This is a genomic window from Acidovorax sp. 56 (assembly GCF_002749705.1).
Lineage (GTDB): Bacteria > Pseudomonadota > Gammaproteobacteria > Burkholderiales > Burkholderiaceae_C > Acidovorax.
This window is the reverse complement of sequence record NZ_PEEV01000001.1, coordinates 2,137,951-2,194,612: the sequence shown is the minus strand read 5'-3', so window position 1 is coordinate 2,194,612 and position 56,662 is coordinate 2,137,951. Positions and strand designations below refer to the sequence as shown.

General features: G+C 60.3%; 53 protein-coding genes and 1 tRNA gene (2 of these 54 running past the window's edge). 33 read left to right on the top strand and 21 right to left on the bottom strand.

Features of this window, described 5'->3' with window-relative positions; translation table 11 throughout:
- Positions 1-691 carry the end of a signal recognition particle protein gene (gene ffh / locus CLU88_RS09685; RefSeq protein ID WP_099656409.1) on the top strand. Its footprint begins 692 nt before the window's first position, so only the last 691 of its 1,383 coding nucleotides appear in the window; its start codon lies off the left edge, out of view; it ends in the stop codon at positions 689-691.
- 124 nt (positions 692-815) lie between these two features.
- Here ffh and CLU88_RS09680 read toward each other — a convergent pair whose 3' ends face one another.
- The 3 genes from CLU88_RS09680 to CLU88_RS09670 all read right to left on the bottom strand — a co-directional run bounded on the left by CLU88_RS09680 (position 816) and on the right by CLU88_RS09670 (position 2,052).
- Complete coding sequence (locus tag CLU88_RS09680; protein ID WP_099658766.1) at positions 816-1,163, bottom strand: hypothetical protein; 348 nt, start codon at positions 1,161-1,163, stop codon at positions 816-818.
- Positions 1,164-1,181: 18 nt separating this feature from the next.
- Positions 1,182-1,631 (bottom strand): hypothetical protein, encoded by a 450-nt coding sequence (locus CLU88_RS09675; RefSeq protein WP_099656408.1) that lies wholly within the window; start codon positions 1,629-1,631, stop codon positions 1,182-1,184.
- Between the two features lie 166 nt (positions 1,632-1,797).
- A complete protein-coding gene (locus CLU88_RS09670) occupies positions 1,798-2,052 on the bottom strand; it encodes a hypothetical protein (protein WP_099656407.1) in 255 nt (84 codons plus the stop codon).
- Between the two features lie 203 nt (positions 2,053-2,255).
- Between CLU88_RS09670 and CLU88_RS09665 the strand changes: the two genes are divergently transcribed.
- The 5 genes from CLU88_RS09665 (at position 2,256) to CLU88_RS09645 (ending at position 7,925) form a co-directional block, all read left to right on the top strand.
- Positions 2,256-2,486 carry a hypothetical protein gene (locus CLU88_RS09665; protein ID WP_099656406.1) on the top strand — a complete coding sequence of 77 codons (231 nt, stop codon included), beginning with the start codon at positions 2,256-2,258 and terminating at the stop codon, positions 2,484-2,486.
- A 10-nt stretch (positions 2,487-2,496) separates the two neighbouring features.
- Entirely contained in the window at positions 2,497-2,973 is a 477-nt protein-coding gene (locus CLU88_RS09660) for a molybdenum cofactor biosynthesis protein MoaE (protein WP_099656405.1), read from the top strand.
- Between the two features lie 202 nt (positions 2,974-3,175).
- Positions 3,176-5,782 (top strand): ATP-dependent chaperone ClpB, encoded by a 2,607-nt coding sequence (gene clpB, locus CLU88_RS09655; RefSeq protein WP_099656404.1) that lies wholly within the window; start codon positions 3,176-3,178, stop codon positions 5,780-5,782.
- 83 nt (positions 5,783-5,865) lie between these two features.
- Complete coding sequence (locus tag CLU88_RS09650; protein WP_099656403.1) at positions 5,866-6,234, top strand: hypothetical protein; 369 nt, start codon at positions 5,866-5,868, stop codon at positions 6,232-6,234.
- Between the two features lie 236 nt (positions 6,235-6,470).
- Positions 6,471-7,925, top strand: coding sequence for a coniferyl aldehyde dehydrogenase (locus tag CLU88_RS09645; protein ID WP_099656402.1), 1,455 nt, complete (start codon positions 6,471-6,473; stop codon positions 7,923-7,925).
- Positions 7,926-7,954: 29 nt separating this feature from the next.
- On the opposite strand, the gene CLU88_RS09640 is transcribed toward CLU88_RS09645, so the two are convergent.
- The gene (locus tag CLU88_RS09640; protein WP_233205423.1) at positions 7,955-9,850 is read right to left on the bottom strand and encodes a hybrid sensor histidine kinase/response regulator; all 1,896 of its coding nucleotides are present in this window, start codon (positions 9,848-9,850) and stop codon (positions 7,955-7,957) included.
- Positions 9,837-10,475 carry a response regulator transcription factor gene (locus CLU88_RS09635; RefSeq protein WP_099656400.1) on the bottom strand — a complete coding sequence of 213 codons (639 nt, stop codon included), beginning with the start codon at positions 10,473-10,475 and terminating at the stop codon, positions 9,837-9,839. The genes CLU88_RS09640 and CLU88_RS09635 overlap by 14 nt, the downstream gene beginning before the upstream one ends.
- 200 nt (positions 10,476-10,675) lie before the next feature.
- Between CLU88_RS09635 and CLU88_RS09630 the strand changes: the two genes are divergently transcribed.
- The 3 genes from CLU88_RS09630 (at position 10,676) to CLU88_RS09620 (ending at position 13,108) form a co-directional block, all read left to right on the top strand.
- Positions 10,676-11,266: a hypothetical protein gene (locus tag CLU88_RS09630; protein ID WP_099656399.1), complete on the top strand. Its 591-nt coding sequence runs from the start codon at positions 10,676-10,678 to the stop codon at positions 11,264-11,266.
- Between the two features lie 164 nt (positions 11,267-11,430).
- A complete protein-coding gene (locus CLU88_RS09625; protein ID WP_099658765.1) occupies positions 11,431-11,952 on the top strand; it encodes a GNAT family N-acetyltransferase in 522 nt (173 codons plus the stop codon).
- A gap of 7 nt (positions 11,953-11,959) precedes the next feature.
- The gene (locus tag CLU88_RS09620; protein ID WP_099656398.1) at positions 11,960-13,108 is read left to right on the top strand and encodes a class I SAM-dependent methyltransferase; all 1,149 of its coding nucleotides are present in this window, start codon (positions 11,960-11,962) and stop codon (positions 13,106-13,108) included.
- A 56-nt stretch (positions 13,109-13,164) separates the two neighbouring features.
- On the opposite strand, the gene CLU88_RS09615 is transcribed toward CLU88_RS09620, so the two are convergent.
- Entirely contained in the window at positions 13,165-13,719 is a 555-nt protein-coding gene (locus tag CLU88_RS09615) for a hypothetical protein (protein WP_099656397.1), read from the bottom strand.
- 320 nt (positions 13,720-14,039) lie between these two features.
- Between CLU88_RS09615 and CLU88_RS09610 the strand changes: the two genes are divergently transcribed.
- On the top strand, positions 14,040-15,008 hold the full coding sequence (locus tag CLU88_RS09610) for a tRNA-dihydrouridine synthase (RefSeq protein ID WP_099656396.1): 969 nt from the start codon (positions 14,040-14,042) through the stop codon (positions 15,006-15,008).
- Positions 15,009-15,026: 18 nt separating this feature from the next.
- Here CLU88_RS09610 and CLU88_RS09605 read toward each other — a convergent pair whose 3' ends face one another.
- The 11 genes from CLU88_RS09605 to CLU88_RS09555 form a co-directional block, all read right to left on the bottom strand.
- A complete protein-coding gene (locus CLU88_RS09605) occupies positions 15,027-16,856 on the bottom strand; it encodes a phospholipase D family protein (RefSeq protein ID WP_099656395.1) in 1,830 nt (609 codons plus the stop codon).
- Positions 16,857-16,984: 128 nt separating this feature from the next.
- Positions 16,985-18,187 carry an ammonium transporter gene (locus CLU88_RS09600; RefSeq protein ID WP_099656394.1) on the bottom strand — a complete coding sequence of 401 codons (1,203 nt, stop codon included), beginning with the start codon at positions 18,185-18,187 and terminating at the stop codon, positions 16,985-16,987.
- Positions 18,188-18,660: 473 nt separating this feature from the next.
- Entirely contained in the window at positions 18,661-19,290 is a 630-nt protein-coding gene (locus tag CLU88_RS09595) for a riboflavin synthase (protein ID WP_099656393.1), read from the bottom strand.
- Positions 19,291-19,629: 339 nt separating this feature from the next.
- Entirely contained in the window at positions 19,630-20,787 is a 1,158-nt protein-coding gene (ribD, locus tag CLU88_RS09590; protein ID WP_099656392.1) for a bifunctional diaminohydroxyphosphoribosylaminopyrimidine deaminase/5-amino-6-(5-phosphoribosylamino)uracil reductase RibD, read from the bottom strand.
- 25 nt (positions 20,788-20,812) lie between these two features.
- Positions 20,813-21,259: a type IV pilin protein gene (locus CLU88_RS09585; protein ID WP_099656391.1), complete on the bottom strand. Its 447-nt coding sequence runs from the start codon at positions 21,257-21,259 to the stop codon at positions 20,813-20,815.
- Positions 21,260-21,269: 10 nt separating this feature from the next.
- Positions 21,270-25,028, bottom strand: a complete 3,759-nt coding sequence (locus CLU88_RS09580) for a pilus assembly protein (protein ID WP_099658764.1) — start codon at positions 25,026-25,028, stop codon at positions 21,270-21,272.
- A gap of 93 nt (positions 25,029-25,121) precedes the next feature.
- On the bottom strand, positions 25,122-25,883 hold the full coding sequence (locus CLU88_RS09575) for a PilX N-terminal domain-containing pilus assembly protein (RefSeq protein ID WP_099656390.1): 762 nt from the start codon (positions 25,881-25,883) through the stop codon (positions 25,122-25,124).
- Between the two features lie 19 nt (positions 25,884-25,902).
- Positions 25,903-26,805, bottom strand: coding sequence for a PilW family protein (locus CLU88_RS09570; RefSeq protein ID WP_099656389.1), 903 nt, complete (start codon positions 26,803-26,805; stop codon positions 25,903-25,905).
- A 2-nt stretch (positions 26,806-26,807) separates the two neighbouring features.
- The gene (pilV, locus tag CLU88_RS09565) at positions 26,808-27,500 is read right to left on the bottom strand and encodes a type IV pilus modification protein PilV (RefSeq protein WP_099658763.1); all 693 of its coding nucleotides are present in this window, start codon (positions 27,498-27,500) and stop codon (positions 26,808-26,810) included.
- Positions 27,501-27,505: 5 nt separating this feature from the next.
- Positions 27,506-28,081 (bottom strand): GspH/FimT family pseudopilin, encoded by a 576-nt coding sequence (locus CLU88_RS09560; RefSeq protein WP_099656388.1) that lies wholly within the window; start codon positions 28,079-28,081, stop codon positions 27,506-27,508.
- Positions 28,082-28,102: 21 nt separating this feature from the next.
- On the bottom strand, positions 28,103-28,633 hold the full coding sequence (locus tag CLU88_RS09555; RefSeq protein WP_099656387.1) for a GspH/FimT family pseudopilin: 531 nt from the start codon (positions 28,631-28,633) through the stop codon (positions 28,103-28,105).
- A gap of 597 nt (positions 28,634-29,230) precedes the next feature.
- On the opposite strand from CLU88_RS09555, the gene rpsO reads away from it, so the two are divergent.
- The 23 genes from rpsO to CLU88_RS09435 all read left to right on the top strand — a co-directional run bounded on the left by rpsO (position 29,231) and on the right by CLU88_RS09435 (position 52,018).
- Positions 29,231-29,497 carry a 30S ribosomal protein S15 gene (gene rpsO, locus CLU88_RS09545; protein ID WP_005793232.1) on the top strand — a complete coding sequence of 89 codons (267 nt, stop codon included), beginning with the start codon at positions 29,231-29,233 and terminating at the stop codon, positions 29,495-29,497.
- A gap of 207 nt (positions 29,498-29,704) precedes the next feature.
- Positions 29,705-31,924, top strand: a complete 2,220-nt coding sequence (pnp, locus tag CLU88_RS09540) for a polyribonucleotide nucleotidyltransferase (protein WP_099656385.1) — start codon at positions 29,705-29,707, stop codon at positions 31,922-31,924.
- A gap of 125 nt (positions 31,925-32,049) precedes the next feature.
- Complete coding sequence (locus CLU88_RS09535) at positions 32,050-33,036, top strand: NAD(P)H-quinone oxidoreductase (protein ID WP_099658762.1); 987 nt, start codon at positions 32,050-32,052, stop codon at positions 33,034-33,036.
- A 2-nt stretch (positions 33,037-33,038) separates the two neighbouring features.
- Positions 33,039-33,785: a triose-phosphate isomerase gene (tpiA, locus tag CLU88_RS09530; protein ID WP_099656384.1), complete on the top strand. Its 747-nt coding sequence runs from the start codon at positions 33,039-33,041 to the stop codon at positions 33,783-33,785.
- Positions 33,786-33,820: 35 nt separating this feature from the next.
- Positions 33,821-34,198 carry a preprotein translocase subunit SecG gene (gene secG, locus CLU88_RS09525; protein WP_099656383.1) on the top strand — a complete coding sequence of 126 codons (378 nt, stop codon included), beginning with the start codon at positions 33,821-33,823 and terminating at the stop codon, positions 34,196-34,198.
- Between the two features lie 116 nt (positions 34,199-34,314).
- Positions 34,315-34,399, top strand: a tRNA-Leu gene (locus tag CLU88_RS09520).
- Positions 34,400-34,468: 69 nt separating this feature from the next.
- Complete coding sequence (locus CLU88_RS09515; RefSeq protein ID WP_099656382.1) at positions 34,469-34,828, top strand: NADH-quinone oxidoreductase subunit A; 360 nt, start codon at positions 34,469-34,471, stop codon at positions 34,826-34,828.
- Between the two features lie 27 nt (positions 34,829-34,855).
- On the top strand, positions 34,856-35,335 hold the full coding sequence (locus tag CLU88_RS09510; protein WP_007849129.1) for an NADH-quinone oxidoreductase subunit B family protein: 480 nt from the start codon (positions 34,856-34,858) through the stop codon (positions 35,333-35,335).
- Positions 35,336-35,345: 10 nt separating this feature from the next.
- A complete protein-coding gene (locus tag CLU88_RS09505) occupies positions 35,346-35,954 on the top strand; it encodes an NADH-quinone oxidoreductase subunit C (RefSeq protein WP_099658761.1) in 609 nt (202 codons plus the stop codon).
- Between the two features lie 26 nt (positions 35,955-35,980).
- Positions 35,981-37,234: an NADH-quinone oxidoreductase subunit D gene (locus tag CLU88_RS09500; RefSeq protein ID WP_099656381.1), complete on the top strand. Its 1,254-nt coding sequence runs from the start codon at positions 35,981-35,983 to the stop codon at positions 37,232-37,234.
- Entirely contained in the window at positions 37,231-37,719 is a 489-nt protein-coding gene (gene nuoE, locus CLU88_RS09495) for an NADH-quinone oxidoreductase subunit NuoE (RefSeq protein WP_099656380.1), read from the top strand. Before CLU88_RS09500 ends, nuoE begins: the two co-directional genes overlap by 4 nt.
- Entirely contained in the window at positions 37,719-39,074 is a 1,356-nt protein-coding gene (nuoF, locus tag CLU88_RS09490) for an NADH-quinone oxidoreductase subunit NuoF (protein WP_099656379.1), read from the top strand. The genes nuoE and nuoF overlap by 1 nt, the downstream gene beginning before the upstream one ends.
- A 14-nt stretch (positions 39,075-39,088) precedes the next feature.
- Positions 39,089-41,221, top strand: coding sequence for an NADH-quinone oxidoreductase subunit NuoG (nuoG, locus tag CLU88_RS09485; RefSeq protein ID WP_099656378.1), 2,133 nt, complete (start codon positions 39,089-39,091; stop codon positions 41,219-41,221).
- The gene (gene nuoH / locus CLU88_RS09480) at positions 41,218-42,294 is read left to right on the top strand and encodes an NADH-quinone oxidoreductase subunit NuoH (protein WP_099656377.1); all 1,077 of its coding nucleotides are present in this window, start codon (positions 41,218-41,220) and stop codon (positions 42,292-42,294) included. The genes nuoG and nuoH overlap by 4 nt, the downstream gene beginning before the upstream one ends.
- 12 nt (positions 42,295-42,306) lie before the next feature.
- A complete protein-coding gene (nuoI, locus tag CLU88_RS09475) occupies positions 42,307-42,819 on the top strand; it encodes an NADH-quinone oxidoreductase subunit NuoI (RefSeq protein WP_099656376.1) in 513 nt (170 codons plus the stop codon).
- 50 nt (positions 42,820-42,869) lie between these two features.
- Complete coding sequence (locus CLU88_RS09470; RefSeq protein ID WP_099656375.1) at positions 42,870-43,538, top strand: NADH-quinone oxidoreductase subunit J; 669 nt, start codon at positions 42,870-42,872, stop codon at positions 43,536-43,538.
- Entirely contained in the window at positions 43,535-43,843 is a 309-nt protein-coding gene (gene nuoK / locus CLU88_RS09465; protein WP_099656374.1) for an NADH-quinone oxidoreductase subunit NuoK, read from the top strand. Before CLU88_RS09470 ends, nuoK begins: the two co-directional genes overlap by 4 nt.
- Before the next feature lie 31 nt (positions 43,844-43,874).
- The gene (gene nuoL, locus CLU88_RS09460) at positions 43,875-45,914 is read left to right on the top strand and encodes an NADH-quinone oxidoreductase subunit L (protein WP_099656373.1); all 2,040 of its coding nucleotides are present in this window, start codon (positions 43,875-43,877) and stop codon (positions 45,912-45,914) included.
- 13 nt (positions 45,915-45,927) lie between these two features.
- Positions 45,928-47,406 (top strand): NADH-quinone oxidoreductase subunit M, encoded by a 1,479-nt coding sequence (locus CLU88_RS09455; RefSeq protein WP_099656372.1) that lies wholly within the window; start codon positions 45,928-45,930, stop codon positions 47,404-47,406.
- A 23-nt stretch (positions 47,407-47,429) separates the two neighbouring features.
- A complete protein-coding gene (gene nuoN / locus CLU88_RS09450; protein WP_099656371.1) occupies positions 47,430-48,923 on the top strand; it encodes an NADH-quinone oxidoreductase subunit NuoN in 1,494 nt (497 codons plus the stop codon).
- Positions 48,924-48,940: 17 nt separating this feature from the next.
- Positions 48,941-49,246: a DUF2818 family protein gene (locus CLU88_RS09445; RefSeq protein ID WP_099656370.1), complete on the top strand. Its 306-nt coding sequence runs from the start codon at positions 48,941-48,943 to the stop codon at positions 49,244-49,246.
- A 29-nt stretch (positions 49,247-49,275) separates the two neighbouring features.
- Complete coding sequence (locus tag CLU88_RS09440; RefSeq protein WP_099656369.1) at positions 49,276-49,728, top strand: DUF1178 family protein; 453 nt, start codon at positions 49,276-49,278, stop codon at positions 49,726-49,728.
- Between the two features lie 424 nt (positions 49,729-50,152).
- A complete protein-coding gene (locus tag CLU88_RS09435; protein WP_099656368.1) occupies positions 50,153-52,018 on the top strand; it encodes a methyl-accepting chemotaxis protein in 1,866 nt (621 codons plus the stop codon).
- Between the two features lie 138 nt (positions 52,019-52,156).
- Here CLU88_RS09435 and CLU88_RS09430 read toward each other — a convergent pair whose 3' ends face one another.
- From CLU88_RS09430 to CLU88_RS09415, 4 genes are all read right to left on the bottom strand, one after another.
- Positions 52,157-53,284, bottom strand: coding sequence for a lipocalin-like domain-containing protein (locus CLU88_RS09430; RefSeq protein WP_369827621.1), 1,128 nt, complete (start codon positions 53,282-53,284; stop codon positions 52,157-52,159).
- Between the two features lie 48 nt (positions 53,285-53,332).
- Positions 53,333-54,388, bottom strand: a complete 1,056-nt coding sequence (locus tag CLU88_RS09425; RefSeq protein ID WP_099658760.1) for a PLP-dependent cysteine synthase family protein — start codon at positions 54,386-54,388, stop codon at positions 53,333-53,335.
- An 87-nt stretch (positions 54,389-54,475) separates the two neighbouring features.
- Positions 54,476-55,504: a hypothetical protein gene (locus tag CLU88_RS09420; RefSeq protein ID WP_099656366.1), complete on the bottom strand. Its 1,029-nt coding sequence runs from the start codon at positions 55,502-55,504 to the stop codon at positions 54,476-54,478.
- Positions 55,505-55,811: 307 nt separating this feature from the next.
- On the bottom strand, positions 55,812-56,662 hold the 3' portion of the coding sequence (locus CLU88_RS09415; RefSeq protein WP_099656365.1) for an FtsX-like permease family protein. It continues 1,864 nt past the right edge of the window; the window shows 851 of its 2,715 coding nt (coding positions 1,865-2,715); its start codon lies off the right edge, out of view — the gene reads right to left on this strand; it ends in the stop codon at positions 55,812-55,814.

Here is a 56,662-nt window from a genome sequence, read left to right as displayed (position 1 = left end):
CACCGCCAAGGCCTTCAAGGAAGCCCTGCCGCTCACCGGCATTGTGCTGACCAAGCTTGATGGCGACTCGCGCGGTGGTGCCGCGCTGTCGGTGCGCCAGATCACGGGGGCACCTATCAAGTTTGCGGGTGTCTCCGAAAAGATCGACGGCCTGGAGGTGTTTGACGCCGAGCGCCATGCGGGCCGCATCCTGGGCATGGGCGACATCGTGGCGCTGGTGGAGCAGGTCACGGCCGGGGTGGACATCGAGGCCGCCCAAAAGCTGGCCGCCAAGGTCAAGAGCGGTGACGGCTTTGACCTCAACGACTTCCTCTCGCAAATCCAGCAGATGAAGCAGATGGGCGGGCTCTCCAGCCTGATGGACAAGCTGCCGTCTCAGCTCACCGCCAAGGCCGGCTCCATCGATATGGACAAAGCCGAGAAAGACATCAAGCGCAAGGAAGGCATCATCCAGAGCATGACCCCGCTGGAGCGCCGCAAGCCCGATCTCATCAAGGCCACCCGCAAAAAGCGCATTGCCAACGGCGCCGGTGTGCATGTGCAAGAGGTCAACCGCCTGCTCAAGGAGTTTGAGCAGATGCAGGACATGATGAAGAAGATGAAAGGCGGCGGCCTGATGAAGATGATGAAGCGCATGGGCGGCATGAAAGGCCTGGGCGGCATGCCCAAGATGCCGTTTGGTGGCTCCTGAGGTGTTGGGTGCTATTTAATTGATAGCTGCTGACGCTTATGCATAAAGCGTTAGGCGCCAAAAGGAACGCGACTCTTGCAAAAGGGCCGCGTTTTTTTTTGGGCAAGGCCCTTTGACGCGGTTGTCAGTGGGATGAGGGATTGGTATCGCCGCTGCTGGGCAATGGCAGTTCGGGGCAGGGCCAGTTCAGCAGTTCTGCCAGGCGGGTCGTGATCCAGGTGGCCTCGGCCACCGACACGCCCGACTCGGCCGTGCACAGCCCCGCATGGATGCGCAGCAGGATCTCTGTTTCGGACGGGGCCTGCACGTGGTACAGCGTTTGCGCGTGCTCCACCAGATGCCCCGACAGGTCTTCACACAGCTCGTAGCGGGCGCGAACGATGGAAACGGGTTCGCGCAGGCGCTGGCGGTGGTCGGCGTACACCGCCATGAACGAGGGCGGAACGTGGATCTGGTTGTCGTCTTCGAGCATGGCCAGATTGTGGCCCACTCACTGCACGCGGTTGAACACCAGCTTCTTCTGGGTTTCCGGGTCAAAGAAGTCAAAGCTCGAATCGCTCAGCGAGAGGATCTTTTGCTCCATCCGCACCTGTCGGTTGGGCTTGAGCTTTTGGTTGTTGATGTGGGTGAAGACCCGCTTGAAGTGGGTGCCGTCAAAAGACCAGTCGCCGCTGGAGGTGTTGTCTGCCAGCACGGCCCCGTCCGGGCCCTTGTACACCGCGTGCTGCGTGAACTTGCGGTTGTCCTTGAGTTCCGTGGTTTGCTGCAGCAGCCATTCGGACGTTTGCAGGGTGTGCTTCCATTTGCCCACCAGGCGGGCCTGGGGGATGGCTGCAGCGCTGGTTTTTGCGGCCGTTGCAGCTGGGGTGGTCGGGGTGTTTTGGGCCCACACAGCGGTGCTGGCGGCCAGGCACAAGGCCAGAAACAGGTGCTTTTTCACAGGGCTCTCCCAAAAAGCGCGAAGTGTCCCAGAGACCGGGCCCGCAAACTGCCCGCCGCGCGCCGTTGGGCGAAATGACCGGTGGCTCCTGTGTATTTGTTCGCGATTCTTCGGGTGTTTTTGGGGGCGGGCACCCCATAGCGGGCTGGTGGGACCGCGTGGTGGGTCAGTCGGGAGTGAACAGGCGCTCGAACTTGGCTTGGTCTGCCGCCAGCTCAAAGGTCACCACCTGGCCCATCTTCATGTCCGACAGGCGGCAGGCGGCATACAGCGTGGTTTTGCCGGCCAGCTCCATGGCATCCAGGTCAATGATGGCGTAGGGGTGGGGCACAAAGACCTGGTGCTCAAAAATCTCGCGGTATTGGTTGCGGGGCGAAGGGTAGAGCTTGTACTGGTCGGTGGTGATGGTTTGTGTGGCCATGGGCTCAAAAAAGTAAGGGCAGGGCGCGTGGCGGGCCAGCGTGGTGGGGGTACAGTGCGGGCGAATGCTACAGACATTCCTGTAGGGCTTATGCAAAGCGGGATGCAACCACCGCCTTGGCTTTCGGGCATGCCGCTTGGCTGACCCCTGTTTGCGTAAGCCATGTCCTGTAGAAACCCTGTTGAACTACCGAAAACATCCCCATGGCACGATCCAAAAGTGAATGGCCGAACAAGGTGCTGGCCTTGATCCAGTCCGGCAACCACGCCGCCGCAGTGGCGCAAATCAAGGTGGCCCCCACGGTGGGCGACATCACGCGGCTGCAAACCCAGCTGGCCAAACTGCCGCCATCGCCCGCGCTGCAGCAGCTGCAGAACTTTGTGGAAGAGGAGCGGGCCTTGCTGGCCGCGCCCCGCCTGCACCGTGCGCCATGAGCTACGGCCTATGACCTGCGCACAAGTTTCCATCCAGACCGCAGACTTTGACCTGTCTGCCGAAATTGCCGCGCTGCGCCGTGAAGACAAGGGCGTGGGGGCGGTGTGCAGCTTTGTGGGCACGGTGCGTGACCGCAATGAGGGCGACACGGTCGCCTCGATGGAGCTGGAGCACTACCCCGGCATGACCGAAAAGTCCATCGAGGCCATGGTGCAAGAGGCTTTCCGGCGCTTCGACATTTTGGGTGCCCGGGTGATCCACCGCGTGGGGCTGCTGCAGCCGCTCGACCAGATCGTGCTGGTGGCGGTGACCAGTGCACACCGGGGCCAGAGCTTTCAGGCCTGCGAATTTTTGATGGACTACCTCAAGACCCAGGCGCCGTTCTGGAAGAAGGAAGAAACCGCCCAAGGCGCCCGCTGGGTGGATGCCAGGGTGAGCGACGACGCCGCGCTGGCGCGCTGGGGCATCACGGCACGCAACGCCTGAGCCCAGGTTGGGGGCTGTTCTTTTCAATAAAAATAGCTGCCAGCGCTCATTAAATAAGCGCTAGCAGCTATTGATTTGATAGTAAATGCGTGCTCCGTCGCCGCGGCACCCCACTGATCCAGGTCAATCTCTTCCTGTGCCCGCTGCCTTGAAATGAGGCAGTGCCCACCCCAACTGCAGGGCAATTCGGAGGATATAGACCATGCGTCTCGACAAATTCACCACCAAGTTCCAAGAGGCCCTGGGCGATGCACAGAGCATTGCGCTGGGCAACGACCACGCCTACATCGAGCCCGTGCACATGCTCGTGGCCATGCTCAAGCAAGACGACGGCCCCAAGGCGCTGCTGCAGCGTGCGGGCGCCAATGTGCCCGGCCTGCTGGCGGCGGCCGAAGCTGCCGTCAAGCGCCTGCCCCAGGTGCAAGGCAACGACCAGGTGCAGGGCGGCCCCGAGCTGGGCCGCGTGCTGCAGGCCACTGAGAAAGAAGCCATCAAGCGCGGCGACCAGTTCATTGCCAGCGAGCTGTTCTTGCTGGCTGTGATCGACAGCAAGGGCGAGGCCGCAAAAATAGCCAGGGACAACGGCCTCACCCGCAAGAGCCTGGAGGCTGCGATCGAAGCCGTGCGCGGCGGCCAGAAGATGGACAGCGCCGAGGCCGAGGGCCAGCGCGGCGCGCTGCAAAAGTACTGCCTGGACCTGACCGAGCGCGCCCGCGCAGGCAAGCTCGATCCGGTGATTGGCCGCGACGACGAGATCCGCCGCGCCATCCAGGTGCTGCAGCGGCGCAGCAAGAACAACCCCGTGCTCATTGGTGAGCCCGGCGTGGGCAAGACCGCGATTGTCGAAGGCCTGGCCCAACGCATCGTGGCGGGCGAGGTGCCTGAAAGCCTCAAAGGCAAGCGAGTCCTCTCACTGGACATGGCCGCCCTGCTGGCCGGTGCCAAGTACCGGGGCGAGTTTGAAGAGCGCCTGAAGACTGTGCTGAGCGAGCTGGCCAAGGATGAAGGCCAGACCATCGTCTTCATCGACGAGTTGCACACCATGGTGGGCGCGGGCAAGGGCGAAGGCGCGATGGACGCGGGCAACATGCTCAAGCCGGCTCTCGCACGCGGCGAGCTGCACTGCGTGGGCGCCACTACGCTCGACGAATACCGCAAGTACATCGAAAAGGACGCTGCGCTGGAGCGCCGCTTCCAGAAAATTCTGGTGGGCGAGCCCACGGTGGAGGCCACTATCGCCATCCTGCGCGGCCTGCAGGAAAAGTACGAGGCGCACCACGGCGTGGAGATCACCGACCCCGCCATTGTTGCGGCGGCCGAGCTGTCCCACCGCTACATCACCGACCGCTTTTTGCCCGACAAGGCGATTGACCTGATCGACGAGGCGGCGGCCAAGATCAAGATCGAAATCGACTCCAAGCCCGAAGCCATCGACAAGCTCGACCGCCGCCTGATCCAGTTGCAGATCGAGCGCGAAGCCGTGCGCCGCGAAAAGGACGAGGCCTCGCAAAAGCGCTTTGGCTTGATCGAGGAGGAGATCGAGCGCCTGCAAAAAGAAATTGCCGATCTGGAAGAGATCTGGACCAGCGAAAAAGCGCAGGCCCAGGGCTCGGCCCAGGTGCGCGAAGAGATCGAGCGCATCAAGCTGCAGATTGTGGAATTCACCCGCAAGGGCGACCTGACCAAGGTGTCTGAGCTGCAATACGGCCGCCTGCCCGATCTGGAACGCAAGCTCAAGGAAGCCCAGGCCAAGGAAGAAGGCAAGGACGGCGCCTCCACGCCCAACCGCTTGCTGCGCACCCAGGTGGGCGCGGAAGAAATTGCCGAGGTGGTGAGCCGCGCCACGGGCATCCCGGTGTCCAAGATGATGCAGGGTGAGAAAGACAAGCTGCTGCAGATGGAGACCAAGCTGCACGAGCGTGTGGTGGGCCAGCAAGAGGCGATTGCTGCAGTGGCTAATGCCATCCGCCGCTCGCGCTCGGGCCTGAGCGACCCCAATCGGCCCACGGGCTCGTTCCTGTTCCTTGGCCCCACGGGCGTGGGCAAGACCGAGCTGTGCAAGGCGCTGGCGGGCTTCTTGTTCGACAGCGAAGACCACCTGGTGCGCATCGACATGAGCGAGTTCATGGAGAAGCACTCGGTGGCCCGCCTGATCGGCGCGCCCCCCGGCTACGTGGGCTATGAAGAGGGCGGCTACCTGACCGAGGCTGTGCGCCGCAAGCCCTACAGCGTGCTGCTGCTCGACGAGGTGGAAAAGGCCCACCCCGACGTGTTCAACGTGCTGCTGCAAGTGCTGGACGATGGCCGCCTGACGGACGGCCAGGGCCGCACCGTGGACTTCAAGAACACGGTGATCGTGATGACGAGCAACATCGGCTCGCACCTGATCCAGGCCATGGTGGGGCAGGATTCGCAGGACATCAAGGACGCCGTGTGGGGCGAGCTGAAGAACCACTTCCGCCCTGAGTTCCTGAACCGCATCGACGAGACCGTGGTGTTCCACGCGCTCGACGCGCAGCACATCGCCTCGATCGCCAAGATCCAGCTGCAGCTGCTGCAATCCCGCCTGGCCAAGATGGATTTGGAGCTGCAGGTGTCGGATGCCGCCTTGGCAGAATTGGCCAAGGTGGGGTTCGACCCGGTGTTCGGTGCGCGGCCGCTCAAGCGGGCGATCCAGCAGCGGATTGAGAACCCGCTGTCCAAGCTCTTGCTGGAGGGGCAGTTCCCTCCCAAGAGCGTCATTGCTGTGAACGTGAACCCGGTGCTGGAGCCGGGGGTGTTCCAGTTCAGCGCCGCGCCGCAGGGTTGACCTGCCAAGCGGCGGTGGCGGGCGCGCAGGCTGGTGGACACACCGGTGCTGCCCCCGCCCATGTTGTGAATGAGAGGTGTGAGTTGAACGAAATTGTTGCGGGCCTGTTGCGCCTGGTGCTGCGTGTGGTGGTGTTGGCCATGGGCGTGGTGCTTTTCTTGAGCCTGCTGGCCGCCGTGCTGGTGCTGGCCCTGGTGTGGGCCTTGCGCGCCGCCTGGGCGCGGCTGACGGGCAAGCCCGTGACGCCTTGGGTCATGCGCATGGACCCTCGCACGGGCTTCAGCACCGCCTTTCGTTCTACGCAGCGTTGGTCTGCGGGTGGCCACCGTGGTGCGCCTGGGGCACCCGCATCGGGTGATGGCGTGGTGGATGAGCCCGCCGCACAGCACCGTGGCGGCATCTTGCCTGGGGCAGCCCAGGTGACGGACGTGGAAGCGCGCGACGTCCGTTGAAGGTTTGGGTCCCTCTGCACGAATTACCGCGCCGTGTGCCTCTGCGGTCTCGGGCGTTCTGCGCGCACACTTCTCGCTCGATTGGTAGGAAGCCTCTGGAGCTTGCCGGGTTGCGCTGATGGCATTGCATTCCCTGTGTCGGGTGCCTGACGCAGGGGCGCCAGGGGCGCGGTGCCCAGGCGCCGCATGTGCCCTTTCGTGACGCACCCGCTGGCAGGGTCTCCTATGATCTTTGCATGACCCCTGCCGAAATACACGCCCAGTTCCAACTCCAGCACCAGGCCAGCCGCGCGCAAGTGGAGGTGCCCCTGCTGGTGCGCCGCGAGCGTTTGCTGCGCTTGCAAAAAATGCTGGACGAGCACGCCCCCGTGCTGGCCGCCGCCGTGCAGGCCGATTTCGGCATGCGCTCGCCGCGCCTGACGGAGGTGGCAGACCTGTTTGTGCTGCGCAGTTTGCTGTCGCACACCCTGCGCCACCTGGGCCGCTGGATGGAGCCCCAGCGGGTGTTCACCCCCCTGTTTTTGCAGCCTGCCAGTGCCTGGATTGCCCGCCAGCCGCTGGGGGTGGTAGGGGTGATTGCGCCGTGGAATTACCCCATCCAACTGGCGCTGGCCCCCGCTATTACCGCACTGGCGGCGGGCAACCGCGTGATGCTCAAGCCCAGCGAGCTCACGCCGCACACCTCGGCGCAGCTGGCGGCGTTGGTGGCGCAGTTCTTCTCCGCCGACGAGTTTTGTGTGGTGCAGGGCGATGCCAATTTGTCGGCCTTGTTTGCCTCGCTGCCGTTCGATCACCTGGTGTTCACTGGCTCTACCGCCGTGGGGCGCAAGGTGGCGCAGGCGGCGGCGCACAACCTCACCCCCACCACGCTGGAGCTGGGGGGCAAATCGCCTTGCATCATTGACGGCCACTGCGACCTGCAGGAGGCTGCCCTGAAGATCGCCCACGGCAAGCTGTTCAATGCCGGGCAAACCTGCGTGGCGCCCGACTACGTGCTGCTGCCCCGGGGGCGCGAGGCCGAGTTTGCCCAGGCCTACGGCGCGGCCGTGCTGCGCCTGTTCCCGAGCATTGAGGGCAATGGCGACTACGCCTCCATCATCACTGCGCGCCACTACGCACGGCTGCGCACCATGCTGCAGCAGGCGCAAACCCTGGGCGCAGAAGTGCAGACCATTGACCCGTCTGTGGGCAAGCCCGCTTCAGGCAAACCCGCAGCGCCCACCGTGGGCACGCTGGGCGATGGCGCCAGCCGCCAGATGCTGCCCACGCTGGTGTTTGGCGCTACGTCGGCCATGCAGCTCATGCAGGAAGAAATTTTTGGCCCCATCCTGCCCATCATTTCCTACGAGCGCCTGGACGATGCCATTGCGCACATCAACGCCGGGCCGCGCCCGCTGGCGCTGTACTGGTTTGGGCAAAGCGAGGCGGTGCGCGACGATGTGCTGGCCCGCACGGTCAGCGGGGGCGTGACGGTGAACGACACGCTGATGCATGTGGCCCACGACAACCTGCCGTTTGGCGGCGTGGGCGACAGTGGCTGGGGGGCCTACCATGGCGAGCAGGGCTTTCTGCGGTTTTGCCACCAGAAGTCGGTGCTGGTGCAGTCGCGCTGGTCCTTGGGCGCGTTGCTTTACCCACCGTATGGCGCCCGGTTTCAGCGTTTGATGGATTTGATGCGCCGCTGGTTTTGAGTTGGCGCGGGCGCCGAGCCTGCGCAGGCTCAGGTCGGGTCCGCAGTCGTTTCTTCGGCCTGCCAGGCAGCAGGCTGGGGTTGCTGCAGCAGCAGCGAAATCGCGTCGCGCAGCTGGCCGGTGGACACGGGCTTGTGCAGCAGCAGGGCCGAGGTGGACTGCGCATCGCGCAGGCGCTGGGGCGAGGTGTCGCCCGTCATGATGATGGCCGGCACCATGGCGCCGAGCTGGGAGCGCAGCGCTTGCAGCACCTGCTTGCCCGTTTCCTCATGCCGCAGGCGGAAGTCGGTGATGATCAACTCGGGGGTCATGCGCTCCAGGCTTTGCATGGCGTCGGCGCCGGATTCGGCCGTCAGGCATTCGCACCCCCAGCTTTGCAGCAGCGATTGCATGCCCATGCGCACGGCCTCGTCGTCGTCGATGGCCAGCACCCTCAGGCCTGCCAGGCTTTGCGGGTCCAGCACGGGCTGGGCTTCGTCTTCCAGGGCGCCTTGCCAGTTGTCCAGCCAGAGCCTGAAGACCGAGCCCTTGCCCAGGCGCGAGCGCACTTGGACGGTGGTGCGCATCTCGCACGCCAGCCGCTGCACGATGGCCAGGCCCAGGCCCAGGCCCTTGCGTCGGTCGCGTTCAGGGTTGCCCAGTTGGTGGAACTCTTTGAAGATGTCCTCCCACTGGTGCTCGGGAATGCCGTGGCCCGTGTCCCACACCTCCAGCGCCAGCCGGGCGCCGCGCTGGCGGCAGGCAATCAGCACACCGCCCCGGCTGGTGTAGCGCAGGGCGTTGGAGATGAAGTTGTGCATGACCAGATCGACCAGCGAGCGGTCGGCAAAGGCCGCTGCAGAGGTCTCGCGCGTGCGGTAAATGAGGCCCGCAGCATCGGCTTGCACACCGAACTCTTGCTCCAGCGAAGTGAGCAGCGATTGCACTGAGAAAGCCGCAGGGCGCACCTTGACGACCCCGGCCTCCAGGCGCGAATAGTCGAGCAAGGTGGTGAGCATCTCGGCCGCAGCGCCAGAGGCCGCGTGTGCGTGCCCCAGCACGGTGTGCTGGTGGGCGTTGAGCGGGCTGCGCTGCAGGGTTTCCAGAAACAGGCCCATGGCGTGCAGGGGCTGGCGCAGGTCGTGGCTGGCCGCGGCCAAAAAGCGGGACTTGTCGCGGTCGGCCTGCTCTGCGGCTTCTTGCGCGGCCAGGGCGCGGCGTGACTCGGCACGCAGCTCGGTCACCAGCCGCTCGTTTTCCAGCTTGAGGACGATCGAGCGCAGCGTGGCCTGCTCACCGGTGCGTGCATGCATGGAGGTCAGAGCGTAGTACACACACACCATCAGCAGGGCGGGCCACATCACCACGCCGCCCGCCATGGCCAGTGCCAGCAGCACCCCGCCAATGGCAAACGTGAGGTAGATGATGTAGCCCCACAGCAGCGGTGCCCCCAGCCCCAGTGCACCCGATGACACGGTGCTGATGATGCCGATGGCGTAGATCACGCTCTCGCCACTGCCCCAGTACAGCACCACGTGGGCCAGGCTGCCCCAGCTGATGCCCATGGCGCTCATGCACACCATCAGCCGCCACACGGCGCGCCTGGGGTGGTGTGCGGTGCCTTGGCGGTCAATGCCCAGCAGCACGGCGTACACACAGCTCACCACCAGGATGTGTGAGATCAGCCAGGCCAGCATGGCCTGCGGGTCGGCCACCGGGCGCATCACCCACAGCGTGCCAAAGGCCGTGGCCAGCGAGGCCAGCAAAGTCATCGGGAAGTTGTGGCGCAGCAGCGAGACCTGCTCACGAAGGATTTCCTCGCGCTCCCACCGTGGCCAGGCCCAGCCCAGGCATCCCATCAGGGACGGGGTGGACGTGTGCAATGGCGACGGTACCGCTGGTGGCGCAGCGGCAGGTTCTGGGTGGGTGGGCTCAGAGGGTGTCATGGCTGGGGGGGGCGACCAGGCCCATGCGCTGCGCTGTGAGCAGCGCCGCACTGCGGCTGTTGACCCCCAGTTGCCCAAAGATGGCGGCCACATGCACCCTCACGGTGTTCTCGCTCAGCCCCAGGTCGCGCGCAATCACCTTGTTGGGCTTGCCAGCGCACAACAGCGCCAGCACATCCAGCTGCCGCGCCGTGAGGGCCGACGCACCGGCCCCGCGCGCAGCGGGTGGGGCCTGGCCGCTGCCTGCCGGAAAGCAGGGCAGCCCTGCCAATGCGCAGGTGATGGCGTCCAGGATGTCTTCACCGCTGGCCGATTTGGGTAGAAAACCGTCGGCTCCGCGCACCCGGGCCTCGTTCACCGCATCTGGTGCCACGCTGGCAGACACCAGCACGATGCGCGCCTTGGGACAAGCCTGGCGGATGAGGCGCAGGCCGTCCAGGCCACTCATGCCGGGCAGCTGGATGTCCAGCAGCACCAGGTCTGTATCGGCCAGCTGCAGTGCGCAGGCTTCAGCCACAGAGCCCGCTTCTGCGATGGAGCCTACCGATGGGTGGTCCTGAACGATCAGGCGCAAGCCTGTGCGAAACAGGGTGTGGTCATCAACAAGCAGTAGGCGGGCAGACATCCACCAAGTATTGCCCACAAACCACCCGTTTGGACTAGTCCATTTTTGTTAGTCCATTTGTGCGATGGACGCGCTGCAGTCCGTTTTCTAGACTTTCTCCCATGCATTGAACGGTGCCTTGGAGTGCAAATGTCAATGCGTACCGACTTTGCTCAGAACCATCGCATCCATTGCATTCAACATCCACAGAGGGGCCCAAAATGACCGCATTTGCCAACCGTTCTTCCGCCGCGTCTTCCACTGCACAGCGCGCCGCTGCAGAGCGCCGCTCAGGTGCCGCCGCCTCGCCTGCGGCAGGCGGGGTGGGGGGGAACAGCGTGATCCAGCTCCTGCAGGACAACTGCCCTGAGCTGGCGCTGCACGCGGGCATGGTGATCGAGCAGTTGGATGCCCAGGTGGGCACCTGGCAGTTCTCTACCGATGCCGGGCAAACCTGGCGCACGGTGCGCACCGATTTGATCAACCGCGCCGGAAGCCTGGGCCTGGCCCTGGACCGCGACGCCCGCGTGCGGGTACTGCCTTTTGGGGGTAACCGGGTGGCGAGCGCACGGGTGGTTTTTCACGCAGTGCGCCGCAGCCATGGGCAGGGCAATGGCAGCTACCGCGCCTATGCCATTGATGACCGTGAGGACGACTCGCGCACCGTGACGCTGGTGCTGAGCCTGGGGGCCATCAATGGCCAGCCGCCCGCCGTGCACGCGCCCCGCCCGCGCAACAAGCGTGCCCTGGTGCAGCGTGCGGCGCAGGCCATGGCCGCGGGCGCCATGGGCAATGCCATGGCCATTGCCTGAGCGGCTTTGCGCGGCGTTTTCGTGGTCTTTGAAGGAAGCAAAAAGCGCCTTAAAACGGCGCTTTGAACCCGCGCTGTAACCGAGCGCAAAGGGGTGGAAAACCGTTTGCGGCGACAATGCCGGTCCTTTCGTTTTTTTACACCCTGTTTTCGTTCGGTTTTTCCATGTCCAGTATCCAGGTTCGTCCCGCCACGCTTCGCGATGCAAAAGCCATTGCCCAGATCCACACTGTCTCTGCTCAAGAGGCCTACAAAGGACTGGTGCCAGACGAGCAATTGAAATCCATGTCGGTCGAAAAGCGCCAGGCCTACTGGCGCGAGGCCATTGAATATTGCGAGCCACAAGTGCAAGTGGCCGTGGACGGCGAGAAGATCGTCGGCTTCGTCGGTTACGACCGCTCGCGCGATGAAAAATCCCGCCCCACCACCGGTGAAATCTGGGCCATCTACGCCGCCCCCACGCATTGGAACCAAGGCGTGGGCCTGGCCCTGTGGGATGCCGCCCGTGATGGCCTGCAAGAAGAGGGCTGCACCAATGTCACCGCCTGGGTGCCGCTGCGCAATGAGCGCGCGCTGCGCTTTCACGAGATGGCAGGTTTCAAGCGCGAGCTGTCCACGGCCAAAACGGCGGTGATCGGCGGCGTGAAGATCGAAGAAGTGCGCCTGAAGCGCCCTATCAACGGCTGATCCTCCCATGATCGAATGGAGCAGCCAGGGCCAAGCCCACACCGCCCACTGGCGCTCTGAGAGCGGCGCCCCGGCCCCTCGCCGGGTAGTGGCCGCAGACGACACCCTGCCCGCAGACACTGCATACCGCCTCGCCTGCGAAGGCACGGGCCTGCTGTGGACGGGCGACTTTCAAAACGCGCGCATGCTGCTGCAGGCGCTGATGCGCCGCACCGACCGCAAGCCCGCCAAGGCTGCAGCCAAAGCCGCCAAAAAAGCGGCCGATGCCACACCGGCCCAGGCGTTTCACCTGCACCGGCAGGCCCAGGCGCAGCGGGCGCGGGTGCTGTCGTCGGTGTTGATCGTGCTCGAAGGCGATTACGCCATTGGGCTGCGCCGCGCGCCCGATTTGCGCCAGGCATGCTCCGAGGCCTGGGGCCCTGCCAGCGGCCAGCGCGTGGTGGCATCGCTGCGCGAACTGCTGGGCCTGGTGGGCGCGCACGAGTGGCGCAAAAAGGGCGTGGAAGTGCCCGCCTTGGGCGCCGCGCCAGGCAATCGCATTCACCCGCACTACGGCGTGTTCTCGCCCGTGCGGGGCGAGTATGTGGATTTGGTAGCGCAAACGCCGCTGCCGTCCAAGGCGCTGGCCTTTGATGTGGGGGTGGGCTCTGGCGTGTTGTCCGCCGTGCTGGCACGCCGAGGTGTGCAGCGCGTGGTGGCCACCGACCAGGACCCGCGCGCCATCGCCTGTGCCCGCGAGAACCTGCAACGCCTGGGCGTGGCAGGCCGCGTGGAATTGCTGCAGACCGACCTGTTCCCCGAAGGGCGTGCGCCCTTGGTGGTGTGCAACCCGCCCTGGTTGCCAGCGCGTGCCAGCTCGCCCATCGAGCGTGCGGTGTACGACGAGGGCAGTGGCATGCTGCGCGGGTTTTTGGCAGGCCTGGCTGCGCACCTGGAGCCTGGGGGTGAGGGCTGGCTGATTTTGTCGGACCTGGCCGAGCACCTGGAGCTGCGCCCCCGTGCCCAGCTGCTGGAGTGGATCGCGCAGGCCGGGCTGCAGGTGCTGGGCCGCCATGACGTGAAGCCGCACCACGCCAAGGCCACGGACGCCACCGATGCCCTGCACGCTGCGCGGGCGGCCGAGGTGACCTCGTTGTGGCGCTTGGGCGTGGCCTGAGACACGCCAGGTTGCCGCCTGGCGGCTCTGCTGGGCCTGGTGTTGAGGCTGCGTTTTCAGGCGGGTGCTGCACTGGCTTCGCGCGGCAGCAGTTGGGCCATGCGCTCGCGAATGGTCTGGGCGCGCTCGGTGCCCGCGAGTTGGGCCACTTCTTCCAGCAGGGCCTCGCCCACGTCCAGCATGCTGTCGCGGTCGCGCGCTGAGCGCAGGGCGCTGTGAAAATGCTGGGCCATGGCCGGGTCGCGCCGGGCAAACAGCCGCTCGCAAATGTCGAACAGGTACATCCGGGCACCGGCCAGTGAGCGCAGGGCGTCACTGGGCTCGGTGGGTTTGTCGGTGGGTTGGCTTGCCGTTGCGGCCGCCGGTGTCGCCTTGGGGGCGCTGGCAGGGCTTGTGGAGGTTGCTGCGGGCGCGGTGGGCGCCATTGGCGCCAGGTAGCCCTGGTTCAACAGGTGCTCCACGATCTGGGCGCCGCCGCCGTTGTACATGGCTTGTAGCTCGGCCTGGGGCTTGCCTTCTGCCAACAGCAGCAGCGAGCGCTCGCGCAGGCTCAGGGTGCGCATGCCGGGTGCCAGTTCTTGTCGGGCTTTGTCGGTTTTGAGAAGCAGCATGGCGGGCGTTGGCAAAGGCGGGGGCGCAGAAGGCAGTCACCGGTATTGCAACAGCGGGCCGTGACATGGTGATGACGGGGTGAGGCCTGGGGCTAACCCCTGGCGTCGTTGCTCCGTGTTGTCGTACTGCTTGTGCTGCCTGCGGTGGAACGCCTGGCCAGGGCCGCTTCGCTGAGTTGTGTAATCCGCCCCATGCGGTGGTGCATTGGTGGTGCTATATATTTAATAGCTGCTAGCGCTTTATCAAAGGGCGCTAGAGGCATTTTTGTCTTTGATTTTGCGAGTGCCGCGCGCAAACGCATGGGACTGGGTGAGTTGGCATGACGTTGTTGCTGGCCCCGATGGAGGGGCTTCTGGATTTTGTGTTGCGTGACGTGCTCACCCGGGTGGGGGGCGTGGACCGCTGCGTGTCCGAGTTCATTCGCATCACGGGCACTTTGCTGCCCGACAAGGTCTTTTTGCGCTACGTGCCCGAGCTGTTGCACGGCAGCCGTACCCTGGCAGGTGTGCCGGTGCGTGCGCAGTTGCTGGGCTCAGACCCGGTGTGCATGGCCGAGAACGCGGCGCGGCTGGCGGCCTTGCAGCCGGAGGGGATTGACCTGAACTTTGGGTGCCCGGCCAAGGTGGTCAACCGCCACGGGGGTGGCGCGGCCCTGCTGCAAGAGCCCGAGCGCATTGCCGCCGTGGTGTCGGCTGTGCGCCGCGCCGTGCCTGCGCATTTGCCGGTGTCGGCCAAGATGCGCCTGGGCTTCAACGACACGCTGTTGATGCGCGAGTGCGCGCAGGCCATGCAAGACGGCGGGGCGGTGGAGCTGGTGGTGCACGCCCGTACCAAGTCCGACGGCTACCGCCCGCCCGCGTATTGGGAGCTGATCCCCGAAGTGCGTGCGGCCGTGCGCATCCCGGTGGTGGCCAATGGCGAAATCTGGACCGTGGAGGATGCCCAGCGCTGCCGTGCCGTGTCAGGCTGCGAGGCGCTGATGCTGGGGCGCGGCGCGGTGGCCGACCCAGGGCTGGCCCGCGCCATCCGGGCGGCCGATGCCGGGTGTGCAGGCACGGACACGGTGGTGTGGGCCGATCTGGTTCCCCACCTGGCGGCCTTTTGGCAACTGGTGTGCGATGGGCTGGAGCCGCGCCAGCGCGCGGGCCGCCTCAAGCAGTGGCTGAATCTGCTGCGCAGGCGCTTTCCCGAGGCTGAGCTGGCCTTTGAGCATGTGCGCACGCTGACGGACCAGCGCGCGATCACGCTGTGGATTGCGTCCATGCAGGCGCAGGTAGGCGCGCGCTAGGCCGTGTGAGCCAAGCGGCTACAGCAGATGGTCGGGCGCCAGTGGCCCGATCAGGTGCAGCAGCCAGCGCAGCGGGGCACTGGCGTCAGGCTCGGTGGTGGTGTCTTGCAGGCCGCTGTGGGCAGGGGCCCGCCACGCCAGTTGGCCCTGCGCATCCAGCTCCACGCGCCAGGCGGCATCGCTCAGTGCGGCTTCGATCTGGCGTGTGGCCTGGGCGGCCAGCGTGCGGCTTTGGATCAGCAGGGCAATCTCGGTGTTCTGCAGTTGTGAGCGCAGGTCCAGGTTCATCGACCCTACCGCCAGCAGCCGCCCGTCCAGCACCAGCAGTTTGGAGTGCAGCATGGCCCGCGAGTTGCCCACCCCCGCAGACCCTGAATTTCCCCCCGCTGCGCCACTGCTGCCCGTGCCCAGGAACATGCTGCGCAGCCCCGACAGTTCGCTGCGCATTTCATACAGTTGCACGCCCGCTTGCAGCAAATCTGTTCGGTGCCGGGCGTAACCGGCATGGGCCAGGGGCGCATCGTTAGACGCCAGCGAATTGGTCAGCACCCGCACCCGCACACCCCGGGCAATGGCGCTGGCAAATGCCTGCTTCATGTCGGCCCCGGGCACGAAGTAGGGCGAGACGATGAGCAGCTCTTGGGTGGCTTGCCCCATGAGCTGGAGCAAGCCGTCTACCACCGTATCGGCGGGTGGGGTGGCTGCTTTGCTCGCCGTTGCCGTGGCTGGGGTCGCGCCTGTGGAGGGTGTTGGCGAGGGCATGGCGGTTTGCGGCGCCGCCGGGGGACTTGGCTCGGTGCTGTCCGCAGGAATTTTGGTGGGCTGGTCTACCAGCACGGCGGCAGGGGCCCAGGTCCAGCGCATCTGGCGCAGGTCCAGGGGTTGCTGGTTCCAGATGCGCGTGCGTTGGGCGCTGGCGGGCTGTTGCCCATCGGCGGTGGCTGCGGTAGTGGGGTTGCCACTGCCGGGTTCACCCAGGGGTTGTGGGCGCGGCCCATTGGGCGTGGCGGGGCGGCTTGGCATGTTCAGGCTCTCGCGCATGCGCAGCAGCTCGGGGCGCGAGATCAGCGACTGCACAGGGTAGGAGCGCGGGTTGTTCCAATACGCATCAAAGCTGCGCGACAGCGCCTGCACCACAGGGCCGGTGGCCAGCACATCCAGGTCGACAAAGTTGCCTGACTCGTCATTGCCAAAGTAGGCATTGCCCAGGTTGCGCCCGCCGGCGATGCCCATGGCGTTGTCGGCGATGAACAGCTTGTTGTGCATGCGCTGCTGTACGCGAGAAAAATCGCCCAGCAGGCTGAACATGCGCCCCAGCTGGGAGTTGCGGGCGCCCGTCAGGGGGTTGAACATGCGCATTTCGATGTTGGGCACAAACGCCAGCCGCATCACCTGGGCATCGCGCCCGGTGCTGTGAAAGTCGTCCAGCAACACCCGCACCCTCACGCCCCGCTGGGCCGCGGCCACCACGGCCAGCATCAGCCGCTCGGTGCTGGCGTCTGCATGGATGGCGTAGTACTGCAAGTCCAGCGTTTGTTGTGCGGCATCCACCAGCGCCAGGCGGCTGCCGTAGGCCGCCTGGGGGCCGCTGAGCAGCACAAAGCCCGAGGGGTGGCGTGCCTTGTCAGCGCTGCGTTGTGTCTGCGCCCACTGCGCCAAAGGGGTTGGGCTGGGGTCTGCCAGCGCTGTGGAGACGGGGCGGTCCACCTGCTCAGGCAAACCCGCGCAGCCTGTGAGCGCGGCGCCCAGTGCCGCAACCGTCAGTCCCCAACCCACCCAAGCAGAGCCGGACAAGGGCCTGCGGTGCGTGGGGCGAAGGCTTGGCAGGGGTGGGTGGGCGAGGCGCATGCAGAGGTGGGGTGGGTGGCGCAGTTCTGGCTGCGCCCCAATGTATACCCACCCATGCGGGCCCTGGGTGTCAGACAACGCGCCTACCCGTGGCTGCGTTGTGCAGGGCCGCCGTGTGCGCCAGTGGCTTACCAGCTTACCTCGCGGTCGGGGGTGGCGCTGATCTTGTGGATGGACAGGTCGGCGCCATCAAACTCTTCTTCCTGGCTCAGTCGCAGGCCCACGGTGGCTTTGAGCACGCCGTAGACCACCACACCGCCGATGAGTGCCCATGCCACGCCCATCAGCGTGCCCATGAGCTGCCCGGCAAAGCTGATGCCGCCGAGCCCACCCAGCGCCTTGCTGCCAAAAATGCCCGCCGCCAAGCCGCCCCAGGTGCCGCACAGCCCGTGCAGTGGCCACACGCCCAGCACGTCGTCGATCTTCCATTTGTTCTGAGTGAGGGTGAACATCACCACAAAAATGGCGCCTGCCACTGCGCCCACCACCAGGGCGCCCAGCGGGTGCATCAGATCAGACCCCGCGCACACCGCCACCAGGCCTGCCAGGGGGCCGTTGTGCACAAAGCCCGGGTCGTTCTTGCCCATCACCAGGGCCGTCAGCGTGCCGCCCACCATGGCCATCAGCGAGTTGACCGCCACCAGCCCCGAGAGTTTGTCCACGCTCTGGGCGCTCATCACATTGAAGCCAAACCAGCCCACAATCAAAATCCAGGCGCCCAGGGCCAGGAATGGAATGTTCGATGGTGGGTGGGCCGAGATCGCGCCATCCTTGCGGTAGCGGTTGGCCCGGGAGCCCAGCAGCACCACGGCGGGCAAGGCAATCCAGCCGCCCATGGCATGCACCACCACCGAGCCTGCGAAGTCATGGAACTCTTCGCCCGTCAGCGACTTGATCCAGGCCTGCACGCCAAAGTGCTGGTTCCAGGCGATGCCTTCAAAGAACGGGTACACAAACCCCACGATGACCGCCGTGGCCAGCAACTGCGGCCAAAAGCGCGCCCGCTCTGCAATGCCCCCCGAAATGATGGCCGGGATGGCCGCCGCAAAAGTGAGCAGGAAGAAGAACTTCACCAGCCCGTAGCCACTTTGCAGCACCAGCGTCTCGGCCCCCACAAAGAAATGTGTGCCGTAGGCGACCCCGTAGCCCACCATGAAGTACACGACGGTGGACACCGAGAAGTCCACCAGAATCTTGACCAGAGCGTTTACCTGGTTCTTTTTGCGCACAGTGCCCAGCTCCAGAAAGGCAAAGCCTGCGTGCATGGCCAGCACCATGATGGCGCCCAGCAAAATGAACAGAGCGTCCGTGCCCTGTTTGAGTGCTTCCATATCGTCCTCTTGCGTTTGATTGGGTTGTTTTGGTGCATGCGTGGGTGTCGCAGACCAAATTTGCACCACGATAAAGCAAGAAATGCGCCTGAAATGTGCGCCATGGCAAGGTGTTGGGTGCAATGTGGTGCGCCCCATGGACTGCCGCGCTCAGCGCCATGCCGCATGGGGCGTGCGTTGTCGCAAGATCGTGCCGATCAGGTTCTTGCGACGAATGGGCTCGGCTTTGGTCGTCAGAGGGGCTTTTTTGGGAGCCCATGTCGATGAGGCAGTTTGCCCTGCATTAGGCTGTGAATTTAAGTAAAAATAGCTGCTAGCGCTTATTCGGTAAGCGCTAGAAGCTATTGATTTGATAGTAAATGAATGGCGCCGTCGGCACTGCGGGAGTGCCCTGTGCAAGCCCCGGCTAAGGCGGGGTAGGGCTGAGGGATGCCGCGTTGACTCGCCTGGGTGCGCTGGTCAGCGCACTGCCGTCACTGTGCGGCGGCTGGTGCTGCCAGCATGCGCTCCACATACCGTGCAATCAAATCAATCTCCAGGTTCACGCGCGATCCCGCCTTCAAACTCCCCAGCGCCGTGTTTTCGACCGTGTGTGGAATCAGGTTGATGCTGGCCTCGCATCCCGCTTCGGTATCGGTGATGCGATTGACTGTCAGACTCACCCCGTTGATGGTGATTGAGCCCTTGTAGGCCAGGTACTTACCCAGATCGCGCGGTGCTAAGACCCGCAACTCCCAGCTCTCGCCCACCTGGGCAAAGTGCGTCACTTGCCCCAGTCCATCGACATGGCCCGACACCAGGTGCCCTCCCAGCCGGTCGTGGGCGCGCAGCGCTTTTTCGAGGTTGATGGGCCCGGGCGTGTCCAGCCCCGTGGTCTTGAGCAGCGATTCGGCCGAGATATCGACGGTGAACTGCAGCGCTTGGGGCTCCAGCGTGGTCACCGTCATGCAGGCGCCGTTCAGGGCAATGCTGTCGCCCAGGCCTACGTCGTCCAGATACCCCTTTGGGGCTTGAATGACCAAGCGCTTGCCGTGGGCTTCTGTGGCGCCCAGAGGGGCGACTTCTGCAATGCGGCCTTGGCCGGTGATGATTCCTGTGAACATGATTTTGAAAGTGTCAGGGTGTCAATGGTGGGGTCATGAACGATGGATAGCTTCCAGCCGTGCCAGCCTATGTGGCTCGGCGCCCAAGGCTCAAACGCTTAACAGTATCGAGCATGGGCGAATCCATGGTGGCCAAGCTGCTTTTAGGGACCAGTGCGGGAACAAGGCCTCTGGTCTCTCTTTCAGGTGATCGCGTCAACCTCTTTGCACTGGCAACATCCGTTCGGGCTGAGCTTGTCGACGCCTTGCACAGCGCATCCTCTTTGCCGTGATGGTCGTGAGGCTGGGGGGTGTTTTTGTGGTGCTTCTGTGGATGTTGCGCACGGTACTTTTGAGGGCCTATGCGTCAGCTGCGTGACTGCTTGTCGGTGTGATGCCAAAGCCATTGCGCCCGCGCACGCGGGCCACAATGCGCACATCTTCCCCCACCGGCTCCACGCTTTTGAATTCCAGCGCCAGGGCCTGGTCCAGCGCAGTCAGTGGGCCGAACTGCGCCATCGAGAACCCCTGGCCCAGCATCTTGGGGGCCAGGTACACCAGCATCTCATCCACCAGCCCTTCGCGCACGAACGAGCCATTGAGCTTGTTGCCTGCCTCCACATGCAACTCGTTCACCCCTTTGTGCGCCAAGTCGCGCAGCATCGCCGCCAAATCCACCTTGCCCTGTGGGTTGGGCAGGTGAATCACCTCCGCCCCTTGGGCCTCTAGAGCCCGTTTGCGTGCTTCAAATTGCACATCTTTGGGGGCTGCACAGTAGATATAGCAAGCGCGGCCAGCTATGAATAAATGAGCATTCGTGGGAGTTTGCAGCTGGCTGTCCACCACCACCACATGGGGCTGGCGCGGCGTGGGTATATCGCGCACATCCAATCTGGGGTTGTCATCCAGCACTGTGCCAATGCCTGTCAGCACTGCGCATGCGCGTGCACGCCAGGCATGGCCATCCGCGCGGGCTGCGGCAGAGGTGATCCATTGGCTCGCCCCATTGGGCAGGGCCGTGGCACCGTCCAACGATGCGGCGACCTTCATCCGCACCCAAGGCGTCTTGCGCACCATGCGGCTGAAAAAGCCAATGTTCAGCTCGCGCGCAGCCTCCGCGCCGTCGCCCACCTCTACTTGAACCCCCGCGGCACGCAAGCGGGCAAAACCATTTCCTGCCACTTGGGGGTTAGGGTCCGCTATCGACGCTACCACCTTGGCAATGCCTGCCTGAATCAACGCATCACAACAAGGCCCCGTGCGCCCATGGTGCGAACAGGGCTCCAGCGTCACATAGGCGGTAGCCCCGCGCACATCGTGCCCTTGGGCCTGGGCATCGCGCAACGCCATCACCTCGGCATGCGGGCCTCCGGCCTTCTGGGTGAACCCCTGGCCCAGAACGCCCCCACTGGCCGAGGCAATCACGCAGCCGACGCGAGGATTGGGATTGGAAAGAAAAAGCGCCTGGGTGGCTAGCCCAAGCGCTTGATTGATAGGGGAGGGCGCGGAAATTGTCATTGCGCCTGTGATGGTAGCTTAGGGGCTACTTATTCCAACACTCAGTGGTCGTGGTGCCAGAAGTTTTGTTGATAGCCTCTCGTACACCTGTATTGGTGAGCGTGAAGTCTCCGCAGCGATCTGTACCTTGGGGGCCTGCCTTGCGCGTTGCGACTAGAGTAAAGGCCGCGTTGGTATTTCCGGCCTGGAAGCCTATCGTATAACGTTTGGTGGGATCTGGCGTTCCATTTGCCAAGCGCCATTGAAGCGCGTTGGGCAGGGCGGTTGGATAAACCCCCGTCGCCGTGCTAGACCTTTCCAGCCACTGCTGTGCCTGCAGCAACCCCGCACGGGCGTCCGCCCGGTGACCCCGTCGGATGTATTCGCTGTAGCTGGGTATGGCAATGGCAGAAAGGATGCCCACAATGGCTACCACAATCATCACTTCGATGAGGGTGAAGCCCCGCGGTGCTTTTCTCATATGTCGAATCATGGTGTTTCTCTTACTTCAGTTGGCGCCAGCTAGGGCGCAGCGATTGCTCTGGCATGCAAGCCAGGTCTTTACGATTGTTTTTTACATCGATATCTTGGTTTGTACAGCCACCACCAGGCTCCTTGCGGACCATGGTGTGGGAGCCTTTGGCGACCTGGGAGCGCGATACATTTTTGTCATCACCACAGTTGCCGCTCGGGCAGCTTGGTCCGCTAGGTGGTGGTGTGTAGAACTTGCCATTTCCATCAAAGTCCATGATTTGAACAGTCGGCCGCTTACCATCCATGAGGTTCAGCAGGGTCAGGTACTGGCGCTCTTCGTCCACCGTATTGGATTCACAGGTCTCAATATTGGGATCCACGTCTGAGCCCTTGGCAGGCACTTGCGTGTATACCGCCAAAATGTTGCTTCCATCATAGAACTCCATGGGTTTGAGCAGTCGCTCACCCACTGCAGGCAGATCCATGTACCACCCGTTGTAGTTGTACCAAGTGTCCTCCTTCAACTCGTCGGTCACATCCACGGTTGCATAGGTGGAGGTCACAGCTGAAATTTTTTGTTGAGCGAGCTTGGCTGTGGCAATCCCCTCACCCAAAGCTGCAGGCACAGGAACGCAGTTGGAGCCTTTTGCGCAACCTACAACGCCCGGGTTCACCTCCAGGCGCTTGCCCAGTGTGGTGGTTACAACGCTGTAGCGCGTGTTGTCCAGCACGGAGTACAAGGTTTGTACGGTGGAGTCATTCTCATCTGCTTTGGTCACGTTACGGCCCGTACCAAAACCCACCATCATGCCTCCCACTGCCACTGTCTTGGCGCTTGCTCCGCTTCCTACTTTCATGACGCGGTCGTTGGCTCGTACCGTGGGAGCTGTAGAAATGGATTGGTAGAGGGTGCGCGAACTGCTGCCCAGTGTTGCGGGCCCTGTGGCTGTGTACAAGGGGCTCCCGTTAAATGCAACTTTCCAGTTAGCGTCGCTCATGTTCGTGAGGTCGAACTTCCACATATTGCCCAGGTTGTCGCCTGCGTAGACCACATCTGGACGTCCATCGCCATTGAGGTCTACCAGGCGAGGCGCTGCCAGGCCGTTGTCCTTGGCTTTGCCACTGCCGACAGCATCGCTGGCGGCCGCAGGGATCCGCTTAAGCTCTTTATTTCCATCCAGGTACTGAATTAACAATACAGGCCGTTGGTTGGCGCTGTTGTAGCCATTGCCCATGACCACTGCCCACCGATCATTGTTCATGCGAGCGATCTGCGAGGCGCGCAGCGAGTTGGTTTCATCCAGCACGGGGCGTGCGGTGATGTTGCCAATATCCTTGTCCTCCGCTTCAGCTGTGTCGCAAGCTGTTTTCTGCGCTCCCGTCATGGTTGCGCAATTGGGTGTGGTTTCTGCTACCCGAGTGGTATCTTTGGTGCGATCAAGCACGACCAACTTCTGCGCGTTACCTACTGAAAATCCGGGCACGCCCGAGGCGGTATCTGCTGCATTGGGGTTGGTGACGTCCAGCACAAAGTACCCTTTGCCACCAGCGCCCATGGTGCCCACCAAGAACGTTCTCCAGTCAGGTACGTGAACCGTGGGGTTGCCTGGATCCACTGTTCCTTGATCTACATCGCCGGTCATGGGTGACCCATCGACAAAGAACCGATGCTTGTTGTTGTATGCGGGGTCAACCAGTTGCGGTAGGCTGGCAATTACTCCACGGGGGGCGTAGGCAATCTTCTCTGTACCGTCAACGGCAGAGAAGCCGTGCAACAAACCATCATTGCCGCCCACATAAATCATCGGGGTGCGGCTTTTGTTGGCCAGCGTATACGTGTCATAGCCTTTCATTGCATAACTGCTGGAAGGGCTACCGGTGTACCAGACTACCGAATTGACAATATCCCCTTGGCGGCTCTTGCGCTCACGGAATGGCTTGGCTACGGTGTAGCCGGTGGTGTCGCTGCCTTGCAGTGTCATATCGCCTCGAATGAAGTTGAGGCGGTTTTGACCGTTGGTAGCGACAGTCACAGTCGCATCACTAGGATTCTTTCCCAGCAAAGCTTTTTGAGCGGTGCTCAGGTTGGTTTCATCAGTGGCCCACTGGAAGGCTACGCCGCCCTTGTCTTTGGTTGCGACCCATTGGTCACTCCAACTCAAAATCAATCGACCTGTGAGGCTGAACGTTGCATCATCCAATTTGTCGGCTGTATTTTTGCCGCCCCATGATGGAGTGGGGACGGTGGTGCCGTCTTTTTGGACAGTCTCGGCCGTGACAAAGCCTTTCCAGGCATTTTTGGGTTCGTAATTCCCTGTGAACTTGCCTACCGAGTTGCGAGAGATGTTTGAACCGCTAGTGGCGGTTGACGTCATCTCTGGGTCCACCGTGGTGTTGATTTGTTGGAAGATGTCGCGGAATGCCTTGGCCAGATCTTCGCCTTTCTCGACCGCATAAAAACGGCCCCGACCATTGAGCGCTGCGTGCCATAAGTCGAGCGAGCGAACAGGCTCTCCACCCGTACTGAGGTTGGGCCATTTGATATTGCCAGTGATGAAGTCGGGCAGACTGCCGTTGGATCCCTTGTCATAGTTGAAAGGCACCATCAGCGTGGAGTTGAAGGTGGCATTGTTGCTGGCGTCACACGTTTGGCCTGGAGCGAGAATTTTGTTGGTGGTATTGCAGCGGTTCGGTGAATAGGCATTACCACCCCCGTCTGTTCCCGGCCACGTGTAAGCCATTTTGCTCAGACCAATGGTGTGGGTCACCATGTGCGGCCAGTTAGCTGGGTTATAGCGTGGGTTCCAGAATCGATCCAGAATCGCATCATTGCCAGCTTTGTCTTTGCCAAAATTTTCTGTCGCAGGTGCTTGGTTGTACTCTGCTGTGGGCTGGGGTAGGCCTTTCAAGCCAGTGGCACCATTGACATCGTCAACGGCTGTTTGCAACTTCTTAGACCAACTGGCAAAAGACCAGTCAGCTAAGTTGTCGCTGTAAGTATCGGCATACAAGGCGTTTTTGGGCCTTGTGGCTGCATTGGTGCTGCCAAATACGGTGGTGTCTGGTAGCGATATATTCTTGGTGTTGTCGTCTTGGGATCCCCCGGAGACAGCTCCATTCCAACGACCGTCGGTCATGAAAATATGGTAGTTGCGCCGACATCCAAGGTAAGGTGCGGCGGTAGTACCAGGAATGGATGCCCAAGGCCCATTTTTATCCAAGTTGGCGCGCATGTACTCATCTGCTTGCTTGAGCACGCCATGGGATGGTGTTGAGCCGCTCGGCTTGAGGTTGGTAAGGAATGCAAGAAAGTTGGTCCGATGAGTTCCTTCGAGGATCTTCATGGAGTTTGTTGCAAGTGTGGGGGCGCTTCCCGTGGTCCCAGGCAGTGTTTTGGGTGTGCCGTTGTTCCCGTTCATCGACTGCCAAGCCAGACGAATTTTCTTGTCTGACATTAACGCACTGTCGTATTTGGGGTGGGTTGTATCAAAAATCGACTGTAACGAATACCTCAGTACATTCATCCGCCGGCTGGTGCTGGGCCAAGTTCCATCGGCATTGGGTGTTGTATTGTTGGTCGCTCCTGTGGCGCTTTCTGCATCAACCCGAAAATCCATACTGCCGGAATCATCAATAGAAATGATGACGTTAGGTGTCACTCTGGGTTGCACGGTGCCAGGGGGCGCCTGCACCAAATCTACGGCCCAAACGCCGCTGGGAAGTAATGCAGTACTGGCTGCGAGTGCGAGCAGATTTTTGCGAAAGCGAGGGGGCGTGTGGTGGTACATGGCGTACTCCTCAGAAAACAGTGTTTTGATTAAATTGGCTGCAAATGCGCTTTGAATGCGTGCGGATTGCTCTTTCTTGATTTTTTTGAGCAATTAATCGATTGTTTTTTGTGGTGCATAGGTTTGTTGCAAAACCACTTGTGTGCCTTGCTTTCGACCATAAGCAAGGGCTGTAATGCGATAAACCAAATTAGGACTGGTATTGCCACCCAGATTCATTCGCAGTAAATTTTTGGCTCCCGACCCCACAATAACGCCTGAATTCTTGCTGCTTTCGTCGTAACGCAATACTTCAATCCAATACCAACCGCCTTGGTTGGCAGGAGTTGCTATGTCCCACTGCAGGAGAGGATTGACAGGGTTGCTGATACTGCCCTTGCCTGCGCCAGTGAACTGTCCGTATCGCGCTCCTGTGGTTGCTGTGGGGGGCATCATTGCATTAAGGGCGGTCGTATCGTTCCAAAAATCCAGCTTGCCTGTGCGTTTGGTACAAAGGCCATTTCCGCATCCCGTAGGTTTTTGGCCCAGTTCTGCAAGCAAGAGGTCGCGCTCCGTAATGTCTAGTGGGATTTTCTCGGCAGTGCTTGTGCGACAAATATCGCCCACGCCTACGCAACCAGTGCCGTCGGCCTTCTGATTGCGAATGTCCAGTTCAGCATCCTGAAGCAGGGATTGGGCTGCTTCAAAGGCGCGTTGGTAATCAGCATCATTGCCAACCACCAACTCATTGAAAAGCGAAGTCCGCGATGCCCACAATGCCAAAAGCATGGAAAGCATGACGAATATGATGACGACGAACAGCGCCACGCCACGCTGGTGTTTGCGGTGAGATGGGTGATGAATTGCACGGTGCATGATCAGTTCTTCAAGGTGGTTAGAGCGGAAGCAACTGTGCTTTTGTGAGGCCTTGACTGCGCACTTGGAAGACATTGCGGTAGGTCACGTGCATACGTTGGTTGCGCGCTCCAGCGAGGGTGGTCATGTCAATCGCTGTTCCATCGCAGTCACGGTAGGTGCTTGAACCGCCTGTGGGCATATTGATGGCTTCCGCTCCATACAGTACAAAGCAAACCTCCACGGCTTGTACCGTGAGCCAATCAGTTACCGCAGCTCCTGCTACGTATTGGACAGTCAGATTGGTGGGGTTTGTGTTGTTTTGAACCAGATAACGAACCTGAAAATTGGCCACATTTTGTGCAATAGGTTGTGCGACACCTCCATTGCCTTGGCATTGCAATTCGCTACCACTGAGTTGAAAAATGCTCTCCACCCGTTGGTCTGTATTTGTCGCAACGTCAGTCGGTCCACCCAAGCAGTTGCGCCCAATGGTTTGGTCTGTAACTGCGGTGTATACAGATTCCTTATAGCGACGGTAGCCTGTACTGAGCCCGCCGCTAGGGGCGCCCAAAGTGTGCGTTATGGGATCGAAGTCGTTTCCTCCGCTAATTGCTGGCGCCACGGTTTCGAATGCCACGGGAACCATTGCAGAGAAACCCGTTGAAGCCCCGCTGGGGTCGGGGTTGAGGTACAGCGAGCCGGCTTGGCGCAATTGCAAGCCAATGACGCGCATCAGGTAAGCAGACTGTTGCTGAATATTGCTGGCATCGCTGACGGTTCCGGAGACGCCACGCGAGACCATGAGGGCGCCCATTGCAACTGCGATGACGAGCAGGCCGATGGAGAGGCCGACCAGCAATTCAATCAGCGTCACACCCAGTTGATAATGACTGCGAAATGGTTTGCGTTTGCCGGAAAAACGTGAGAGGTGAGTTTTCATATTTATTCTCCGGCGCAGTAGAACTGCTTAAGGCCTCCACCGATGTCGTAGGGTGCGCAGCGTGCAGAGACGGGGATATATTGCAGGTGACAGGTGTAATTTGCGGTGCAAGACGTTGCGCCAACCCCTGTACCTCCGCCGTTTTTGAATGTGCCATCCGTATCGCGGGTCTTGGACGCATCAATATTGTCTCTGTGTGTCGTTTTGTCGGTTGCGTCGCTAATGTTGATTTCGTTCTCTCTCCATCGAACCATCACGCCCAATTGCCGGCGGTTGGCTGTGTCTGTATCTCCAGGGGCCAAGAAAATAGTTGCATCTCCGACGGGCAGCATTTGCTGAACGGTTCGCCTCCAAACGGCTACGTCGTATGTGGTGAGCAGATCGCTGGTGCACGCTGTTGTAGCGCAGTCAACTGCAGGGGCAGACACAGCCGTGGAGGGGTCTGTCCATGCGCTTTGGTAGCTACTCAAGGTCAGGAGTGCATTGGGATGGGCCTTGATGCGTTCACTGAGGTCTTCGATGAGACGAATAGCCTGTGCACGGCGCACCGTAGTTTGGGTATCGGTCAGCGTGCGCATCTGCACTCCCAAAATACCCAAAATACCTAGGGCTGCAATGACGATCGCAACGAGGGATTCAATCAGCGTGATGCCGCGCTGATGATTGTTTGGAAAATGGTGCAATGGGGTAGTCATGGGTATCAGCCGGTGCATGGAATAGCTTCTTGAGGGATGACACGGATGCGGCCGCCAGAGCTCATGCAGACGCCACGTGAGCCCGCATGTGCGGAGCTTTTGTTCAGGGGGACCAAGGTGAACCCTAGCCAAGCGCCATCAACAAGGCCCCAACGATTGAATTGGATGCTGGCACCGCCGCCAGTGCGGTTGACGTGCGCTTTGCCAGCAGATTCAACGCGCTGCAATACAGGCTCGGCGGCATTGCATGTGCCGTTGTTATTGATGTCATGGCAGACAATCCAACCGCAATCCCAGTCGCGGGTCCCGCTGGCAGTAGTGCAGCCATTGGTGTTGTTGGGTATTTTTTGTATGACTACTTGCCCGCCGCGCTTAATGGCTTCAGAGCGTGCGTATTGCAGGCTTGTTTGTAGCTGCTCTGCAGGTTCTCGCACACGCCATCCTTCTATCAGGGGGGTGAAGTTGGGGGCAGCCAAGGAGATGAGGATTGCGACTATGGACACCACAACCATCAACTCAATGGCAGTGAAGCCGGTCACAACGTGCCGAGACTTTGGTCGCAGTGGTCGGTGGGGGTGCATGGCTTTGTGAGGCTTGGCGACTTAAGGGCAGGCAGCGCCATGTTTCATCTGTGCGATGCGTCCACCCTTGGCGCAGAGTCTGATGGCGCTGCTGTCTGTTGCGCTTTTCCCATCAGGGAAGATTGCGATGTCGACAGCCATTGGCGCGCCGCCACTGGTCTCCGAAAGCATTCCCCAGCGGTCCACATATAGCATGTCTTTGTTGTTGCTTTGGGTCATGCTGACTTTGTTGGGGGCTGGGCTCACTTGCAGGTCTGTTGAGACTCCGTTTTGGGTGGAGGTGACTTTCCAGCCGATGCTCCACCCGCCGGTGGCGTCAATGGCGATGCCGCCGCCGCGCTTGATAGCCTCCGACCGGGCGTAGTAGAGGGTCGATGTGAGGCCTTCGGTGGCACTGCGCACGCGCCAACGTTCAATCAATGGAGTAAAGCTGGGGGCTGCCAATGTTGCCAAAATCGCAACAATGGCCACAACAACCATCAATTCAATGGCTGTAAAACCGCGGTGGTTTTTAGGGTGTGGAATTCCCAGAGATGGGGGCAGTGCATGCATGAGGGCGATCCTAAGGAGTTCGTGGTTGGGCTGCGACAGCCTGTGTGACCAGTGGCGCTAGCGTGGGGATGAGCGGCGACTATCTGCGTGTGTACCCCAAGCAGGCCCCGGCGTTGGGCATTCCTTTGCATTCTCGGTAAAGGCGACGATCTCGCTCGGCGCGCGACTCTTCCGATGGGCTGCGTTGGTGGGTGACTTTGCCTGTGTTTTTCTTGCTGATCGTCGTGTTATTTGCTGTAGTTTTGTCGCCAGCGGAGCCTTTGGTCAGCGCGTAAGAAGGGGAAACAAGGATGCACAGGCCAATGGCACCAGTGGTTACTGCGAGCCACAGGCGTTTGTTCCAAGGCCCGGAGTGAGGGGCTGTGCGTGCGGGGGAAAAGGGATGTTGCATGGCTAGGTGCTTTCGAGGCTGAGCTGTAGCAGCTGATTGGGCGCAGTGTTCTGGATCGCGGGGTGCTTGGCAAGCCAAATTCGGACCCGGGCTATAATTGCGAGGTTTTGCATGGTGCAAGACGCACGCCCGTGGCCGTTCCAGCTGCTGGCGCAAGTAAAAACCATGGCCCTCTGCTTGCGGCGGGTCGCATTCAAGGAAAACACATGATCGCATCCTCCATCAAGGCCGAAGTCGTCAAGGCGAACGCCCGTGCTGCCAATGACACTGGTAGCCCAGAAGTGCAAGTGGCCCTGCTGACGGCCCGCATCAACGAATTGACTCCTCACTTCAAGACACACGCCAAGGACCACCATGGTCGCCGTGGCCTGCTGCGCATGGTGAGCCGTCGTCGCAAGCTGCTGGACTATCTGAAGGCCAAGGACGCTGACCGTTACACCGCGCTGATCGCCAAGTTGGGTCTGCGCAAGTAATTTTCATTGCATGCGAAAACGCCTGGGTTAGTCCGCTAGCTCAGGCGTTTTTTACTTCGGAGTCGCAAAACGGAGCGAAGCTGTGTCATTCCAATGAAGTTGCCGCCATGGGTTGGTGTGCAGGTTCCCTGGAATGGCATCGTGTTCTGAATTGCCCTCCAAGACAATCTGGTAGAGCGCTACCAGCTATCAAAATAGGAGCTGAACATGAGCATTTTCAATAAAATCACCAAAACCTTCCAATGGGGTGACAAGACCGTCATCATGGAAACGGGCGAGATCGCCCGCCAAGCCTCCGGTGCGGTGCTGGTGAACATTGACGACACCGTGGTGCTGGCCACCGTGGTGGCTTCCAAGGGGGCCAAGCCCGGCCAGGACTTCTTCCCCCTGACGGTGGACTACATCGAAAAGACGTACGCGGCCGGCAAGATTCCTGGCAGCTTCTTCAAGCGCGAAGCCAAGCCCAGCGAGCACGAAACCCTGACCAGCCGCCTGATCGACCGCCCGATTCGTCCGCTGTTCCCCGAAGGTTTCTTCAACGAAGTGCACGTGGTGATCCACACGGTGTCGCTGAACCCTGAAGTGGATGCTGACATCGCAGCCCTGATTGCTACCAGCGCGGCCCTGGCCATCTCTGGCATCCCATTCAACGGCCCCATTGGTGCTGCACGCGTGGGTTATATCAACGGCGAATACGTGCTGAACCCCGGCCAGACTGCGCGCAAGAACTCGCAGATGGATCTGGTGGTGGCGGGCACCGAAGCCGCAGTGCTGATGGTCGAATCCGAAGCCCAGCAACTGTCTGAAGAAATCATGCTGGGTGCCGTGGTGTTCGGTCACGAGCAAGGCAATGTGGCCATCAACGCCATCCACGAACTGGTGCGTGATGCGGGCAAGCCCGTGTGGCAGTGGGAAGCGCCTGCCAAGGACGAAGCCCTGATCGCCAAGGTGGTGGCTCTGGCCGACGACAAGCTGCGCGCTGCCTACCAGATCCGCAACAAGCAAGCCCGTACCCAAGCCTGCCGTGAAGCCTATGCGGCCGTGATGGCTGCGCTGAAGGCTGATGGTGTTGAATTTGACGCGGTCAAGGTCGAAGGCATGTTGTTCGATATTGAAGCCGGTATCGTGCGCAGCCAGATTCTGGCGGGCGAACCCCGTATCGATGGCCGTGATACGCGCACCGTGCGCCCCATCGAAATCCGCGGCAGTGTGCTGCCTCGCGCCCATGGCTCGTCGCTGTTCACGCGTGGCGAAACCCAGGCGCTGGTTGTGACTACGCTGGGCACCGAGCGTGATGCACAGCGCATCGATGCGCTGGCTGGCGAGTACGAAGACCGTTTCATGATGCACTACAACATGCCTCCCTTCGCCACTGGCGAAGTGGGTCGCATGGGCTCGACCAAGCGCCGCGAAATCGGCCACGGCCGTCTGGCCAAGCGTGCTCTGGTGGCCGTGCTGCCGACCAAGGAGGAATTCCCCTACACCATGCGTGTGGTGTCGGAAATCACCGAGTCCAATGGCTCTTCGTCGATGGCTTCGGTCTGCGGTGGCTGCCTGTCGCTGATGGATGCTGGCGTGCCCATGAAGGCGCACGTGGCGGGTATCGCCATGGGCTTGATCAAGGATGCCAACCGCTTTGCCGTGCTGACCGACATCCTGGGCGATGAAGATCACCTGGGCGACATGGACTTCAAGGTGGCTGGTACCACAGCCGGTATCACCGCGCTGCAGATGGACATCAAGATCCAAGGTATCACCAAGGAAATCATGCAAGTTGCTCTGGCCCAAGCCAAGGAAGCGCGCATTCACATCCTGGGCAAGATGCAAGAGGCCATGGGCGAAGCCAAGACCGAAGTGTCGAACTTTGCGCCCAAGCTCTACACGATGAAGATCAACCCCGAGAAGATCCGCGACGTGATCGGCAAGGGTGGCTCGGTGATCCGTGCGCTGACCGAAGAAACCGGCTGCCAGATCAACATCGACGAAGACGGCACCATCACCATTGCCGCCACGGATGCCGCCAAGGCGGACGAGGCCAAGAAGCGCATTGAGCAGATCACGGCCGAAGTTGAAATCGGCAAGATCTACGAAGGCCCAGTGACCAAGATACTGGACTTCGGTGCGTTGATCAATCTGCTGCCTGGCAAGGACGGTCTGTTGCACATCAGCCAAATCGCCCACGAGCGTGTTGAGCGCGTGGGTGACTACCTGACCGAAGGCCAGATCGTCAAGGTCAAGGTCATGGAGACTGATGAGAAGGGTCGCATCAAGCTGTCGATGAAGGTGTTGGCAGACCGCCCTGCCGGTGGCAGTGACCGCCCTGCGCCCGCCGAGCGCGGTGACCGTGAGCCACGCCGTGACCACGGTCGTGATGGCGGTCGCCAGCCCTCTGAGCAACAACAACAGCAAGAGCAGCAACAGCAGTGATTTATCGTACCTTCGGGTCCGTGAATTGAAGTAGTTTGCTATTAAATTTATAGCTTCTGCCGCTTATTTGATAGGCGTTAGAGGCTTAAATTGCCTAAACGTACCGACTTATGACTGAGCGCCTCATGCGTGCTGTAGAGATATCCTCGTTCGGAGCGCCTGGTGTGCTTCGTCTGGGGGATCGCCCTGTGCCGGCGCCTGGTGCGGGTGAGGTGCTGATTCGGGTGAGTGCCAGCGGCATCAATCGTCCTGATGTCTTGCAGCGCGCGGGGCATTACGCTCCGCCACCCGGTGCTTCTGATCTTCCGGGGTTGGAAGTCGCGGGTGTCATCGAGTCTGGTGACGCGCAGGCTTTGGCTTTGGCGGGCTTGCAGCTCGGAGATCGGGTCTGTGCCTTGGTGTCGGGTGGTGGTTATGCCCAGTGGTGCGTAGCGCCTGTGGGGCAGTGCCTGCCTGTGCCTGGGGGGCTTACGGACATCGAGGCGGCGTCGTTGCCTGAGACCTTCTTTACGGTGTGGAGCAATGTGTTTGACCGGGGGCGTTTGCAACTGGGTGAGTGGCTTCTGGTGCAGGGCGGCACAAGTGGCATTGGCGTTACGGCCATCCAGTTGGCCAAGGCCTGGGGTGCCCAGGTGGTTGCCACAGCAGGCAGTGATGAGAAATGTGCCGCTTGCGTGGCGCTGGGCGCTTCCTATGCGATTAACTACCGCACCCAGGATTTTGTGGAAGAAGTGCGTCGCATCACTGGGCAGCGCGGCGTTGATGTGGTGCTGGACATGGTTGCGGGTGATTACGTGACCCGCGAGGTGGAGTGCCTGGCGGAGGATGGCCGACTGGTCATCATTGCGGTGCAAGGCGGCACCAAAAGTGCCCTCAATGCAGGGCTGGTGCTGCGCCGCAGGCTGACTGTCACGGGTTCTACGTTGCGGCCCCGGTCGGTGGAGTTCAAGACAGCCATCGCCCAAGCTCTGCGCCAGCATGTGTGGCCTCTGATCGCATCGGGGCAGGTGCGTCCGGTGATCTATCGCACGTTTGATGCAAGTGAGGCGGCCGATGCCCATGCGCTCATGGAGTCCAATCAGCACACGGGCAAGATTGTTTTGACCTGGTAATCATGAAAAAGAAACTCATTGCAGGCAACTGGAAGATGAATGGCGGTTTGGTTGCCAACGAGGGGCTCGTTCGGGGGCTTCTGGCGGGGCTGGCTTCGGCGCCGTCTTGTGATGTTGCGGTGGCCGTGCCAGCTCCTTATCTGGCGCAGGTGCGGGCTTTGACTGCGGGCTCTCCAATTGCCTTGGCCTCACAGGATGTGTCTGCGCATGCATCGGGTGCGTACACCGGTGAGTCGGCTGCGGGCATGCTCAAGGAGTTCGATGTGCGCTATGCGCTTGTGGGGCATTCCGAGCGCCGCCAATACCATGGCGAATCAGATGCCGTGGTGGCTGAAAAAGCCCGTCAAGCCCTGGCTTTGGGCATTACCCCGATTGTTTGCGTGGGGGAGACTCTGCAAGAGCGCGAATCGGGTCAGACGGAGGCTGTCGTCAAGCGCCAGTTGGCCGCCGTCATCCATGTCAATGGCCATTGCATCAGTGAAATCGTGGTTGCCTACGAGCCTGTGTGGGCGATTGGCACGGGACGTACGGCGTCTCCTGAGCAGGCGCAGCAAGTGCATGCTGTGCTGCGTGCGCAATTGGCGGCTGCCAGTGCGCATGCGGATCGGGTTCGTCTTCTTTATGGTGGCAGCATGAATGCCGCCAATGCCGCAGAGTTGTTGGCACAGCCAGACATTGATGGCGGGTTGGTGGGTGGAGCCTCGCTCAAGCCGGAAGATTTTTTAAAGATCATCGCTGCGGCCCAATGAACTGTGCGCAGTAAGCTATTCAATTAGGAGTAAAAATGAGTGTTTTGGTGAATGTGATTTTGGCCGTGCAGATGCTGGCGGCATTGGGAATGATTGGGTTGATCCTGGTTCAGCACGGCAAGGGTGCTGACATGGGGGCCGCATTTGGCAGTGGCTCTTCCGGTAGCCTTTTCGGTGCTAGCGGCAGTGCCAACTTTTTGTCGCGCAGCACGGCGGTCTTGGCGGCTGTGTTCTTTGTCTCCACGTTGGCGTTGGCCTATTTTGGCAATGCCCGCCCAGCCAGTTCTGGTAGCGTGCTGGAGACGCCTGCTGCGGTTGCGCCTTCTGGTGCGCCAGCTTCGGGTGGTGTGGATGCTGTGCCTGCGGCCCCTGTCGTGCCCGCATCTGGTGCGGCCCAGATCCCAACAAAATAATCCGCACTAAATTGACGCCCTGTTCTTTGTGCAGGGTTTTTCCGGAGTAGAATTCTGGATTGTCTGGAAAGCCAAAACCTTCATGGTTCCTCATGCCATCCAGACATGCAACAACAGCCGTCGTGGTGAAATTGGTAGACACGCTATCTTGAGGGGGTAGTGGCGAAAGCTGTGCGAGTTCGAGTCTCGCCGACGGCACCAAAACAAAAGCCTGCCCGCAAAATTTGTAAAATTTTGACGGATCGGGCTACAGCGGTGAGCATCCTCAAGATGAACCTCGATCAGTACCTCCCCGTCCTTTTGTTCATCTTGGTTGGCATCGCCGTCGGCGTTGTCCCCTTGATTCTTGGTTATGTGCTGGGCCCCAATCGTCCAGATGCAGCCAAAAACTCCCCTTATGAATGCGGCTTTGAGGCCTTTGAAGATGCGCGCATGAAGTTCGATGTGCGCTACTACCTCGTGGCCATTTTGTTCATCCTGTTCGATCTTGAAATTGCGTTTCTCTTTCCTTGGGCGTTGACGCTGCATGAGGTGGGGATGACAGGCTTCGTGGCGGTGTCGATCTTCTTGGCCATTCTGGTCGTGGGTTTTGCCTACGAGTGGAAAAAGGGCGCGTTGGATTGGGAATGATCGAGCTTCAATAAGAGGACGAATGCGATGATTGAAGGCGTGATGAAGGAAGGCTTCATCACCACCAGCTATGACTCGGTGGTGAATTGGGCTAAAACCGGTTCTTTGTGGCCCATGACCTTCGGTCTGGCGTGCTGCGCGGTAGAGATGATGCATGCGGCGGCTGCTCGCTATGACATTGGTCGTTTTGGCGCGGAGGTGTTTCGCGCCAGTCCGCGTCAATCCGATTTGATGATCGTGGCCGGTACGCTGTGCAACAAGATGGCTCCAGCCTTGCGCAAGGTGTATGACCAGATGTCGGAGCCACGTTGGGTGCTGTCGATGGGGTCTTGCGCCAATGGCGGTGGTTACTACCACTACAGCTACTCTGTGGTGCGCGGTTGTGACCGCATCGTTCCTGTGGATGTGTATGTGCCTGGTTGCCCCCCAACGGCTGAAGCGTTGATTTACGGCATCATCCAGCTGCAACAAAAAATCCGCCGCACCAATACCATTGCTCGCGTCTGAAGGGTTGATGATGACTGCTGTTGCCATTCGGCCCGAAAAACTCAAAGACAACATCGCTGCAGCCTTGGGGGCTAAGGTTCGCGAGATCACTGTGGCTTTGGGTGAAGTGACTGTCGTCGTTGCCGCGGCAGACTATCTGGATGCCATGCGCACACTCCGTGATGCCCAAGCCTGTCGCTTTGAGCAATTGGTGGACTTGTGCGGTGTGGACTATTCTGAGTATGCAGACGTGGTCAATGAAGGTGCGCGTTATTGCGTCGTTTCCCATCTGTTGTCTGTCAGCCTGAACCAGCGCGTGCGCGTGAAGGTGTTTTGCCAGGATGACGACTTTCCCGTGGTCGCCTCTGTGGCAGATCTCTGGAATTCGGCCAACTGGTATGAGCGCGAAGCCTTTGATTTGTTTGGCATCGTGTTTGACGGTCACAACGATTTGCGGCGCATTCTAACGGACTATGGTTTTATCGGCCATCCGTTCCGTAAAGACTTTCCTCTGTCTGGCCATGTGGAAATGCGCTACGACGCTGAGCAGCGTCGTGTGGTGTATGAGCCTGTGTCTATTGAGCCCCGTGAAATCACGCCTCGCATCGTTCGCGAAGACAAGTACGGAGGTTTGCACTGAGTCGCTTTGCGCTCATGTGATCCATCATGGCAGAAATCAAAAATTACTCTCTGAACTTTGGCCCGCAACATCCGGCCGCGCACGGCGTGTTGCGTCTGGTGCTGGAGTTGGATGGCGAAGTGGTGCAACGTGCGGATCCGCACATTGGTCTGCTGCACCGTGCCACCGAAAAGCTGGCTGAGCACAAAACCTACATCCAGTCCTTGCCTTACATGGACCGGCTCGACTATGTGTCGATGATGTGCAACGAGCACGCTTACTGCCTGGCCATTGAGAAGCTGCTGGGTCTTGAGGTGCCTTTGCGTGCGCAGTACATCCGGGTCATGTTCTCGGAAATCACGCGCCTGCTGAACCATTTGATGTGGCTTGGGTCGCATGGCAACGACTGCGGTAGTTCCACCATCCTGATCTATGCTTTCCGTGAGCGGGAAGACCTGTTTGACATGTACGAGGCTGTCTCCGGCGCCCGTATGCATGCAGCGTACTTCCGCCCCGGCGGTGTTTACCGTGATCTGCCTGACAGCATGCCCCAGTACAAGGTCAGCAAGATCAAGAACGCCAAGGCGCTGGAGGCAATGAATCAGAACCGTAAGGGTTCTTTGTTGGATTTCATCGACGATTTCACGCAACGCTTCCCGGCTTGTGTGGATGAGTACGAAACACTTTTGACCGACAACCGGATCTGGAAGCAGCGGACTGTGGGGATTGGTGTTGTGACACCGGAGCGTGCTTTGAATCTGGGCATGACTGGCCCGATGTTGCGCGGCTCTGGCATCGCTTGGGATTTGCGCAAGAGCCAACCTTACGATGCCTATGACCGGGTGGATTTCGATATTCCGCTGGGCAAGACGGGTGATTGCTACGACCGTTATTTGGTTCGTATGCAGGAGATGCGCGAATCCAACCGCATCATCAAGCAGTGCGTGGATTGGCTCAAAGCCAATCCAGGTCCAGTGATTACTGACAATCACAAGGTTGCTGCGCCTGCGCGTGAGTCCATGAAGTCGAACATGGAGGAGTTGATCCACCATTTCAAGCTGTTCACTGAAGGATTTCACGTTCCTGAAGGTGAAGCTTACGCAGCGGTGGAGCACCCCAAGGGGGAATTTGGCATTTACTTGGTAAGTGACGGTGCCAACAAGCCTTATCGCTTGAAAATTCGCGCTCCTGGGTTTGCGCACTTGGCGACCTTGGATGAGATGGCGCGCGGACACATGATTGCTGACGCCGTGGCCATTATTGGCACCATGGATATCGTGTTCGGAGAGATTGACCGATGATTACCGAAGCGACGCTGGCGCGGTTTGCGCGTGAAGTGGCTAAGTACCCTGCAGACCAAAAGCAGTCTGCCGTGATGGCTTGTTTGTCCATCGTGCAGCAAGAGCAGGGCTTTGTCAGTCCTGACAGTGAAGCTGTGATCGCAGAGTATCTGGGCATGGCTCAGATCGCCGTGCATGAAGTCACCACCTTCTACAACATGTACAACCAGCAGCCCGTGGGCAAGTACAAGCTGAATGTTTGTACCAACCTTCCTTGCCAGTTGCGTGACGGTCAGAAGGCCTTGCATCATCTGGAAAAAAAGCTGGGTGTTTCCATGGGGGAGACAACTGCTGATGGGTTGTTCACTCTGCAGCAATGTGAATGCCTGGGTGCATGCGCTGACTCACCAGTCATGCTGGTCAATGACCGGACGATGTGCAGCTTCATGGACAACGACAAGCTCGACCAGCTGGTCGATGGCCTTCGTGCTGCGGAGGGCAAGTGATGACGACAGCTGCACAAATTCTTTCCCAGTTTCAATCCACGGGTGTCCAGACGTGCTTCCATGATCGCCATATCAATCCGCAGATTTATGCGGACTTGGATGGTAAGAACTGGAGCATCAAGGACTACGAGGCGCGTGGTGGCTACCAGGCACTCCGTCGTATCCTGGGCAAGGATGGCTCTGAGGGCTTGAGCCAGGACCAAGTGATTGCGACGGTCAAGGAATCCGGTTTGCGTGGTCGCGGTGGTGCGGGCTTTCCGACTGGGCTCAAGTGGAGCTTTATGCCCCGCTCATTCCCCGGCCAGAAGTATTTGGTGTGCAACTCCGACGAAGGCGAGCCAGGCACCTGCAAGGACCGCGACATCCTGCAGTTCAACCCGCACATCGTCATCGAAGGCATGATCATCGCGGCCTACGCGATGGGCATCTCCGTGGGCTACAACTACATCCACGGCGAAATCTTCCAGACCTACGACCGCTTCGAAGAAGCGCTCGAAGAAGCGCGCGCAGCGGGCTACCTGGGCGACAAGATCCTGGGCAGTAACTTCAGCTTCCAGTTGCATGCGGCGCACGGCTTTGGCGCCTACATCTGCGGCGAAGAGACCGCGTTGCTCGAATCGCTGGAAGGCAAGAAGGGTCAGCCGCGTTTCAAGCCGCCATTTCCGGCCAGCTTCGGTTTGTACGGCAAGCCCACCACCATCAACAACACCGAGACCTTCGCGGCCGTGCCGTGGATCATCCGCAACGGCGGTGCTGCCTATCTCGAATGCGGCAAGCCCAACAATGGTGGTACCAAGATCTTCTCGGTCTCCGGCGACGTGGAAAAGCCTGGGAACTATGAGATTCCTTTAGGCACACCGTTCTCCAAGCTGTTGGAGTTGGCTGGTGGCGTGCGCAAGGGGCGTCAGCTCAAGGCTGTGATTCCAGGGGGGTCGTCATCCCCGGTTCTTCCTGCATCCATCATTATGGAATGCACGATGGACTATGACTCCATCGCCAAGGCGGGCTCCATGCTGGGCTCTGGCGCTGTGATTGTGATGGACGACTCCCGAAACATGGTTGAAAGCCTGTTGCGTTTGTCCTATTTCTATTCGCACGAGTCTTGCGGCCAATGCACGCCGTGCCGCGAAGGCACGGGCTGGATGTGGCGTGTCATTGATCGCATTCAGCACGGTCAGGGGCGCGAAGGTGATCTGAACCTGCTCAATTCTGTGGCTGACAACATCCAGGGCCGCACGATTTGCGCTTTGGGCGATGCTGCCGCCATGCCCGTGCGCGCCATGATCAAACACTTCCGTCCCGAGTTTGAGGCACTGATCCGGAACAACGCCCCACAGGCTGCGACGTCCGTCTGATCGCGAGAGAACATATGGTTGAAATTGAACTGGACGGTCAGAAAGTAGAAGTCGCCGAAGGCTGCATGGTGATGCATGCTGCCGAGAAGGCGGGTACCTACATTCCCCATTTCTGTTACCACAAGAAGCTTTCCATCGCCGCTAATTGCCGCATGTGCCTGGTGGATGTGGAAAAAGCGCCCAAGCCCATGCCTGCCTGTGCCACACCGGTGACACAAGGCATGATTGTGCGCACCAAGAGCGACAAGGCCATCAAGGCACAGCAGTCGGTCATGGAGTTTTTGCTGATCAATCACCCCCTGGATTGCCCTATCTGTGACCAAGGCGGTGAATGTCAGTTGCAGGATTTGGCTGTGGGTTACGGCGGCTCTTCCTCGCGCTATGAAGAAGAAAAGCGCGTGGTACCGGTCAAGGACGTTGGCCCGCTGATTTCCATGCAGGAAATGAGCCGTTGTATCCATTGCACCCGCTGCGTGCGTTTTGGCCAAGAAGTGGCCGGCGTGATGGAGCTGGGCATGATCCACCGCGGTGAGCATTCCGAGATCACCACGGTCACGGGTGATACGGTAGACTCCGAGTTGTCGGGCAACATGATCGACATCTGCCCTGTCGGCGCTTTGACCAGCAAGCCTTTCCGTTACAGCGCCCGTACATGGGAGCTGTCGCGTCGCCGCTCGGTGAGCCCGCACGACTCGACCGGTTCCAACCTGATTGTCCAGGTCAAGAACCACAAGGTCATGCGTGTTGTGCCCCTGGAGAACGAAGCCGTTAACGAGTGTTGGATTGCCGACCGTGACCGTTTCTCCTATGAAGCGCTGAATGGCGAAGATCGCTTGACCCAGCCCATGCTCAAGCAGGGTGGGGCGTGGAAAGAAGTCGACTGGCAAACTGCGCTCGAGTACGTTGCCAACGGTCTCAAGAACATCAAGAACGATCACGGTGCCAAGAGCATTGGTGCCTTGGTCAGCCCGCATAGCACGCTGGAAGAGTTGTATCTGGCTGGTGCTCTGGTGCGTGGTTTGGGCAGTGACAACATCGATTACCGTCTGCGCAACGCTGAATTTGCTGCACCCGAAGGCATTCGTTGGCTGGGTACTTCTATTGCTTCGTTGTCTACACTGCAACGTGTGTTGGTGGTGGGCTCGAACCTGCGCAAGGACCATCCACTGTTTGCCCAGCGTATTCGCCAGGCTGCACGCCATGGTTGCCAAGTCAGCGCCATCGGCTCCGTGGGCCAGGATTGGGCCATGCCTGTGCAGCCATTCGTTGCACAAAATGCTTCTGAGTGGGTGACCACGCTGGGTGGTATCGCTTTTGCAGTAGCCCAAGAGAAGGGCGTTGCTGCCCCTCAAGGCGCGGTTGCCGCCAGCGACGCCGCGCAAGCCATCGCTCGTTCCCTGCTGGGCGGTGAACGCAAGGCGGTGCTGCTGGGCAACGGCGCTGCACACCATGCGCAAGCCACACAGTTGTTGGCACTCGCCAACTGGATTGCCGACAACACTGGTGCAACGGTGGGTTACCTGACTGAGGCGGCCAACACTGTGGGCGCACAGTTTGCGGGTGCTCACCCTGTCAATGGTGGTCTGAATGCAGCCCAAATGCTCTCCGGTGGTTTGAAGGCTGCAGTGTTGCTCAACACTGAGCCGGTCTATGACTCCGCTGCGGGTGCACAAGCTGCAACCGCTCTGGCTGGTGCTGAGATGGTGGTCACGTTGAGCCCCTTCAAGGCCAATATGGAGTTCAGTGACGTTCTGTTGCCAATTGCCCCGTTCACAGAAACGTCTGGCAGCTTCGTCAATGCCGAAGGTCGCTTGCAAAGTTTCCACGCGGTGGTGCGCCCATTGGGAGACACCCGTCCGGCATGGAAGGTTCTGCGTGTTCTGGCCAATCTGCTGGGCGTGCCCGGTTTCGATTTCGAAACTTCCCAGGACGTGGTGGCCCGCGCTACGAACGCACCTGCGGGTTCGGTCACCCAACTGCCTGCAGCACAACTGTCAAACGCTGTGAAAGCGGTGTCCTGTGCTGCGGCTGTTGTTGGCGAGCCAGTGGTTGCTTCCATTTATCAACTGGACGGCTTGGTGCGCCGTTCCACGTCGCTGCAGCTCACTGCCGACGCACGCATGGCTCGTGAAGGAGTGGCCGCATGATCGACGCGATCTACAACGTGGGCCTGAACCTGCTTTCCTTTGGCTGGTGGACTGGCATGGTCTGGCCGGTACTCTGGATTCTGCTCAAGATCGTTTGCATCTTGGCCCCATTGATGGGCGCTGTGGCGTACCTGACTTTGTGGGAGCGTAAGCTGCTGGGCTTCATGCAGGTGCGCCACGGCCCCAATCGCGTGGGCCCTTTGGGGTTGCTGCAGCCTATTGCAGATGCCTTGAAGTTGCTCACCAAAGAAATCATCCAGCCCACCGCTGCAAGCAAGGGGCTGTTTGTGCTCGGGCCGATCATGGCGATCATGCCCGCTCTGGCTGCATGGGTCGCGATCCCCTTTGGCCCTGATGTTGCCTTGGCCAATGTCAATGCAGGCTTGCTGTTGGTGATGGCCATCACCTCCATTGAGGTGTATGGAGTGATCATTGCAGGCTGGGCATCGAACTCCAAGTACGCCTTCCTGGGTGCTCTGCGTGCTTCGGCCCAAATGGTGAGTTATGAAATCGCGATGGGGTTCTGTTTCCTCGTGGTCATCATGGTGTCCGGCAGCATGAACCTCACCGAGATCGTCATGTCGCAAGCCAAGGGCATGGCTGCAGACAAAGGCCTGACCTTCCTGTCATGGAACTGGTTGCCCCTGTTGCCAATTTTCTTGGTGTACCTGATCTCTGGCGTTGCTGAAACCAACCGTCACCCTTTTGACGTGGTGGAAGGCGAAGCTGAAATCGTGGCCGGTCACATGGTCGAGTATTCGGGCATGGGCTTCGCGATCTTCTTTCTGGCCGAGTACGCCAGCATGTGGTTGGTATCGATCCTTGCTGTACTGATGTTCCTGGGGGGCTGGTTGCCACCTCTGGATATCTTGTCCTTCGTTCCCGGTTGGATCTGGTTGGCAGCCAAGACATTCTTGGTGGTGTCCATGTTCATCTGGATTCGTGCCACGTTCCCGCGCTTCCGTTATGACCAGATCATGCGTTTGGGCTGGAAGATTTTTATCCCAGTCACCTTGGTGTGTCTGGTGATCGTCGGCGGGTGGTTGCTCTCGCCTTGGAATATCTGGAAATAAGCGGGGACACGAATGACTGCTGTTGCTGCTGCTGCGCCTTTTTCGTTCAAAGACTTTTTCAAGAGCTTCATGCTCGTGGAGTTGCTCAAGGGCATGGCCCTGACTGGGCGCTATGCCTTTCGCCGCAAGGTGACCGTGCAGTTCCCAGAAGAGAAAACTCCGCTGTCTCCCCGCTTTCGGGGCTTGCATGCCCTGCGCCGTTATGACAACGGCGAGGAGCGTTGCATTGCCTGCAAGCTATGCGAGGCCGTGTGCCCCGCGATGGCGATCACCATCGAATCCGATGTGCGTGAAGACGGCTCGCGTCGCACCACCCGTTACGACATCGATTTGACCAAGTGCATCTTCTGCGGCTTTTGCGAAGAGAGCTGCCCGGTCGATTCGATTGTGGAAACCCATATCTTTGAATACCACGGTGAGAAGCGTGGTGACCTGTATTTCACGAAGGACATGCTCCTGGCTGTGGGCGACCGGTACGAAGGCGAAATCGCTGCTGCCAAGGCAGCAGATGCCAAATACCGTTGATCGGTGTTGAACTCAGCCTGTTTGCCTGACTTTCTATAAAGACCCGATCCATGGACGCCAAGACTGGTTTCTTCTACCTCTTCTCGGTTGTGCTGCTTTTTGCCGCCTTCCGGGTGATTACCGCGCGCAACCCTGTGCACGCGGTGCTCTATCTCATCCTGGCTTTCTCCCAAGCTGCCGCAGTTTGGTTGCTGCTCAAGGCGGAGTTTTTGGCCATTGCCTTGGTGCTGGTCTATCTCGGCGCTGTGATGGTGCTGTTCTTGTTCGTCGTGATGATGTTGGACATCCATATCGACACCGTGCGAAAAGGCTTTTGGAAACACTTTCCTTTGGCCGCCACGGTCGGCGCGTTGATCGCACTGGAAATGGCTGCGGTGTTGATGGGTGGGTTCCGGGGGCTGGATGAGCCCAAGGTGGCTGCTCCATTGTTGGATGCCGCAGGCCAGGTGGTTCAGTATTCCAACACCAAGACATTGGGCAAGTTGCTCTACACCGAGTACTTGTACCCCGTAGAAATTGCGGCCGTGATTTTGCTGGTGGCCATGATTGCCGCCATTGCCTTGACGCTGCGTCAGCGCAAGGACAGCAAGGCGATCAACCCCTCCGTTCAGGTGCGTGTTCGTGCCCGTGATCGACTTGAGGTGGTGAAGGTTGCCGCCACACAGAAGCCTGCAGAACCTTCGCTGGAAGAAGCCCAGGCTCAGGAGAAAAAAGCATGACGTTGACATTGGGGCACTTTCTATCGCTCGGGGCGATGCTTTTCGCGCTGGCTGTCATTGGTATCTTTTTGAACCGCAAGAATTTGATCGTTTTGCTGATGGCCATTGAGCTGATGCTGCTGGCGGTCAACATGAATTTCGTAGCGTTTTCCCACTATCTGGACGACATGCACGGGCAAGTGTTCGTGTTTTTTATCCTGACAGTGGCAGCTGCTGAATCCGCCATTGGGCTGGCCATTCTGGTGCTGCTGTTCCGCAACAAGTCCAGCATCAACGCAGAAGACCTCAACACCCTCAAGGGTTGATGAGTTACCCGTATTCCCAAGGTTCTCAATAATGAGTCAAACCCTCTCTGCTTCAACGCTCCTGGCCGTCCCGCTGGCCCCGCTGGCGGGTGCTTTGCTGGCAGGCGTTTTCGGCACCACCTTTGGTGGTAACTGGATTGGCCGTCGCCTTAGCCACACCTTGACGATTCTGGGTGTGCTGGTGGCTTTTGTTCTGTCCGCCATGACGCTCAAGAGCGTTGCTCTGGATGGTGCCCGCTTCAATGAAACCCTCTACACCTGGATGGTGGTCGGCGGCTTGAAGATGGAGGTAGGCTTCCTCATTGACAGCCTCACGGCCATGATGATGGTGGTCGTGACGTTTGTTTCGCTGATGGTGCACACCTACACCATCGGCTATATGGAAGAAGACGAAGGCTACAACCGCTTCTTCTCCTACATTTCGCTTTTCACTTTCTCGATGCTCATGCTGGTCATGAGCAACAACCTGCTGCAGCTGTTCTTCGGCTGGGAAGCGGTGGGCCTGGTCTCTTATCTGCTGATCGGGTTCTGGTTCAACAAGCCCACGGCGATCTTCGCCAACATGAAGGCTTTCCTGGTCAACCGCGTGGGTGACTTCGGCTTTATTTTGGGTATCGGCCTGATCGCGGCCTACACCGGAACGCTGAATTACGGCGAGATTTTTGCCAAATCGGGTGAATTCGGTGGTCTGGCATTTCCCGGTACCGACTGGATGCTGATCACCGTGATTTGCATCTGCCTTTTCATCGGCGCGATGGGCAAGTCCGCACAATTCCCACTGCACGTGTGGCTGCCTGATTCGATGGAAGGCCCGACCCCCATCTCGGCGCTGATCCACGCAGCGACCATGGTGACCGCAGGCATCTTCATGGTGTCGCGCATGTCGCCGCTGTTCGAGCTGTCGGACACGGCACTCAACTTCATTCTGATCATCGGCTCCATCACTGCCCTGTTCATGGGCTTCCTGGGCATCATCCAGAACGATATCAAGCGCGTGGTGGCGTACTCCACGCTGTCGCAGCTGGGCTACATGACGGTGGCTCTGGGTGCCTCGGCCTATTCGGTGGCTGTGTTCCACCTGATGACCCATGCGTTCTTCAAGGCGCTGCTGTTCCTTGGCGCTGGCTCGGTCATCATGGGCATGCACCACAACCAGGACATCCGCTGGATGGGTGGCGTGCGCAAGTACATGCCGATCACCTGGATTACTTCGTTGCTGGGTTCGTTGGCGTTGATCGGTACCCCTCTGTTCGCGGGCTTCTATTCCAAGGACAGCATCATTGAGGCGGTGCACTTCAGCCATCTGCCTGCCGCGCACTTTGCACACTTTGCTGTGCTGGCCGGTGTGTTTGTGACGGCGTTCTATTCGTTCCGCATGTACTTCCTGGTTTTCCATGGCAAGGAACGTTTTGACCAGAACCCCGACGCGCACCACGGCGATCACCATGGGCATGGTCACGACGACCACCATGAACCACACGAGTCGCCTTGGGTGGTGACTGTGCCTCTGGTGCTGTTGGCCATTCCGTCGGTGATTGTCGGTTTCCTGTTCATTCAGCCGATGCTGTTTGGCGACTTCTTCAAGAACGTGATTTTTGTGGACGCTGCAAAGCATCCTGCGATGGCCAAGCTGGGTGAGATATTCCACGGGCCTGTGGCCATGGCTGTGCACGGTCTGCAAACGGCACCTTTCTGGCTGGCATTTGCGGGCGTCGCCTTGTCTTACTACATGTACATGGTCAACCCAGCGCTTCCTGCAGGCATCAAGGCACGTGTTCAGCCGCTGTACCGTTTGCTGGAAAACAAGTACTACCTGGACTGGATCAATGAAAACATCCTGGCCCGTGGCGCCCGTGCGTTGGGCACAGGGCTCTGGAAGGTGGGCGACCAAGCCATCATCGACGGCGGTGTGGTCAACGGCTCCTGGAAACTCGTCGGTGCTGTGTCCGGCGTGATCCGCTGGATGCAATCCGGTTTCATCTTCCATTACGCCTTGGTGATGATTTTGGGTGTCTTCGCGCTGATGACCTGGTTTGTCTGGGGCGACTTCTTCATGCAGCTCATCAAGTAAGGAAAAAAACAAAATGAGTTCGTTGTTGAGTCTCGCAATCTGGACCCCTGTTGTCTTTGGGGTCGTGTTGCTCGCCCTGGGGCGAGATGAGCATGCCCGCGCGGTGCGCTGGATTGCACTGGTGGGTGCCGTGGTTGGCTTTTTGGTCACGCTGCCCCTGTATGGCGGATTTGAGACGGGCACTGCAGCCATGCAGTTCGTCGAGAAGGCTGCCTGGATTGAGCGTTTCAATATCCACTACCACCTGGGTGTGGACGGCATCTCTTTCTGGTTTGTTCCTCTGACTGCCTTCATCACGGTGATCGTGGTTCTGGCGTCGTGGGAGTCGATCACAGAGCGCGTGAACCAGTACATGGGCGCCTTCCTGATTTTGTCGGGCCTGATGATTGGTGTGTTCACGGCACTCGATGGCATGCTGTTCTACGTGTTCTTCGAGGCCACGCTGATCCCCATGTACCTGATCATCGGTATCTGGGGCGGCCCCAACAAGATCTACGCAGCGTTCAAGTTTTTCCTTTACACGCTGATGGGCTCTTTGCTCATGTTGATTGCGCTGATCTACCTGTACAACCAGTCGGGTGGCAGCTTTGACATCGCTTCTTGGCACAAGCTGCCTTTGGGCAGCACCGCGCAGACCTTGCTTTTCTTTGCCTTCTTCGCGGCATTTGCCGTGAAGGTGCCTATGTGGCCCGTGCACACTTGGCTGCCTGATGTTCACGTGGAAGCGCCAACGGGCGGCTCTGCTGTGCTGGCTGCCATCATGCTCAAGCTGGGTGCCTACGGTTTCTTGCGTTTTTCTCTGCCTATCGCCCCTGATGCCTCGCGCGAATGGGCTTGGCTGATGATCGGTTTGTCTCTGGTGGCCGTGATCTACGTGGGTCTGGTGGCCATGGTGCAAAAGGACATGAAGAAGCTGGTGGCTTACTCGTCCGTTGCCCACATGGGGTTTGTCACACTGGGCTTCTTCATCTTCAATGACCTGGGCGTGTCCGGCGGTTTGGTGCAGATGATTGCCCACGGGTTTGTGTCGGGCGCGATGTTCCTGTCGATCGGCGTGTTGTACGACCGCGTGCATTCCCGTGAGATCGCTGCCTACGGCGGTGTGGTCAACACCATGCCCAACTTCACCGCATTTGCACTGCTGTTTGCGATGGCCAATTGCGGATTGCCTGGAACCGCTGGTTTCGTGGGCGAATGGATGGTCATTCTGGGCGCCGTGAAGGCCAACTTCTGGGTGGGTCTTGCCGCTGCCACGGCGTTGATCTTTGGTGCTGCCTACACACTGTGGATGTTCAAGCGCGTCTACCTGGGCCCTGTGGGCAACAGCCATGTGAAGGAGTTGACGGACATCGGTAGCCGTGAGTTCTTGGTGCTGGCGCTTTTGGCCATTGCCGTGCTGGCTATGGGCCTGTACCCCCGTCCGTTCACGGATGTGATGGACGCTTCGGTGGCTGAACTGCTCAAGCACGTGGCCTTGCAAAAGCTGAACTGACCGACAGAACTGAGAGATTTGAGATGATTGACAACATCAGCTGGCTTGCGGTCTACCCAGAGATCGTGCTTCTTGTGATGGCCTGCGTGATTGCGCTGGTCGATCTGGGGGTGAACAGCCCACGGCGTACTGCGACCTACGTGCTGACCATGCTCACTTTGGCCGTGGTGGCTGCCTTGGAAGGTGTTTACGCCAGCAGTGGCAACACCTTCTACGGCTTTGGCAACATGGTGGTCAGCGATGCCATGGGCAATTGGCTCAAGTGTTTTGCCACCATTGCAGTCATGGTCACACTGGTATACGGCCGCCCTTACGCCGCAGACCGCGACATGCTGCGTGGTGGTGAGATGTTCACGCTCTCCATGTTTGCCTTGCTGGGCATGTTCATCATGATCTCCGGCAACAACTTCCTGGTGATCTATCTGGGCTTGGAGTTGTTGACCCTGTCCAGCTACGCCCTGGTGGCTTTGCGTCGCGACAACGCGACGGCCACAGAAGCGGCCATGAAGTACTTCGTTTTGGGTGCGATGGCCAGTGGTTTCTTGCTGTACGGCCTGTCCATGCTTTACGGCGCTACCGGTTCTTTGGACATCGGCCAAGTGTTCAAGGCGGTGCTTTCGGGCCAAATCAAGCACCAGGTGCTGGTCTTCGGTCTGGTGTTCGTGGTGGCTGGCCTTGCTTTCAAGCTGGGTGTGGTGCCTTTTCACATGTGGATCCCTGACGTTTACCAAGGTGCTCCTACCGCCGTCACTCTCATGATTGGTGGCGCGCCCAAGTTGGCTGCTTTCGCCATCACCATGCGTCTGTTGGTGGATGGCCTGTTGCCCCTGGCGATCGATTGGCAGCAAATGCTCGCTGTGTTGGCGATTGGCTCCTTGCTGGTCGGTAACCTCGCGGCGATTGCGCAAACCAACCTCAAGCGCATGCTGGCTTACTCCACCATTTCACAAATGGGCTTTGTGCTGCTGGGTCTGTTGTCGGGCGTGATCAATGGCCAAGTGAACTCGGCAGTGGCTGAGAACGCTTACAGCGCCTCGATGTTCTACGTCATCACCTATGTGCTGACCACCCTGGCCACCTTCGGTGTCATCCTGCTCTTGGCCCGCGAAGGCTTTGAAAGCGAAGAGATTTCCGATCTGGCTGGATTGAACCAACGCAGCCCCTTGTATGCCGGCGTGATGGCCGTGTGCCTGTTCTCCATGGCTGGTATCCCGCCCATGGTGGGCTTCTACGCCAAGCTCTCTGTGCTGCAGTCTCTGCTGGCATCGGGCCAAAATCTGTACATCGCCTTGGCCGTGTTTGCCGTCATGATGTCGCTGATTGGTGCCTTCTATTACCTGCGCGTGGTCAAGGTGATGTACTTTGACGCGCCTCTCACCGCGACCCATGTGTCCGCTCCAGTAGACGTCCGTGTGGTGCTGACGATCAATGGCGCCTTGGTGCTGGTGTTGGGTCTATTGCCCGGCGGGCTGATGACGCTGTGCGCCAACGCCATCGTGCGTGCGCTCGCGACTTGATCCGGAATTTTTGACCCGTGTCTCAAACAGGCGCCATCTGGTTGGTGATTTTCGCGGCGTTGGTTGCGGCCAACCTGCCGTTTCTGAGCCAGCGGCTGGCGCTGGTGGGGCCCGTGGCAAAGCCTCACAAAGCCCTGTTCGTTCGACTGCTGGAGCTGGTGGCGCTGTATTTCATCGTGGGTGGCTGTGCCATGCTGCTGGAGCGCCGTGCAGGCCAGAATGCGCCGCAGGGTTGGGAGTTCTACGCCATCACGGGTACGTTGTTCGTCACGTTGGCATTCCCCGGGTTCATCTACCGCTACCTTGTGCGCCGTCGCGGTTGAGTGCCTGATCCTCGCGCAAGCTTGCCGCCATGAAGGTGCTTGATCTGCAGTGCCGTAGCGAACATGTCTTTGAAGGCTGGTTTGCATCGGAAGAAGACTTTCAGTCTCAGCTCCAGAGGGGGTTGGTGCAGTGCCCTCTGTGTGGTGATGGCCAAGTACACAAGCGCCTGAGTGCCCCGCGTTTGAACTTAGGCGCAACGCCGCCCGGGCCTTCGGCCCTCAGTCAATCAGCGCCCCTGCCTGAATCCCCAGCACACCCCCCGCAACAACTCGCCACCTGGCTGCAGCAAGCCCGGCGCATGGTGGCAGAGTCTGAAGATGTGGGCTCTCGCTTCGCCGAAGAGGCTCGCAAAATCCATGCGGGTGATGCCGATGAGCGTGCCATTCGCGGGCAAGCCACGCTGCAGGAAACCGTGCAATTGCTGGACGAAGGCATTGCCGTGCTTCCCCTTCCGCCTGTCCTGAAAGAGCCCTTGCAGTAGTTGCCTCTTTCGGGGCGGGTGCAGCAGCCATGGCTCGCACGGACCAAGGCGCAGGTCAATTTGCAGTGGCGAGTTGCATCGATCCATGCCGGATAAACCGATGCTGTGGTGGCCAGCCTTGGTGGGTAACGATGCTGGCGGCTTCATGTACGGCGCCCTCAGGCGGCCCAATTTTCTCCATTGCCGTTCCATCTCCAATACCCCAAAGCAAAAGAGGGCTATGCAGTGCATTGCATAGGCAAAACTGCGCTTGCTGGGCTTGCAATCTGCAGGAGATCGCCTGTTTTTACGGGCCAGTACTTTCCCGTAGCTAGTGCATACTTTGTTGCGAACTAGCCACCATGTGGGCCGTTACCGAAAATTTGCGCCACCTGTGAAACGGCTGGCAGATAATTTTCAAATACTTACATTCAAGGCGCCCCACATGTTTCAAACACTGCGTGCACGGCTGATTGCCATTTGCGTTGCGATCACGGTGTTTTCACTCCTTACGCTGGCGCTGGCCACTTTTGTGGTGGTTCGCAAAGACACCTTGAACGGCATTGACGACCGTGTGGGCCAGCTCACCCGATCCCATGCCAACGAACTGGCGGAGTGGGTGCGAGAGAAGCAGCGCATCACCAGCTCATTGAAACTGGCCGTGGGCCAGGCAGAGCCGGTGCCATTTTTGCTGGCCGCCAAGCAGGCTGGGGCGTTTGACGACACGTATTTTGTCTACGCCGACAAACGCAACATCTTTGCCCACCCCATGCCCGATGGCTACGACGGAACGGCCCGCCCTTGGTACAAGCAGGCTGTGCAAACCGGGGGGCCGGCCTTGACCCCGGCCTACGTGGATGCAAGCACGGGCAAGCTCACCATCAGCTTTGTCGAGCCCGTGGGGCCCACCGGGCAACCCACAGCCGTGGTCGGTACCGACATGCACCTGGACACTGTGACCAAGAAGGTCGCCGCCATCCGTCCTATCTCCAAAAGCTTTGCGTTCCTGATTGACGGCGAAGGCAAGCTGCTGGCGCACCCCAAGGCCGACCTCTCGCTCAAGCCCGCATCCGACATTGCCAAAGGCGTGGACGCCGCTTTGTTGACCAAGCTGGCCGCTGACAGTGCCCGCGCCGATGTGCTGATCGATGGCGCCGACCAGATGCTGTATGCCGCCAAGGTCGAGGGCACGCCCTGGACGCTGGCGATTGCGATTGACCGCGCCGAGGCCACGCACGGCGTCACCGTCATGCTGCAGATTGCCGCCGTCATCACCGTGCTGAGTGTGCTGGTGGCCGTTGCCCTGCTGACGGTGGCGGTCAGCCGCCAGCTGCGCCGCCTGGGCCTGGTGAGCGATGCCTTGCGCGACATTGCCTCGGGCGAGGGTGACCTGACCCGCCGTTTGGCCACCGAGGGCAATGACGAGCTGGCCACCATCGCCGCCTCGTTCAACCAGTTTGTGGACAAGATCGCCAAGGTGCTGGTGAGCATCCGCGAGTCGTCCGAGTCCGTGCGACTGGCTTCCACCGAGATTGCCAGCGGCAACCACGACCTGTCAGCGCGCACCGAACAACAGGCAGGCTCCCTCGAAGAAACCGCCGCAGCCATGGAGCAGCTGACCGCCACCGTGCAGCAAAACGCTGCCAATGCTCGCCAAGCCAACGACCTGGCCACCGGCGCATCGCAGGTCGCATCGCACGCCAGCACCGTGGTGGGGCAGGTGGTGCAGACCATGGGAGGCATCGATGCTTCTGCCCGCAAGATCGTGGACATCATTGGCGTCATTGATGGCATTGCCTTCCAGACCAACATCCTGGCCCTGAACGCCGCCGTCGAGGCAGCCCGCGCTGGTGAGCAAGGGCGCGGCTTCGCGGTGGTGGCCTCTGAAGTGCGCACGCTGGCCCAGCGCAGCGCCACGGCCGCCAAGGAGATCAAGGAGCTGATCAGCGAATCGGCCTCGCAAGTGGATGCGGGCAGCAAGCTGGTGCAAGAGGCCGGCGCCACCATGGACAAGGTGGTGGAAAGCGTGCGCAAGGTCACTACCATCGTGGCCGACATCAGCCTGGCCAGCCAGGAGCAAAGCACCGGCATTGCCGAAATTGGCAGCGCCGTCACGCTGATGGACCAGTCCACCCAGCAGAACGCCGCTTTGGTCGAAGAGGCCACGGCCGCCGCCCAATCGCTGCAGCACCAAGCGGTGGCGCTGGCCGATGCCGTGGCAGGCTTCAAGCTCGACCACGGTGGCGCGGCTGCATGGGGTGGCAGCGCATCGCCCCAGCGGGGTCAGGCCTTGGCGCTGTCCAGGGACTGAATCGCAGCCTGATTCATTCGGCTAAATGCCACCCCAAAGAGCCTGCGGCCACCCGCCGCAGGCTCTTTTCCATTGAAATCGGTCAGTGGCTCGTTGGGGGCGGGGGCCATAGCGCTCCACCGCACCCCAGCCCTGCGTTCACAGCCGCATGGCCCGGGTGTACCCCGTCATCTCCAGATACCCACGCCCCGCCACGTTGCCATTGGCGTGCAACAGGTCTGACAAACCCTCCCAATACACCGCCCCGGTCGATGCGCTGCTGTCCAGCTCCTGCGCGTCCAACACGGCTGTGACGGTGTAGGCGCCCACGGGGGTTTGCACCTCCCACTGCACGGCGTAGCGGGCGCCTCTCTCGGGGCTGCTCCACCAGCGCAGTGGGCGCCAGGTCACCTCGGTGGCGGTGAACACGCGGGGGGCCTGGCCCACGGCCCTGAACGACCCACCCGCCCACAGCGCCGTGCCATCGGCCCGCCGCAGCCTGAAGGCCGTGAGCGCGCTGCCGTCCAGCAGGTTCATGCCGATCCAGTCCCAGCCCACGGCATCGTCGGCCAGCAGGGCCTCGCTCCACTCATGGTCCATCCAGGCGCGGGCGGGCTGAGTGGTGTCGATGGGCAGGGTGCGCCCGTCCAGCACCAGGCGGCCGCTTACCGCCAGTTGGGGCTGGCTGTAGTAGTAGCTGGCCTGCGCCGCCTGCGGCCCTTTGCGCGACAGCCCTTGTTGGCCCTGCAACAGCAAGGGCTGGGTGGCGTCAAACTGCAGCTGCAGGCCAAAGTGCTCGCCCACCACCTGGGTGGTGTAGCGGCTGGTGGCTGTGTCGGGCTTCCCCCGCGCCGTGTCCTGCCGCTGCAGGCTCCAGTCCCGCAGCCGCACGGCGGTATCGGCCTCGCTGGCCTCTGCCACCCCAAACCCGGCCCGCGCCATGCGCTGGTCGTGCAGCAAGCGGCGGCCCTGCACATCGGTCACGGCCGCATGGGCAAACAGCAGCTGCTTGGCCGCAAAGGCCGACTGCATGGCCTGCGTGGCATCCATGCGCGATCGGAAAAACGTCACCTGAAACCCGAACGGACGCCCCCCGGCCGTGGCGTAGCCGGTGATGTACCACCACTCGGTGCGCAGCTCGGGGTGGCTGCCATGGTCACGCGGAAACTGCAGCGCGCGCGCAGGCAGTGCCTGGGCGATGGGGCCAGCCCCCGCACCCATTGCACCCAGCGCCCAGGCCAGCCACCTGCGGCGCGAGAAGGCCCGCACCATTGCGGGTGCTGGCATGGGTGGCAGCGCACGCATCGGCATCAGGTTCGTTCGCCGTTGCGCCGATCAATCCAGCAGTGCCGCAATGCGCGCCTGCGCCTCGGTGCAGTCACCCATCGTGCCCGACACCCAGTCGCAGTTGTAGTACGTAGGCAAATAGCGCTCGCCCGCATCGCACAGCAGCGACAAGATGGAGCCGCTTTCGCCCCGCTCCCGCATCCCATGCGCCAGCGTGAGCATGGCCACAAAGTTGGTGCCGGTCGATGGCCCCACGCGCCGCCCCAGCCGTTGCGACAGCACCCGCATGGCCGCTACGGAATCCACATCCGCCACATCCACCATGCGGTCTACCAGCGTGCGGACAAAGCTGGGCTCCACCCGTGGGCGGCCAATGCCCTCGATGCGTGAGCCCGGGGCTGTCAGGCTGGCATCGCCCGTGCGGTGGTAGGCGCTGAAAACCGAGCCCGCCGGGTCGGCCACGCACACCTGCGTGGCGTGCCGCTGGTAGCGCACATAGCGGCCAATGGTGGCGCTGGTGCCGCCCGTGCCTGCGCCCACCACAATCCAGCGCGGCACCGGGTGCCGCTCGCGCGCCATCTGGGTGAACATGCTCTCGGCAATGTTGTTGTTGCCCCGCCAGTCGGTGGCCCGCTCGGCATAGGTGAACTGGTCCATGTAATGCCCGCCCGTCTCCGCCGCAATGGCGCGGGCCTCTTCATACACCTGGCCCGCGCTGCCCACCAGATGGCAGCGCCCACCGTGAAACTCGATCTGCGCAATCTTCTCGGGCGAGGTGCTGCGCGGCATCACCGCCACAAACGGCAAGCCCAGCAGCCGCGCAAAGTAGGCCTCGCTCACTGCGGTGGAGCCGCTGGATGCCTCCACCACCGTCGATCCCTCATGCAGCCACCCATTGCACAGCGCATACAAAAACAGCGACCGCGCCAGCCGGTGCTTGAGGCTGCCCGTGGGGTGCGTGGATTCGTCCTTGAGGTACAGGTCAATGCCGTGGGCGGCGAAGGTAGGCAGGCGCAGCGGGATCAGGTGGGTATCGGCACTGCGCTGGTAGTCGGCTTCGATGCGGGCGATGGCTTCGTGGAGCCAGGGGGAGGAAGGGTGCATGTGCGGATTGTCGTGCAACCAAGTGCGCGTGACCGTCAACGGGGCAGCGGCTCTCGGTTCGAAATAGGCATCATTCAAATGCAGCGTTCAGTGCTTGGCGTTCGGAAGCGTGGATTGATGCAGAACCACGGTGACGTATTGACGCTCTTCACCATCGTCATACTTGATGAAACGTAGGTCTTTAATGACAACCGGCACCGGCTTGCCACCGAATTGAGGCGGCGTTAGATCCAGCGACAAGTGGCTTTCTAAGATATCCACAAACTCGTCATATCCTATGTTGACTTCGTGATCGATGAAGATATTCGTTATGACTGCGATCCACTTATTTTCTTTGGTATAGGCTAGGAGGGAGTTTGGTCTGCCGGAAGTAAAACCTCTTGCGAGGTAAAGCGTCTCTCCCTTCTTTAGGCCGCGAAGATCCGCTGCGAAGGTGTCGTCTGACTCCCAGAATCCTTCTAACTCTAGCGCATTTTTTTTCTGCAGCTCGTTATCAAGCACTTCGATGGCACGCTCAAATCGTGTCTCGTCCTCGGCATCTTCATCAAGCTTTAGTGAAGGTGGCAAGGCATCCTTCAATTCGTTGATTTTTGGGCTGATGTCGGTCACGTCTTCAGTGATGCGAAGGTTGTCTAGATAGTCACGCTCAAACTTGTCAGAAGTTTTGCGCAATGAGCGCAGTTTCTCGATTTCCTTTGTGATGTGAATCTCGTCGCCGATCACGTCGCCCCAATCCGCCACGGAGGAGTTAACAGCGTCTTGGGCGCTAATCAGACTGATCATCACGGCTTGCGCGCTACTGGAGTTAGATATTGCCCCCTGTCCTTTCTGCGACAGAACAAGTCGCTGCGCTCGTCCGAGCGCACGCTCAATTTCCTTAATTCTGCGGAACGCTGCTATTGCAAATTTCTTCTGAGATTCCCGAAAGCTCTTCTCGCTTGAGAGAACGGTAAGAATCCAAGAAACGGCAATTGAGAAGACAAACTGTAAGGTTGCGAAAAGCGCAGTTTCTGTCTTTGTCGCATTTTCGGCGGTGGCGACCTGCAGTATTAATAAAAATACAACCGCAAACGCACAGGCCAAAGCGGCGATGAACTTTAGGCGATTCGAATCCACTGTTACTCCTAGTGTTTCTAACGTAAGGTGTCCCGAAAAACATCAGGGCAAACTAGAACGTGAGCGGCCTGAGTGTGCAAGGTTTGACCTGATCAAATGCTCATATGTAAAGGTTTCACAAAACAGGCAGGCTTCACGTAGACAAACTATAGCGTTTTAGCAGGAACAAATCGGGCTCTCCGATAACATATTCGGACTTTGAAAAAATGGGTGGTGAATCGATGACTGCACTGTGTTTTCCGCAGTTGGCTTCGTGCTCTCAGCGTCGATCAATACTCACGGTTGGACGTAGCACCCCGCCATCTCGCTACCAATCCTCCTTCACCGCCATCACCGCATCCCTCCCCGCCGCTGCCCGCCCAGCCAGCCACGCAGTCACCGTCCCCGACACCACCACCGCAGCGCACAGCGCCCACAACCGCGGCGCAGGGATGTTCATCTCCATCGTCCAGTGAAAGCTCTGCGGGTTGACCACGTGCACCAGCACCACGGACACGGCCAGGCCCAGCAGTACGCCGGCGATGGCGCCAATGCCCGTCCACGCTGCGCCTTCGCCTGCCACCACGGCCAGGATCTGGCGGCGGGTGAGGCCTAGGTTGGCGAGCAGGCCGAACTCTTTGCGGCGCGCCAGCACCTGGGCGCTGAAGCTGGCGGCTACGCCGAAGAGGCCGATGCCGATGGCCACGGCCTGCAGCCAGTAGGTGACGGCGAAGCTGCGGTCAAAGATTTGCAGGGAGCGTTCGCGGATGGATTGGGCGGAGACAAATTCGATGAGGCTGGGGGATGGGCTGGCCGCGCCGTTGGGGTGGTCGCTGCTTGTGCCGTTTTGGCGCGCTCCATCGGCTGCTGCGGATGAGGCTTGGGGCGATGTGTCGGACCTTTCCCCTGGGGGCGCAACGGGTGGCGAAACCGATGGCTGGGCTAGGCGGCGAATGTTCGCCTGCAGCACGGCCAAGTCCACCCCCTCGGCAGGCCACAGGGCCAGGTCGCTGATGCGGGTGTCGCCCGTCAGGCGCTGGTAGGCGGCGCTATCCAGGGTGATGGCCCCGGTCTGGCGCACATAGTCACGCCACACACCTGCTATGAAAAACGTAGCTGCTTGCGCTGGTATATCAGTCGCTACAGGCATAAAAGCCTTTGAAAGATCGGGCCACGCCT

Excerpts from the sequence above, each read along its gene's own strand:
- CLU88_RS09600 (WP_099656394.1), bottom strand. The coding sequence starts at position 18,187 with ATGGAAGCACTCAAACAGGGCACGGACGCTCTGTTCATTTTGCTGGGC.
- CLU88_RS09515 (WP_099656382.1), top strand. The coding sequence starts at position 34,469 with ATGAACCTCGATCAGTACCTCCCCGTCCTTTTGTTCATCTTGGTTGGC.
- CLU88_RS09630 (WP_099656399.1), top strand. The coding sequence starts at position 10,676 with ATGACCGCATTTGCCAACCGTTCTTCCGCCGCGTCTTCCACTGCACAG.
- CLU88_RS09670 (WP_099656407.1), bottom strand. The coding sequence starts at position 2,052 with ATGGCCACACAAACCATCACCACCGACCAGTACAAGCTCTACCCTTCG.
- nuoL (WP_099656373.1), top strand. The coding sequence starts at position 43,875 with ATGAGTCAAACCCTCTCTGCTTCAACGCTCCTGGCCGTCCCGCTGGCC.
- CLU88_RS09425 (WP_099658760.1), bottom strand. The coding sequence starts at position 54,388 with ATGCACCCTTCCTCCCCCTGGCTCCACGAAGCCATCGCCCGCATCGAA.
- CLU88_RS09645 (WP_099656402.1), top strand. The coding sequence starts at position 6,471 with ATGACCCCTGCCGAAATACACGCCCAGTTCCAACTCCAGCACCAGGCC.
- CLU88_RS09505 (WP_099658761.1), top strand. The coding sequence starts at position 35,346 with ATGACTGCTGTTGCCATTCGGCCCGAAAAACTCAAAGACAACATCGCT.
- pnp (WP_099656385.1), top strand. The coding sequence starts at position 29,705 with ATGAGCATTTTCAATAAAATCACCAAAACCTTCCAATGGGGTGACAAG.
- CLU88_RS09500 (WP_099656381.1), top strand. The coding sequence starts at position 35,981 with ATGGCAGAAATCAAAAATTACTCTCTGAACTTTGGCCCGCAACATCCG.
- CLU88_RS09605 (WP_099656395.1), bottom strand. The coding sequence starts at position 16,856 with ATGCGCCTCGCCCACCCACCCCTGCCAAGCCTTCGCCCCACGCACCGC.
- rpsO (WP_005793232.1), top strand. The coding sequence starts at position 29,231 with ATGATCGCATCCTCCATCAAGGCCGAAGTCGTCAAGGCGAACGCCCGT.
- CLU88_RS09635 (WP_099656400.1), bottom strand. The coding sequence starts at position 10,475 with ATGTCTGCCCGCCTACTGCTTGTTGATGACCACACCCTGTTTCGCACA.
- pilV (WP_099658763.1), bottom strand. The coding sequence starts at position 27,500 with ATGACTACCCCATTGCACCATTTTCCAAACAATCATCAGCGCGGCATC.
- CLU88_RS09620 (WP_099656398.1), top strand. The coding sequence starts at position 11,960 with ATGATCGAATGGAGCAGCCAGGGCCAAGCCCACACCGCCCACTGGCGC.
- nuoN (WP_099656371.1), top strand. The coding sequence starts at position 47,430 with ATGATTGACAACATCAGCTGGCTTGCGGTCTACCCAGAGATCGTGCTT.
- CLU88_RS09435 (WP_099656368.1), top strand. The coding sequence starts at position 50,153 with ATGTTTCAAACACTGCGTGCACGGCTGATTGCCATTTGCGTTGCGATC.
- CLU88_RS09610 (WP_099656396.1), top strand. The coding sequence starts at position 14,040 with ATGACGTTGTTGCTGGCCCCGATGGAGGGGCTTCTGGATTTTGTGTTG.
- tpiA (WP_099656384.1), top strand. The coding sequence starts at position 33,039 with ATGAAAAAGAAACTCATTGCAGGCAACTGGAAGATGAATGGCGGTTTG.
- CLU88_RS09640 (WP_233205423.1), bottom strand. The coding sequence starts at position 9,850 with ATGACACCCTCTGAGCCCACCCACCCAGAACCTGCCGCTGCGCCACCA.
- CLU88_RS09455 (WP_099656372.1), top strand. The coding sequence starts at position 45,928 with ATGAGTTCGTTGTTGAGTCTCGCAATCTGGACCCCTGTTGTCTTTGGG.
- CLU88_RS09440 (WP_099656369.1), top strand. The coding sequence starts at position 49,276 with ATGAAGGTGCTTGATCTGCAGTGCCGTAGCGAACATGTCTTTGAAGGC.
- CLU88_RS09615 (WP_099656397.1), bottom strand. The coding sequence starts at position 13,719 with ATGCTGCTTCTCAAAACCGACAAAGCCCGACAAGAACTGGCACCCGGC.
- clpB (WP_099656404.1), top strand. The coding sequence starts at position 3,176 with ATGCGTCTCGACAAATTCACCACCAAGTTCCAAGAGGCCCTGGGCGAT.
- nuoF (WP_099656379.1), top strand. The coding sequence starts at position 37,719 with ATGACGACAGCTGCACAAATTCTTTCCCAGTTTCAATCCACGGGTGTC.
- CLU88_RS09570 (WP_099656389.1), bottom strand. The coding sequence starts at position 26,805 with ATGAAAACTCACCTCTCACGTTTTTCCGGCAAACGCAAACCATTTCGC.
- CLU88_RS09510 (WP_007849129.1), top strand. The coding sequence starts at position 34,856 with ATGATTGAAGGCGTGATGAAGGAAGGCTTCATCACCACCAGCTATGAC.
- CLU88_RS09665 (WP_099656406.1), top strand. The coding sequence starts at position 2,256 with ATGGCACGATCCAAAAGTGAATGGCCGAACAAGGTGCTGGCCTTGATC.
- secG (WP_099656383.1), top strand. The coding sequence starts at position 33,821 with ATGAGTGTTTTGGTGAATGTGATTTTGGCCGTGCAGATGCTGGCGGCA.
- CLU88_RS09555 (WP_099656387.1), bottom strand. The coding sequence starts at position 28,633 with ATGCATGCACTGCCCCCATCTCTGGGAATTCCACACCCTAAAAACCAC.
- CLU88_RS09430 (WP_369827621.1), bottom strand. The coding sequence starts at position 53,284 with ATGCCAGCACCCGCAATGGTGCGGGCCTTCTCGCGCCGCAGGTGGCTG.
- nuoK (WP_099656374.1), top strand. The coding sequence starts at position 43,535 with ATGACGTTGACATTGGGGCACTTTCTATCGCTCGGGGCGATGCTTTTC.
- nuoI (WP_099656376.1), top strand. The coding sequence starts at position 42,307 with ATGACTGCTGTTGCTGCTGCTGCGCCTTTTTCGTTCAAAGACTTTTTC.
- CLU88_RS09625 (WP_099658765.1), top strand. The coding sequence starts at position 11,431 with ATGTCCAGTATCCAGGTTCGTCCCGCCACGCTTCGCGATGCAAAAGCC.
- CLU88_RS09535 (WP_099658762.1), top strand. The coding sequence starts at position 32,050 with ATGCGTGCTGTAGAGATATCCTCGTTCGGAGCGCCTGGTGTGCTTCGT.
- CLU88_RS09680 (WP_099658766.1), bottom strand. The coding sequence starts at position 1,163 with ATGCTCGAAGACGACAACCAGATCCACGTTCCGCCCTCGTTCATGGCG.
- nuoH (WP_099656377.1), top strand. The coding sequence starts at position 41,218 with ATGATCGACGCGATCTACAACGTGGGCCTGAACCTGCTTTCCTTTGGC.
- CLU88_RS09575 (WP_099656390.1), bottom strand. The coding sequence starts at position 25,883 with ATGCACCGTGCAATTCATCACCCATCTCACCGCAAACACCAGCGTGGC.
- ribD (WP_099656392.1), bottom strand. The coding sequence starts at position 20,787 with ATGACAATTTCCGCGCCCTCCCCTATCAATCAAGCGCTTGGGCTAGCC.
- CLU88_RS09580 (WP_099658764.1), bottom strand. The coding sequence starts at position 25,028 with ATGTACCACCACACGCCCCCTCGCTTTCGCAAAAATCTGCTCGCACTC.
- nuoG (WP_099656378.1), top strand. The coding sequence starts at position 39,089 with ATGGTTGAAATTGAACTGGACGGTCAGAAAGTAGAAGTCGCCGAAGGC.
- CLU88_RS09595 (WP_099656393.1), bottom strand. The coding sequence starts at position 19,290 with ATGTTCACAGGAATCATCACCGGCCAAGGCCGCATTGCAGAAGTCGCC.
- CLU88_RS09660 (WP_099656405.1), top strand. The coding sequence starts at position 2,497 with ATGACCTGCGCACAAGTTTCCATCCAGACCGCAGACTTTGACCTGTCT.
- CLU88_RS09585 (WP_099656391.1), bottom strand. The coding sequence starts at position 21,259 with ATGATTCGACATATGAGAAAAGCACCGCGGGGCTTCACCCTCATCGAA.
- CLU88_RS09470 (WP_099656375.1), top strand. The coding sequence starts at position 42,870 with ATGGACGCCAAGACTGGTTTCTTCTACCTCTTCTCGGTTGTGCTGCTT.
- CLU88_RS09560 (WP_099656388.1), bottom strand. The coding sequence starts at position 28,081 with ATGCACCCCCACCGACCACTGCGACCAAAGTCTCGGCACGTTGTGACC.
- nuoE (WP_099656380.1), top strand. The coding sequence starts at position 37,231 with ATGATTACCGAAGCGACGCTGGCGCGGTTTGCGCGTGAAGTGGCTAAG.